Genomic DNA, 56,277 nt, shown 5'->3' with positions numbered 1-56,277 from the left:
CGCCTGTCGTGGCATCGTCGGCCGTTCCCTTGTGCGCAGCGCTACCCGTGGTGCCGACCGTACCCCTGGTGCCTTTGGTCGATTTCATGCCGGTCTTCTCGCCCGCCGCGCCCGGCTGAGCATTCATCTCCTCGTCGCCGCTGCCCATCGTGCTGCCTTGCATGGGTTTGCTCTGCACGGTGCCGCCCGGTTTGGCGGTGGGGGGCGCGCTTTGCGCGAGAACGGGCGTCGCAATGAGAGCCGACAGAGCGCATGCGATCATCGAGGTCTTCACCAACTTCATCCATTTCTCCTGGATTGTTTCGCGACGAATGGCTCGGCGGCGCACACGCCGCTGATCTGCACCGGGCCATTGCATCGCGTCGAGAGTTCAAGCGGCGCAATCGTCATGCAATGCGCATGGTGTGGTGATCGTTTAGGGATTTGACGGCGGTTTCGCGGAATTGTGCTCCGCATATAAGGCAGCGCGGAACACTGCGCATCACGAGCATCTCCGCGCGCAACGAAACAGCCCGCTACTACCACCGCGCATCTGACGCCGCCTAGAGTTTGCGCAGGTTGATGTCGATGGGCGGCTCTAGACGATGCGCGCGTTCGTGCTGGGATTGTGCACCGCGATGGTGCTGGTGGTGCGGGTTGCCGACGCACAGACGCCTTTGCCGGCCGCAAAGCCGCCGGACGGTGCGACACTCTTCAAGCAACAATGCGCGGCGTGCCACACCACGAACCTGTCGGAGCCGGCGCGCCAGGGACCGCCGCTGCTCAAGGTCGTGGGCCAGCCCGCCGGCAAGGTCGAAGGCTTTCGGTATTCGCAAGGCCTCGCCAACGCAGATTTCACCTGGGACGAAGCCCGGCTCGACGCCTGGCTGACCAATCCGCAAGGCGTCATTCCCGGCGTCGTCATGGCCTACCGGCAAGGCAAGCCGGAGACGCGCGCCGCCATCATCACTTACCTGAAGGAGCAGAACTAAGTGGCAAAGCCGGTCCATTCCATGATCCGCGTGCTCGACGAGGCGCGCTCGCTCGACTTCTACCGGCGAGCCTTCGGCCTCGAAGTCGCCGACCATCTGAAATTCGCGGACTTTGCCCTGATCTATCTGCGTCATCCCTCCTCACCTTTCGAGGTCGAGCTGACGGTGAATTTCGATCGCAAGGAGCCATACCAGCTCGGCGACGGCTACGGCCATCTCGCCGTCGTGGTCGAGGATCTCGAGGCCGAGCATGCCCGCTTCGAGCGCGAGAAGCTCGCGCCGGGGCCCTTACGCGATTTCAAGCACGACGGCAGGACGCTGGCGCGCTTCTTCTTCGTCAGCGATCCCGATGGCTACAAGATCGAGGTGATCCAGCGGGGCGGACGGTTCGGCTGACACAAAGGTCCAAATCATAAAAATCCACGGAGGAATGCCATGAGAGAAGTCGATCGTCGAAGCAAGCACAGCCGCCGCGTCTTTCTCAAGGGCGCAGCGACCGCCGTGCCGGTCGTAGCCGTCGCGACCAGCGTCAGTGTGAGCATCGAAGATGCGTGGGCCGATGATGCCAGCGCACTCTCGCCCGCGACGATGAAGACACTGCTGAAAGTCGCGCGCGACATCTATCCGCACGACGTGCTCGGCGACAGCTACTACATCACCGCGGTCAAGCCGTGGGACGGCAAGGCGGCGAAGGATCCCGCCGTCAAGTCGCTGATCAGCGACGGCATCACGCGGCTCGATCAGAATGCACGGGATCGCCACAAGGTGCCCTATGTCGAAGTGCCATGGGAAGCCGACCGTGTGGTGCTCTTGAAGGAGATCGAGGGAAGCGACTTCTTCCAGAAGGTGCGCGGCGACCTCATCGTGTCGCTCTACAACCAGAAAGAGGTCTGGCCGCGGTTCGGCTACGAGGGCTCCTCCGCCGAGCACGGCGGCTACATCAACCGTGGCTTCGCCGACATCGACTGGCTGCCGAAGGCTTGAGACCCACCCCAACGGTTCAGGAGAACGCATATGGCAAAATTCGATCTGAACGACTCTAGCGTTGTGGTGATCGTCGGCTCCGGTGCCGGCGGCGGCACGCTGGGCAACGAGCTCGCGCAGAAGGGCGTCAAGGTGGTCATTCTCGAAGCGGGTCCCCGCATCGAGAACCACGACTTCGTCAACGACGAGTGGGAGAGTTTTTCCCAGCTTGCCTGGACCGATGCGCGCACCACGTCGGGCACGTGGCGCGTCGCCAAGGATTTTTCCGGCCTTCCCGCCTGGATCGTCAAGGCGGTCGGCGGCTCGACGACCCATTGGGCCGGCGCCTCGCTGCGCTTCGACGAGCACGAGTTCAGGGTGAAGAGCACCTACGGCAACCTTCCCGGCGCCAACCTCCTGGACTGGCCGGTCACGCTCGCCGAGATGGAGCCGTGGTACGCCAAGGCCGAGAACAAGATGGGCGTGACCCGCACCAACGGCATTCCCGGCCTTCCCGGCAACAATAATTTCAAGGTGCTGGAAGCCGGCGCCAGGAAGCTCGGCTACAAGACGGTGCACACCGGCAATATGGCGATCAACAGCCAGCCGCGCGACGGCCGGGGCGCCTGCCAGCAGATCGGCTTCTGCTTCCAGGGCTGCAAATCCGGCGCGAAATGGTCGACGCTCTACACCGAGATCCCGAAGGGCGAGGCGACCGGCAATCTCGAAGTGCGACCGAGCAGCATGGCGATCAAGATCGAGCATGATGCCGGCGGCAAGGTGACCGGCGTGGTCTACGCCGACGAGAGCGGCGCGATGCAGCGCCAGAAGGCGCGCATCGTCGCAGTCGCCGGCAACTCGATCGAGAGCCCGCGGCTGCTGCTCAACAGCGCCTCGACCATGTTCCCCGACGGCCTTGGCAATTCATCGGGCCAGGTCGGCCGCAACTACATGAGGCACATGACCGGCAGCGTCTATGCCGTGTTCGAGAAGTCGGTGCACATGTATCGCGGCACGACCATGGCCGGCATCATCCGCGATGAAGCCGCCAACAACCCGAAGCGCGGCTTCGTCGGCGGCTACGAGATGGAGACGCTATCGATCGGGCTGCCGTTCATGGCGGCGTTCCTCAATCCCGGCGCCTGGGGCCGTCCATTCACCGCGGCGCTCGACGGTTATCCCAGGATGGCCGGCATGTGGCTGGTCGGCGAGGACATGCCGCAGGAGACCAACCGCATCACGCTCGACCCTCGCGTGAAGGACAAGTTCGGGCAGCCGGTCGCGAGTGTGCATTTCGACGATCATCCCAACGATCTCGCGATGCGCGCGCACGCCTACAAACAGGGCGCTGCGGTCTACGACGCCGTCGGCGCCACCGTGACCTATCCGACGCCGCCCTATCCGAGCACCCACAATCTCGGCACTAACCGGATGAGCGAGAAGCCGCGCGACGGCGTGGTCAACAAGTTCGGACAGAGCCACGACGTCAAGAACCTGTTCGTCTCGGACGGCAGCCAGTTCACCAGCGGCGCGGCGTGCAACCCGACGCTGACCATCGTCGCGCTGGCGATCCGGCAGGCGGACTACATCGCCGGCGCGATGCAGAAGAAGGAGATTTGATCGTACGTTGGCGTCGCGTGCACCGGGACGGCATTGAGGCAGGATTGCATATCCACACTCAGGTGTCGTCCCGGCGAACGCCGGGACCCATAACCACAGGGAGCAGTTTGGCGGAAATTGGCAGTTCGGTACTCCGACCTTCCGCAATCGATAGATCACGCGGTATGGGTCCCGGCTTTCGCCGGGACGACGCCGAGAGTGGGGCGACTATTCCGCCGCATCGAGAATCGGCGCCACCGTGGCCTTGAACTCCGGCACCGTCGCCATGCTCTTCGAGCGATAGATCAGACACGAGCAGCGCAGCAGCGAGGCGAAATTGTTGACCTCGCCGTGATGGTCGAGCACCTCGTTGTAGAGCGTCGTCAGGAACTTGCCGAGGCTCATGGCCTCCCTGGCCGCGATCTCCTCCAGCGTGTCCCAGAACGCCATTTCCAGCCGGATCGAGGTGCAATGACCATCGATCCTTAAAGAACGGGTCTGGGATTCGTAATCGCGTTGGGGCTGATGCGCGAAGAGATGGCACATGGCGTCCTCCCGTCCTGTTGCCATTTTTTCACGATGCTACACCGCTGCCCGGCGCCTCACAATCCGGACCGTCGACGGATGTCGGCAGGTCCCGGCCTGCGCAATTTTCTCGAACGCTCAATGTCTTCAATGCGATAGGTAGCCCTCTTCCCCAGGCGGCCACACGGCTGTTGCTCAACACATGCTTTTGACGCAACACGGCCTAGAATAGCGCTGTCCGCGAATCCAGATCAGAATCTCATGCCCGTCCGCCAGCTTCCAGAACAGGTCGTCAACCGCATCGCCGCCGGCGAGGTGGTCGAGCGTCCGGCGAGCGTGGTCAAGGAGCTCGTCGAGAACGCGATCGATGCCGGCGCGAGCCGGATCGACGTCTTCACCGATGGCGGCGGGCGGCGCCGGATCGGCATCACCGACGACGGCGGCGGCATGACCGCGAAAGACCTCGCGATCGCGGTCGAGCGCCACGCCACCTCCAAGCTTGACGACGAGGATCTGCTCCAGATCCGCACGCTCGGGTTCCGCGGCGAGGCGCTGCCCTCGATCGGCTCGGTGGCACGACTGTCCATCACCACCCGGCATGCGAGTGAGCCGCACGCCTGGGCGCTCACGGTCGAGGGCGGCGAGAAGTCCGAGATCATGCCGGCGGCGCTGGCACATGGCACCCGCGTCGAGGTTGGCGACCTCTTCTATGCGACGCCGGCCCGGCTGAAATTCCTGAAGACCGACCGCACCGAGGCGGAAGCCATCCGCGAGGTGGTGCGGCGCCTCGCGATGGCGCGGCCCGATATCGCCTTCACGCTGGCGGGCGAGGAGCGCGCACCGGTGACCTGGGCTGCCGCGCTGCCCGGCGCCGCCGGCCGCCTGACGCGGCTCGGCGACATCCTGGGCGCTGAGTTTCGCAGCCATGCCTTCGAGGTCCATGCCGAGCGCGAGGGCGTCGTCGTCGCCGGCTATGCCGCTGCACCTGCGCTGACCAAGGCCAATGCGCTCGGGCAATATCTCTTCGTCAACGGCCGCCCGGTCCGCGACAAGCTGATCCTGGGGGCGGTGCGCGGAGCCTATGCCGACTATCTCCCACGCGACCGGCATCCCGTGCTGGCGCTGTTCGTTACGCTGGACCCACGCGAGGTCGATGCCAACGTCCATCCGGCCAAGACCGAAGTGCGCTTCCGCAACGCCGGCCTGGTCCGCGCGCTGATCGTGCACGGATTGAAAGAGGGGCTCGCGCGGGAGGGCCGACGCACGGCGGCCAACAGTGGCGAGAGCGCGCTGTCCGCGTTCCGGCCGGCTTTCACGCCGCCGCGTCCCGCAAGCTGGGACTGGCGGGCCTCGCCATCCGCCCCAGTCGTGCCGATCCCGTCATTCGAAGGATCGGCCGCACCCGCTTTCGCCGAGCGCGCGCAAGCCGCCTTCGACGTCGGTGCGCCCAGCGCGGACGTGCGATTCGAGACGCAACCGGTCGCTGACCTCATCGATCGTCCGCTTGGCGCGGCGCGCACGCAGATCCACGAGACCTATATCGTCTCGCAGACCCGCGACGGATTGATCATCGTCGACCAGCACGCCGCGCATGAGCGCATCGTCTATGAACGGCTGAAGGCCTCGCTGGCGGCGAACGGCGTGCAGCGGCAGATCCTCCTCATTCCCGAGATCGTCGAGATGGACGAGGCGACGGTGGAGCGCCTCCTGGAGCGCAGCGAGGAGCTTGCATCGTTCGGCCTCGCCATCGAATCCTTCGGCCCCGGTGCGGTCGCGGTGCGCGAGACGCCCTCGCTGCTCGGCAAGACCAATGCCGGCGGCCTCTTGCGCGATCTCTCGGAGCACATGGCCGAGTGGGACGAGGCGCTGCCGCTCGAGCGCCGCCTGATGCATGTCGCGGCGACCATGGCCTGCCACGGTTCGGTGCGCGCCGGCCGAAGGTTGCGGCCGGAGGAAATGAATGCCCTACTCCGCGAGATGGAGGAGACCCCGAACTCCGGCCAGTGCAATCACGGCCGGCCGACCTATGTCGAGCTGAAGCTCAGCGATGTGGAGAAGCTGTTCGGGCGAAGGTGACGGTGCCGTGGTGAGTGCCGTAGGGTGGGCAAAGGCGCAAAGCGCCGTGCCCACGATCTGCGCATGATCGAGACAGGTGGTGGGCACGCTCCGCTTTGCCCACCCTACGGCAGTAAGGCTGTTCGGCGCGATGAGCTTCGTAGGGCGGGTTAGCGTAGCGTAACCCGCCGCCTTTACCCCCGCGGAACGAGCCGACGGCGGATTACGCTTCGCTAATCCGCCCTACGCAAAAACACGAACTCCGTGTCGTCATACGCCCGCCGCTCCAATTCCTCGTATCCTTCCGGCGTCGCGAACTGCGCGGCCTTGGCCTCCTCGACCACCAGCAGCGCGCCGGGCGTGAGCCAGCCGCCATCGCGCAAGCTTGCCAGCGCCTTCTCGGCAAAGCCCTTGCCGTAGGGCGGATCGAGGAACGCGAGCGAGAACGGCTCGACGGGATGCGCGGGCCCGAGATCGGTCGCATCGCGGCGATACACTTTGGTCACGCCGCCAAGGCCGAGCGACTCGACGTTATTGCGCAGCAGCGCCCGCGCCTCGGCGCCATTGTCGACGAACAGCGTGAACTTCGCGCCGCGTGACGACGCCTCGATGCCGAGCGCACCGGTACCGGCGAAGAGATCGAGCACGCGCGCGTCCGCAATGGGATCATCATAGGCGTGCACGAGGATGTTGAAGACGGACTCGCGCAGGCGGTCCGCCGTCGGGCGGATGTTGCGCGAGGACGGTGAGGCGAGATTGCGCCCCTTCAAACGACCGCCGACGACGCGCATTATGAGACTCGAATAGTAGAGGAACGGAAGGTGAGCTCCCTTCCCCCTTGTGGGGAAGGGTTGGGGAAGGGGGTGCCACAAGCAGCGACCTCTCGTGGGGTACCCCCCTCCCTAACCCTCCCCCACAAGGGGGGAGGGAACGAGGGAGTGCCGAGCGACGAAGAGCTCCTCACTCTCAATCCTCCCGCGGCGTCAGGTCGCGCTTGCCGTGATAGCCGCGCTTGGGACGGCGCGGCGGGCCGTAGCCGTTGGCCTCTTCCTCGTTGCGCTCGCGCGCCTCCTCGCTGCCGGTGCGCTGCACCAGCACGCGGCGGCCCTTGCGGTCGTTGATGACGGCACGCTTGCTGGTGGGCTTCTTCTCGTCATCACCTGCAGAAGATTTCTGCGGCACGTCGAACTGCGCACCCGACTTCTCGATCACCTTGTCGCCGAGCTGGTCGCGCAGCACGCGCGAGCGGATCTCCTCGACCTGACCTTCGGGCACCTCGCCGAGCTGGAACGGACCGTAGGAGACCCGGATCAGGCGATTCACCTCGAGCCCGAGATGGGCGCAGACATTGCGCACCTCGCGGTTCTTGCCTTCGCGGATCGCGAACACCAGCCAGACATTGGCGCCCTGATCGCGCTCCAGCGTCGCTTCGATCGGACCGTATTTGACGCCCTCGACCTCGATGCCGTTCTTGAGCTCGTCGAGCTGCGCCTGGGTGACGTCGCCATGGGCACGAACGCGATAGCGGCGCAGCCAGCCGGTGTCGGGCAGCTCGAGCGTGCGCGCGAGCCCGCCGTCGTTGGTCAGCAGCAGCAGGCCTTCGGTGTTGAAATCGAGCCGGCCGATCGAGATCAGGCGCGGCAGGCCTTCGGGCAGGTTGTCGAACACGGTCGGACGACCCTCGGGGTCGTCATGCGTGGTCATCAGTCCGCGCGGCTTGTGATACAGGAACAGCCGCGTGCGCTCGCGCTCCGGCAACGGCTTGCCATCGACCAGGACGACGTCGTTCTTTGTGATGTCGAGCGCCGGCGAGTTGATCACCCGGCCGTTGACGGTGACGCGGCCCTGGGTGACCATTTCCTCGGCATCGCGGCGCGAGGCAAGCCCCGCGCGGGCCAGCGCTTTCGCGATGCGCTCGCCGGCCTTCTTCGGCTTCGGCTCTTCTTCCCGGCGGGGCCGGCGGTCGAAATCGCGGTCCCGCTCGCGATAGGCGCCGCGGCCGCCGAAGGCCGGACGCTTCTCGAAAATCCTGCTGTCGTCCTCGTTGTCGCGGCGCGGGCGATCACCGAAACGGCCTTCGCTGCGCGGATGCTCGTGCCAATCGGAACGGCCTTCCGAGCGCTCGCGCGGACGATTGAATTTCGGCCGGTCGCCGCCACGCCCGCCGCGGTCGCCATCGCCGTCGCGGCGGGGCCGATCGAACTTCGGACGATCCTCGCGGGGCCGATCGAATTTGGGCCGCTCGCGGAACGGACGGTCGCCCGATGCGCGATCGTCGCGCGAGCGCGAAAAGCGCGGACGGTCCTCGCCGCCTTCGCGCTTTTGCCAGGGCTTGTCCTCGCCGCGATCACGGCCGCCGAAATCCTTGCGCGGGCCTTTGCCAAAATCCTTGCGCGGCGGACGATCGCCACGCGGACGGTCGTCGCGCTTCTGCCACGGCTTGGAATCACCGCGCTCGCCGCGGTCGCGATCAGGACCGCCCCGCGAAAACTTCCGCTCGCTGTCGAACTTGCGTTCCGGACGATCGCCACGCGGCGCGTAGGGCCGCTTGTCACCGAATTTCTTGTCGCCGAACCGGCCGGCGGGGCGGGAATCGTCACGATCCCGGCTGCGCGGCGGACGGTCGTCGCGGCCATAGGACGGGCGATCACCACGCGGCTTGAACGGCCGCTTCTCGCCATCGCGCGAGGAGCGATCGGAAAACGGCCGGTCGCCGCGCGGCTTGAAGCTGCGCTCGCCACGACCCTCGCTGCCGCGGTCATCGCGCTTGAAGCGGGGACGGTCGGAAAAGTCGCGGCGCGGGGCATCGCCCTCCTCGCGGCGGCGGAACGGTTTACCCTCGCGGGGCGGGCGGCTGTCGCGGTCGCCACGGGGCGGGCGGCTGTCGCGGTCGCCACGGGGCGGGCGGCTGTCGCGATCGCCCCTGCCCTCGCTCTTGCCCTCAAAACCGCGCTTGGCGAACTTCTTCTCGGGGCCGCGTGCCTTGCCGGAACGGCCGCCTTTGGCCGGGCCTCGCCGGCCGCGGGAATCGTTGTCTTTGTCGCTGTCGCGAGGCATGAATGATCTCACTCAAGGGGGTGGCCATTAGGCATTGTGCGCGCTCGTTCCGAGCCGCATGCCCAGGCAAAACCGGTAAGCACTTCTGCTGAAGGCGCAGCTACTAGCAGGTTTCTTCGGATGATACGAGGCTTGAAAGCCCCCTCCTTCATGGATTTGGCGCTTCTGGCGGCCGAAAATGCCGGAAAAGCGGGCGAAGTTCCGATCGGCTGCGTGGTGGTCCGCAATGACGAGGTCATTGCCACCGCCGCCAATCGGACGCTGACCGACCGCGACCCCACCGGCCATGCCGAAATCGTTGCGCTGCGCGAGGCGTCCAGGAAGACCGGCAGCGAGCGCCTCGTCGACTGCGACCTCTACGTGACACTGGAGCCCTGCACCATGTGTGCGGGCGCGATCTCGTTTGCAAGGGTGAGGCGCCTCTATTACGGCGCCGCCGACCCCAAGGGCGGCGCGGTGGAATCAGGCGTGCGGTTCTTCGCCTCGCCGACCTGCCACCACGCGCCGGACGTCTATTCCGGGGTCGGCGAGAGCGAGGCGGCGCGGCTGCTCAAGGAGTTCTTTCGGGAGCGAAGGTAGGGCCGTCGTAGCCCGGATGAAGCGAAGCGCAATCCGGGGCAGTGTCGCGGCGTTGACAGACCCGGATTTCGCTTCGCTCCATCCGGGCTACAAGATCGTCAGCCCGAAAAGAACTCGCGCAGCGCCTCTGCCGTCACGTCGGGATTCTCCTCCGTGAGGAAGTGCCCGGAATCCACCGGCATGCCCACGACGTTCGTCGCCCATTGCTGCCAGGTGTCGAGCGGCGTCGCCGCGGCCTGGGCCACACCGGCATTGCCCCACAGCGCCAGCATCGGAATGGTGATCTTCTTGCCGGCTTCGAAATCGGCCTTGTCGAGGTCGTAGTCGAAATAGGCGCCGGCGCGGTAATCCTCGCACATCGCATGCACGCGGGCGGGATCGCGGAACGGGGCGAGGTAATGTTCGAGCGCGCGCGGGTCGATGGCCTCCAGCGTCCTCGACTTGGTCTGGCTCGCCATCTTGAAGCGCAGGAAGAACTCGCCATTGCCAGAGATCAGCGTCTCCGGCAGCGGATAGGGCTGCGCCAGGAAGGTCCAGTGATAGATCTTCAGCGCATAGGCGCGGTTCATCCGCTCCCAGTAATTATAGGTCGGCAGGATATCGAGCACCGCGAGCTTCGACAGCCGGCCGGGATGGTCGAGCGCGAGGCGGTAGGAGACGCGGCCGCCGCGGTCGTGGCCGGCCAGCGCGAAGTGCACGTGGCCGAGCCGCTCCATCACTTCCACCATCGCCTTGGCCATGGCGCGCTTGCTGTAGGGGATGTGCAGCGCATCGCTCTCGGGCATGTCGGACCAGCCATAGCCCGGCAAATCGGCGATGATCAGCGTGAAGTGCCTGGCCAGCTCGGGCGCGACCTGGTGCCACATCACATGGGTCTCGGAGAAGCCGTGCAGGAGCAGCAGCGGCGGCCCGCTGCCGCCGACGCGGGCGAAGATGCGGCCGAAGGAGGTATTGATCCATTCGGCGGCAAAATCCGGATAGAGGTCGGCGAGATCGGACATCTTTCTGCATCCTTTAAAGGGTCAGTCGGGGCCGGCCCCGACACCTAAAATTGCGAAAACAACCCCATGCACAGTAGCGGTATCATCGGCGGGGCTACTAACCCCAACAGCTGATTGCACATTCTGGAATGTCGATATGGCGGCGCGGTGACACAAGCCCTCGAGATTCTCGGATTGGCGGGCTTTGAGCGCCGTCCGGGATCGCGAGCCGGTTCTTGTCAGCTGCTTGTTAGCCCCTGGCCTTCTCCGCCTCCACCGCCTGCCAGCCGATGTCGCGGCGGCAGAAGCCCTCGGGCCAGCTGATGCGGTCGACGGCCTGATAGGCGCGGGCCTGCGCCTCCGTCACGGTCTTGCCGAGCGCGCAGACATTGAGCACACGGCCGCCATTGGCGAGGATCGCGCCGTCCTTCTCGACCGTGCCGGCGTGGAAGATCTCGACGGTGTCCACCTTCGCCGCGTCATCGAGCCCCTCGATCCGCGTGCCCTTCTGGTAGTCGCCGGGATAACCCTTGGCCGCCATCACCACGGTGAGCGCGGAGTCCGGATGCCAGCGCAGATCGAAATTCTTCAGCTGGCCGTCGCAGGCGGCGAGGAAGGCCGGCACGATGTCCGACATCATGCGCAGCATCAGCACCTGGCACTCGGGATCGCCGAAGCGGACGTTGAACTCGAACAGTTTTGGGCCCTGCGTCGTCAGCATGATGCCGGCGTAGAGGATGCCGCGGAACGGCGTGCCGCGCTGCTTCATGCCTGATACCGTCGGCAAGATGATCTTCGCCATGATCGCGTCGTGGATCGCGGGCGTCACCAAAGGCGTCGGCGAATAGGCGCCCATGCCCCCGGTGTTCGGGCCGACGTCGTGGTCGAACACGCGCTTGTGGTCCTGGGCGGAGGCCAGCGGAATGGCCGTCTCGCCGTCGCACAGCGCAAAGAAGCTGATCTCGCGGCCCGGCAGAAACTCCTCGATCACGACCTCAGCGCCGGCCTCGCCGAACGCGCCCTCGAACATCATGGCGATGGCGTCTTCGGCCTCGCGCACGGTCTTGGCGACGACGACGCCCTTGCCGGCGGCAAGGCCATCAGCCTTCACGACGATCGGCGCGCCCTGGCTCTGGACGTAGTCGCGCGCGTCCTTGGCATTGGTGAAGCGCTTGTAGGCGCCGGTCGGAATGCCGAACTCGGTGCACAGCGCCTTGGTAAAGCCCTTGGAGCTTTCGAGCTGGGCGGGAATCCTGCTCGGCCCGAACGCCTTGATGCCGGCCGCGGTGAGGTCATCGACGATGCCGGCGGCCAGCGGCGTCTCCGGCCCGACCACCACGAGCTCGACCTTGTTGGTCTTGCAGAAGTCGATCACCGCAGCATGGTCGGCGACGTCGAGCGCCACGCATTCCGCCTCCCGCGCGATGCCGGCATTGCCGGGCGCGCACCAGAACTTGGTCACCAAGGGGGACGCCGCGATCTTCCACGCCAGAGCATGTTCGCGGCCGCCGGAACCGAGCAGGAGAATGTGCATCGAGGGCTCAAAATGAGGGGTTTGCTGGGGGCGGAGGTCGCACGAATCGCGGCGGGGCTCAAGGGGGCTGGGCCCGAACTCCCAGTCATTCCGCGCCTCTGAGCTCTATCAGGCGCGCTTCACTGCCCGTCTCCCTTCGGGGAAAGGCCCCTCACTGGTCGAGTGCCTTGCGATCTGCCATCGCCCGCCGCGAGTTCCTGCGCGCCGTCTCCGCCGAGCTGGCTACTCAGAGCCACACTACGCTGAGCGGCTTGGCCTACTCGGCGTCGACCGTGGCGTCGATGCTGCGTTAGGGCGGGATTTGGTAGGGAAAAGGTAGTTAGAAAAGCACTGGCCAAGGTAGTACGGTGGCGCGAGGTCAGCGCTGAATCCTTAAGCAGACCCGAGGGTGATAAGTCCCTCGATAGATTGACGATCAATTCGATTGACTTGCTACCTACCCGGAAGCCGCGGAGAAGTGCCGATGGCAGTTCACAAGCCGAAGTTTAAGAATATCCCTTTGAGCGCGATCGATCGCATCATCAAGCACCACATCCCGTATGAGCTGTCGATGATGAGGCTGTCTTTGGCAGCCGCTCTTGAACGCGGTCCTAATCAGTTTCAGCAGAACCTGTACGTTGAGGGATTCGCGCTTCACTGTCGTAATCTCATCGAGTTTCTCAAGAACGGGGACGCCTGCGCGTTCAATCCGACCGACTTCACGAATACCTCGTTCAAAGTCGACAAGAAGTTCATCCGCACTAAATTGATCGACAAGATCAATGAACAAATTTCACATTTGACGGATGGCCGGACAGAAGACCAGGACGAAAAATTCAAGCCGAACGATTGGCAGGAAACGGCAGCCATTATCGAAAGTGAGTTTAGTCGTTGGCTTCAAAATCTGACGCCGGAGTGGGCGGAGAAATGGGAGCAGCGCGAGCGCATGGGCGCGGATGTAACGGAAACGATAGTGGTCGAAGCGGGAGCCGGAGGAGCCTGTTCTGCCCCCACCTTCGTGACTGTTCGGTCGGGGGATCCGTAGCCCGTAGGATGGGTTGAGCCGTTGCGAACCCCATCACATCTGTCTCGCGAAGCGTCCGTAAGCTAGCCGACCTAGCGCTATCCGTGATTCATCGTCACTTGCAGTCGGATGTTAGCCGCGAAGACAGAGAGCGGGAATGGGAATGCGATAGGTTTCCCATTGGCTCAACCCATCCTACGAGCTGAACGGCAGATTTGCGAAGCGCTCCCAATTGTGTCTTCCTGTTTGATAAGGAGGAACGGCCATGGGAAAATTCAATTCGGCGAAGAGTTCTAAAGCTGTTTTTGGAGTCTATGGAGGAGGAGAAGAATCCGAATCGTACGCGTTTCAATAAGTTGTCGAGCCGTTTGACGCGTCATTTGAAGAGGGATGAGCCTCTTGCTGGTGATGTGTTGGAGTTTGCGTTGAGTGCTGTGCGTGACGACAAGATTGCGGAGAAGCTCAAGACTGGTGCGCCGCTGAGTGACTATGAGAAGCATATGATCGATGGTTTGCTTCGTATGACGCTTGCGAAGCTATGACCGTCGGGAAAGACGAATGGAACACCTAGCGCAAATCGCGGCTGCCGGAGCACTTCTGGCCATCTACTACATGTACGAATACTGGTACGTGACCTTGTCTGTCTTGGCGCTGGGTTTGGTTGGCATGATCTTCAGTTTCGTAGCGGGCGATCGAAAATAACAACTGCCCTAGCCGCCCCCGATTCAGAACTGCCTCCCCGCAATAATCTCCTGCAACGTCGCCACATGCCGCGCGAACGCCCCGCGCCCCGCCGCAGTGGCAGTCACCGTGGTCTGCGGCTTCTTGCCAACGAACGCTTTCTCGACGGACACATACCCCGCCTTCGCCAGCGTCTCGATATGCGCGCCGAGATTGCCGTCGGTGGCGCCGGTCAGCTTCTTCAGCCGCGAGAACTCCAGCCCCGCGGTCGCAGGCAGCGCGTTCAGCGCCGCCATGATCTTCAGCCGCAGCGGCTGGTGGATGATGTCGTCGAGCTCCGCCACGCCTAGCCCCGCCGCATCCAGAGGGTCCCCGCGATCAGCGCGCCGCCATTGACGGCCGCCATCCACGGCAACAGCGGCACACCCGGGATATAAAAATATCCGATCAGCGTCAGTGCGATGATGGTCGCGCCGAGCGGTGCAAAGGCGTAGCCGAACCGAAGCCCCGCCGTCAGGTAGACCAGTGTGATGTAGACCTGCCAGAACACCGTTTGCTGGCGCGGCGAGAACCTGCCGAAAGTGCAGCAGACGAGGCCGAAGGCGGCGATCAGCAGCAGCGCCAGCAGAGTGCGCCTGTCGAACAGGCGGATGCCGTTTCTCGAAAGATGACAGGCGCCGAGAACAACGAGGCCGAGAGCCGAGACGACGTAGAGTGCAAACCAGAAATACAGCCCGTCATTCACCACGAACCAGCTGTTCCAATAATAGGCCCCGTAGCGCGGCCAGAACCACATCAGGACATCGTCGGCAAACGGCATCACGGCCCATATCAGCAGGACGAGACCCGCGACCAGGTAGACCTGCGACCGCTGCCCACGACGAACGGCATGCTCATTGGCGTTCAGTGCTTCAGGAGCCTGATGGCTGTCGATCACCGGCGCGCTCCTTCCTGGGTATTGGCTGCGGGCTGGTGGATGATGTCGTCGAGCCCGGTCATGCGCTAGATCCGCCGCATCCAGAGGCCGCCGAGGATCAGGCCACCGCCATTGACGAAGGCCATCCAGAGCGGGAACGCCTCGCCGATGTAGAAGAAGCCGATCAGCGTCAGCGCCGTGATGCCGAGGCCGATCGCAACGAAGGCGTAGCCGAACCACAGCCCGGCGAGTGTGTAGAACAGCATGAAATAGATCGGCCAGAACGTTCCCAGCTGGCGCGGACCAAAATGACCGACGACGTTGGTGACGAAATAACCGAAGGCGAAGAACAGCGCGAATACCAGGAACAGCCTGATGCCGACGCCGGCGCCAAAGGGGTGGCTTTTCGGATCGAGCACGCGAAGTGCAATCAGGCCACCGACGCCGAAAACATCCGCGGCAACCCAGGCATAGGCCGCGTAGATCGGCCAAAGCCAGGTCACGAGATTGGCTGCGAACACCAGCACGCCCCACCAGACCGCGGCGAGGCTCGCCAGCTCATAGAGCTGCGATTGCTTCACGCGCTGGACGATGTCGTCGATGTCGGCGAGGGACTCCGCAGCTTGCTTGCTATCGATCATATCGGTCCCCATCAACCCGGCATCATCGCAGCGTATGGTGAACACAACGCAGCGGCATCGGCCCTGGGCTCCCTCTCCCGCTTGCGGGAGAGGGTTGGGGAGAGGGTACCTCCGCAACGGGACAATCCCCGGGAGGAAAGAACCGCGCAGGGACGTACTCGGTAAATTCTCGACAACCCCAACGCGGAAAAACCCTCTCCCCAACCCTCCCCCGCAAGCGGGGGAGGGAGCGCAGTGCCAATGCGGCGGCATCGTGCTCCATATGCGATTGCCCTGCCACCTGCGAGCCGCATCATGACTGCCCTGCCCCGCGCGTTGCCACGTCCTCGGCGATGACGGAGATCGCCTTCGGCTGGGTGACTATGCCCATGTGGTTGATGCCGTCGATGATCTTGACGTCGACCTGCGGCTTCACCGCCTGAACGGCTTCTGCATATTTGTCCGAGATCATCATCTCATCGTCAGCCCCGCCGAAGATCGTGACCCGGCGCGTCGTCAAGGGGAGATCGACGCGATAGCCGCGCGTCGCGAAATTGCGCGTCAGGCGATCGGAATAAATGGAGACGAGGTACTTCGCCGAGCTCGGCGGCACCGCCAGGGCCAGCACCGGAAGCTGCGAGCAGCAGTCGATGCCGAGCTTGCGTAGCGCCGTCAGACCGAGGAAGCGCGGGACATTGAAATTGGCCCAGCCGCCTGCGTTCGGCCGGTTGGTCGGTGCGTCATAGCCGAGATAGGGCGCGAGCAGCACGGTGCGCACGAACATGTCCTGCATGATCGGCGTCGCGGCGACGCGCAGCGAGAAACCGGCGCCGGCGGAATGGCCGATCAGAGTGAGCGGCAGATCCGGCGCGGTCTTGCGAACTTCGGCAACGAAATCGACGAGGTCGTCCTCCAGCTGGCCGACATAGCCGATATCGCCGCGGGTGCCGGAGCCGCCATGCCCGCGGATGTCGAGCGCCCAGGTCTCCACCCCGCGCGCGGCGATGGCGTGGGTCAGCGCGTGGTTGACGGTGCCGCTGGAGCCGGAGGAGCCATGGATGAAGATCGCGCCGCGGCCCGCCGCCGGGCCGCCGGAGCCATTTCCGTTCCGATGGGATCGGGCTCCGGATTCTTGTTTTGACGCGTTTTCTTCACGCGAACCGGCTTCCACTTCGCTTGAAAACGCTTTGGCCGCGTAATGGCGATAGCCGATCCAGGTGCCGTCGCGGGCCTGGAAGCGCTCCAGCGGCGGCAGGGTGGACCAGTCGATCCCCTTGGCGGAGTCGGAGACCGACCGCATCTCGGGCGGCCGCTCCAGCGGCGTTGCGATCATCACAGTCAGGATCAGCGCCACGCCGCCGACCGCACACAGGACCCATTTCAGACCGCTCAAAGCGCCGCGCAGCAACCGGACCGCCATGGCTTACCTCCCTCAAACTCATCAATCAATAGAGAACTCTATATTACAGAGTACTCTCCAGATCTATCCCTCGATTGGCGCCGCGCGGCGAAAATCCTTAACGTCGGGTCTGACCCCAAAATGCCGAATCGTTTGCCGATGCCGCCTGCGGAACAACTGAACAACGCGTTTGAATTCACCGTCTCCGAGCTCTCCCAATCCCTAAAGCGGACGGTGGAGGACACCTATGGCCATGTCCGGGTCCGCGGTGAGATCTCGGGGTTCCGCGGCGCCCACTCCTCCGGCCATTGCTATTTCGCGCTCAAGGACGAGAGCGCCAAGATCGAGGCGGTGATCTGGAAGGGCGTACACGGCCGGATGCGCTTCAAGCCCCAGGAAGGGCTCGAGGTCATCGCCACCGGCAAGCTCACGACCTATCCGGGCTCCTCGAAATACCAGATCGTGATCGAGGCGCTGGAGCCGGCCGGCATCGGCGCGCTGATGGCGCTGATGGAGGAGCGCAAGAAGAAGCTCGCCGCGGAAGGGTTGTTCGACGAAGCGCGCAAGCAGCTGCTGCCGTGGCTGCCGGAGGTGATCGGCGTCGTGACATCACCGACCGGCGCGGTGATCCGCGACATCCTGCATCGGCTGGAGGACCGCTTTCCCCGCCGCGTGCTGGTGTGGCCGGTGAAAGTTCAGGGCGACGGCTCGGCCGAGCAGGTCGCGGCCGCCATCCGCGGCTTCAACGCGATTGCCCCGGGCGGCAAGATTCCGCGCCCCGACGTCTTGATCGTCGCGCGCGGCGGCGGCTCGCTGGAAGACCTCTGGTCGTTCAACGAGGAGATCGTGGTGCGGGCGGCGGCCGAGAGCATGATCCCGCTGATTTCGGCGGTGGGGCACGAGACCGACATCACGCTGATCGACTTTGTCGCCGACAAGCGCGCGCCGACGCCGACGGCGGCGGCCGAGATGGCCGTGCCTGTGCGCAGCGAATTGTTCGTCGAGGTCGCAGACCTCGGACGCCGCACCCGCGCCTATTGGCAGCGCGCCCAGGAAAGCCGTCGCAGCGAGCTGCGCGCCGCCGCACGCGCGCTGCCGGCGGCCGGCGATCTGCTAGCGATCCCGCGGCAGCGGCTGGATTCGGCGGGCGCATCCCTGCCCCGCTGCCTCAAGGCCAACACGCATGCGCATTTCCGCCGGTTTACCGCCGCAAGCTCAAAGCTGACGCTGCGGGTGCTGCACGGCCAGATCTCTCAGGCCGACCACCGCCTCACCGTGTGCGGCGAACGGCTTGGCCTGTCCGCGCGCTCGCTGCTGCGGCGGCGGCGCGACCGCTTTGCCGGGCTCGAGGTTCGCTTGCGCGCCTCAAAGCTCTCCAATGCGCAGGCACAGCGCAACACGATCGCCCGCCAGCGCGAGCGCACGCATCGCCTCAGCGAGCGCGCCGGCCGCGCGCTCGTCACGTTGCTGCAGCGGCTAGAGGCCCGCGTCGAGAACAGCGGCAAGCTGCTGTCCGCACTGTCCTACCGCAGCGTGCTCGCGCGCGGCTTCGCGCTGGTGCGGGACGAGGCGGGGCATCCCGTGCATGCGGCCGACAGCATCGGGCCGAATGCGCGGCTCGAGATCGAGTTTGCCGATGGGCGCGTGGGCGCAACCGCGGACGCGGATCGCCCGGCGCCAACGACGAAGCGCACGCCCGCGCAGCCAAAGTCGGCTGCGGCGGACGCAAAGCCCGCGCCGAAGCGTGTGGCCAAGCCGGTGGATCAGGGCAGCTTGTTCTGAGGTGTGAGACGCCTCTGCGATCGCAGCACTCCCAATGCCAACCCGTCATCCTGAGGTGCGAGGCTTGCGATGCGGACGCATCGCAAGGTGAGCCTCGAGGGATGTACGGCCGCGATGCAGCCGGGCCGTCGCCCTTCGAGGGCCGCTGAAGAAGCGGCCGCCTCAGGGTGACGGTGTTGGACCGATGTACTTCACCGGCACGACAATCCCGCGTCGATCGTGGTCCAGAAGCCGCAATGCTCCGGTGCGCGCTGTGGGGCGCCGGCGTGGGCTTCGTAGAGGAAGATCGCGACGGTGAAGACGGCCAGTGCGGAGGCGAAGAGGACGATACGCATGAGGACTGCGTTTAATCGACATCGTGGTCGAACTAAGGCGCCCTCACCTGCTGAAACCGGCGCCGCGCGCGATCCGTAGATTCTCGGTCGGCCATCACAGTCCGTGCAGGGCGGTGGTCGATGCGGGGCTGTCCGCCTGAATTTGTTCCTCGGACGGCCCCGCTTTGGAAGACCCGTAGCCCGGATGGAGCGAAAGCGTAATCCGGGTTCGTGCCACGCGCTGCGCTGTCCCGGATTGCGCTGCGCTCCATCCGGGCTACGGGACATCCATTACCGCGCCAGCCACTGCGCGACGTCCTTTTGCGACTCCGCGCGCGCCTCGGCATCCGTGCCGAGATGGCCGCGCTCGGGCACGGCGGCATCGTTGCTGCCGCCGGCTGCGTGCAGCGGCGTGTTGGCGCGGTCGAAATCGTGATAGGCGTCGGGATAGACCACGATGCGTGCAAGCGCGCTGCGGCCATGCGCGCCCTCGACCATCTGGCGGCAGGCCGGCGGCGAGGAGACGTCGTCATTGGCGCCGATCAGCACCAGGGTCGGCACCCGCGTGCTCCAGCCGAGACCGGCGGAGATCCGGCAGTCCGGATAGAACGCGATCGCGGCGCGGAAATCGGGCGCCAGGTCGCGCGCCGCGCTCTGCGGCCGCACGGCCCACAGCAGCGCGCTCGCGCCGTTGGCCCAGCCCATCAGGCTGACGCGATCGCGCGCCACCCAGGACTGCTTCATCAGCCAGGCGCGCGATGCTGCGACGTCGGTGACGCGCTCACGCCGCGCCTTGACGTGCATCTCCTTGACGCGGCATTGCGGCCCGAGCTCGCGCGAGCCGTAGCTGTCGGGCAATAGCACGGCATTGCCCGCCCTGAGCAGGCGCTCGGCCCAATCGCGGTAGCGCGGCAGCACGGGATCGGAATGACTGCTGAGGCCGTCGCAGCCGTGCAGCGCGACCACGGCCGGAAACGGCCCCGGACCTTCAGGCTTGTAGAGCTGCGCGTGCAGCACGCCGGACGCCAGCGGAATGTCGACCGGCTGCGGCGCCGGCGCGGCATGCGCGGCGGACATCAGCAGCGTCAGAAACAGGGCGGTCAGTCGAAGGCGCATCGGACTCTGCCACAGGAGATGCCGGAACCAGCGATCCTTCGCCCAAGCACTATCACGCGGAAACGGCGGCAAAACATCACAAACCGGTGGGTTTACCGGGCGGACAAGCCGCCCTATCTATGCTACATCCCGTCCAACACATCGCCCTCCAGGGTTTCCACGGAGCGGCCTTCCACGGAGACTTTCGACCGTGCTGAACAAGTTCGGCCCCTCGGGCCATGGCGAAGCGCAAGTGCAATATCTCGACGGCGACTTCCGCGTGATCTCGCCGGGGACCTTCGTGCGCTGTGCCATCACCGACACGCGGATTCCGCTCGATGAGCTGAAGTACTGGAGCGTGGATTTGCAAGAGGCCTACGCCACACCCGCCGCCGTGCTGCAGCGGCATTTCCCGGGCGCGCCGAAACCGCAGCAATGAGTTTTCCGCTCTCGTAACTCTCGTAGGGTGGGCAAAGCGAAGCGTGCCCACGTTGTTCGTCTTGATTGCGACGAGACCGTGGGCACGGCGCTTTGCGCCTTTGCCCACCCTACGAGACCGAACGCTTGGCGTCGTTCTGCTATTGCTGCTCGGGACCATCCGCCCCCACACAAGTCTTGATCGCGCTCTTCCTGGCTTCGCCGACGACCTTCTGATCGATCGCCTGCTTCAGGCAATCGAGCCGCGCCTGCGCCATGCAGAGCTGCAGCTGGTCGCGCTTGTCCTGCCCTTTCAGGCTCGCGGTCGTGGCAAGGCACGTCACGCGCTTGGTCGCAGGAACCGGCACGGTGACGGTCGGGCTTGCTGTCGGCGCGGGAGTTTGCGCGAACACGGGCGCAACGATCAGACACACAAGGCTGGCGGCGACGGTCGCGGACGGCAGTTTCATCGAATTCTCCTGATCGTCGGGAACCGATAGGCGTTTTGCGATGAATGTCGCCTGAATGGCAGGCTGCTGCAGGGCAGGCAAAGCGCAGCAGTGCGGCGTGGCGCGAGCGGTGCAGCTTTTTTTCGCGTCATGGGGATGGAGACGATGTTCGCGTGCACCTGAACCGCGAGTCTCACCGAGGAAAAGATCTCCGTCGTGCCGATCCGCGTTGCATCGAAGAATACTTGCACTCCGTAGTTAGTCATTTCGCGTTGTGGTTGGATTCTTTGTTGCAATCCGGCGCCCTTAAGTTGTTTGACGAAGTCTTGTTGAACAGAGAGCTGCTACAGTGTTCGTTAGGTAATTGGCCCTGTTCCTTTTATCGCACAGACAATCAAGTCAACCAAACAGCCATCGAGCTTTGGAATTGGCGCGGTCTGTGAACGGGCTCATATCGAAAGAGCCATCCGACGGGCTACGATCACCTCGAAAATTTGCGGTGGAATATCTGTAAATCGAGAGTCAAACGATGGGGGTGATCATGCCCACCATATTGGACTTGCTCTATCGTGAATATTGTCGCGCCCGTCTCGCTGAAATGCGCAAACAGCTTCTGATCGCAGCTGAACGCTCCGAAGCTCTCGAAGCGCTTCGTCATCCTGCGGATCAGGTTGACGATGAGAGGACGGACGCACATCGCAAGACCGTTCACGGCCTGCCGCATTGAAGTGGCCCGCGACCGGCGATCTCTCCCGCGTAGCAGTGACCAAGCAATTGGCAACAGTTTGGGAGTGAGCAATGAATACACCCGAATGCTATACCGTCGCGGTAGCCTGCGTCTCGTGCCTGACCATTATTGGATTAATGGCCGTCGGGGCGTGGTGAGCACGACTGATTGCTGAATTGCGATACCGGTACGCGTGAAGACGACGCGCCAAGAACGGGAATCCAGAGCTCCGGTTCTGCTTCAATCAGAACCGAAGCTCTAAAGCATGATCCGGAAAAGTGCGCAGCGGTTTTCCGAAAAGATCATGCTTAAACAACAACCTAAAGCGCGATGACGATTCATCCTCATCGCATCGCGCTTCAGCGCTTCAGATCCCGATGTCAGCTTCCGGGCGGGGTATACGAAGAACGCAGCTTCGCCGCGTTCTGGCGGACCTGCTTGATCTCGTCCTGCGTGAACAACCTGGTCAGTTTCACATTCTGCAGGGTGCCTGCGGTGACGGTCAGGCCGGAAATGGCCGGCGCCGCACCGGGATCAGGCACATCGAAAATCACCAAAACGCCCGGGCCGTCGGCCGCAACGCTGTACATCGAAAGCAGCTTTCCGCCGGCCGCTTCGATGAGCTTTCGTGCCGCCTCCTGGCGATCGGTGGTGGGATTCTCCAAAATGGCATTGAGAGCGCGTGGGGTGTACTGTCCGGTGAGGCAAAAATGCATGGCATGTTCTCCTCTGGTTTTTGGCAATGATTTTCCCTGCCGTTCCGAACTGATCGTTACGGCCGCTGCATCTGAAGTGATGAAGGTACTGCCCGCCGTGGGCATAAACGCCGTCGATGATTTCCGGGAGGTCGGCACGTCCCGGTGACGGCTCTCATCAAAGGCTACATCAACTCCCGAACGTGCGGAAGAGAATTCATCAGCCGCGACATGTCGCCCGATCAGTTGTCGAATACCGCATGGCGATGGATGAATTGTTTTTCCATCCTCCGCTCTTTGGCTGCGGCGGACTAGCTTACCCACCAAACGAGATCATCGCCTGCTGAATCGCCGCTCGCGCGCCTTGTAGAGATGATCGCTGATCAATTGCCGGAGCGCTGTCGGATCATCGAATTCGAGCTGCACAGCGAACGGCACGATGCTAGCAGGCAGGCCCTCGCGGCCGCGGAGGCGCGCGAGATCCTTTTCCGTCGTCACCAGTGTGTACTGCTCGCGCTGCGCCTCCGCTGCGAGCGCTGCGATCTCGTCGTTTGAAAACATGTGATGATCGGCGAAGGCGCGCGTGCGCGCGACCTCGATGCCACAGGCGTGCAAGCTGCGGAAGAATCGTTCGGGATCGCCAATGCCCGCGAACGCAAACACCGTCTTGCCCAACAGTCTTGCGACCGACCCGGCGTCCGGCCTCAGACGCGCGCGCAGCTCCGGCTTGTCGCGCTTGGCAAGCTCGGCCGCGACATCGTTGGCGGCACGGCCGTCGCCGATCAGCACCAGCGCATCGGTGCGCGCGAGCTGCGTCTTCAGCGGCGCGCGCAGCGGGCCGGCGGGAAACACCTTGCCATTGCCGAGGCCACGTTCGCTATCGATCACGATCAGCGAAGTGTCCTTGACCAGGCGCGGGTTCTGGAAACCGTCGTCCATCAGGATGACGGTGGCGCCTTGCGACTTCGCCAGCGCGACACCCTCGAGGCGATCCCGCGCGACCGCGACCGGGACGTCGCGCGACATCATCAAGGGCTCGTCGCCGATGTCGGACGCGGTGTGGCGCGCGCGGTCGACCATGACCGGGCCCTGCAGGCGTCCGCCATAGCCGCGACTGAGCACCACCGGGGTCTCGCCGAGCTCGCGCAAAAGCTTCGTCAGCGCCAACACGGTCGGTGTCTTGCCGGCGCCGCCGACATGATAATTGCCGACGCAGATCACGGGGATGCCGGCATCCACGCCCTTGCGCAGCATGCGCCGTTCGGTGATCGCGCCGTAGAGCGCTCCGAGCGGCCATAACACGTACGACTGGAGAGAACGTGGCCGGTACCAGAAGGCCGGCTCACGCATTGGCGGCTCCCATCTCGATCCGCAGCTGCAGCAGATACGGCTCGAGCGCGATCATGGTGCGATCGAGTGCGCCGCCGAGCTCCTCGACCACGCCGCTGCCCGCGCGCTGCATCTTGTCGCGCAAGGCGGGATCGGCCAGCAGCTGGCCGAGCTGCTTGACCAGCGCCTCCTGCGTGTCGGCCTGGCGCGCACCGCCGCTGCCGTCGAGCGCCTCATAGACATCGGCGAAGTTGAAGACGTGCGGGCCATGGACGATCGCGGCACCGAGCTTGATCGCCTCGATCGGGTTCTGGCCGCCATGGCGGATCAGCGATCCGCCCATGAACACGATCGGCGACAGCCGGTAGAACAGGCCGAGCTCGCCCATGGTGTCGGCGACATAGATGTCGGTGGTCGCGGTCGGCAGCTCCTCGCGTGAGCGCAATGCCGGCTTCAGGCCCGAGGCGGTGATCAAGCCAGCAATCGAGGAGCCGCGATCGGGATGGCGCGGCACGATCACGGTGAGGAGCTGCGGGAAGAAGCCGGCGAGGCCGCGATGCGCCGCGACCAGCATCTCGTCCTCGCCCGGGTGTGTCGAGGCCGCGACGATGATGGGGCGCCCGCGCGTCATCGCCATCAGCCGTTCGAGCTTGGCGGGATCGGCCGGCGGCGCCGGCACGTCGAGCTTGAGATTGCCCGTGGTGACGACGTCGCGGCCGCCGAGCGCGGAGAAACGCTCGGCATCGGTCTTCGACTGCGCCAGGCAAATGTCGAACCGCGACAGCAGCGCCGAGATGGTGCCGTGCATGCGGCGCCAGCGCGGGAAGGAGCGCGGCGACATCCGCCCGTTGATCAGCACCATCGGCACCCGGCGGCTAGCGCCCGCCAGGATCAGGTTCGGCCACAGATCGGATTCGATGAACAGCGCCAGCGACGGCTTCCAATGATCGAGGAAGCGCGCGACATAGCGCGGGGAATCATACGGCACGTATTGATGGATGACGTCGGGCGGAAACCGCTTTGCGACCACGGCGGCCGAGGTGACGGTGCCCGAGGTGAGCAGGATGCGCAGATTGAGATCGCGCAACCGCTCGACCAGCGCCGCAGCGGCCAGCACCTCGCCGACACTGGCGCCGTGGATCCAGACCAGCGGACCATGCGGCCGCACGTCCCGGGACAGGCCGCGCCGCTCGCCGACGCGCGCGGGATCCTCCTTGCCCTGCTTCAGCCGCCGCTTGATCAGCGCCGGCGCAAGCGGCACCAGGCCGGAGGCCAGCCGCTGATACATCCGCAGCGTCATCGGCAACGAATTAGGCATCTTCCGGTCCCGGGCGGCCGAGTTGCGCATAGGCGCGGCGGGTCGCCTCGTTCAACGTGTCTTCCAGCTCCTGCCGCAACGCTTCCATCATGGCGGCGTCGGCATCTGCGGGAACGTGGATCTCCTTGATGCCGACCAATGCGCCCCGCCCGAATGGCAAATTGATGGTGGTGCGGTCCCAGTTCTTGAGCCGGACGAAGCGGCTGGTCGCCATCGCGAAAGGCATGATCGGCCGCCCCGATTCCCGTGCCAGCATGATAATGCCTAGCCCGGCCACGCGCGAGCGCTTGGGGACATCGGCGGTCAGCGCGACATTACAACCGGTCTGGAGCGTGCGCACCATTTCCTTGAAGGCACCGACCCCGCCCTTGCGGTGGAAGGCGCCGCCATGATCGCCGGAACCGCGGATGGTGCCGATGCCGAGCCGCTCGGCGGCGATCGCATTGAACTCGCCATCGCGGTGGCGGGAGATCAGGACCTTGGCGCGATAGGAAGCCTTGTTCTGGTTCTTGATGAAGGGCGTGAGGAAATGCTGGCCGTGCCAGAACGCAAAGATCGCAGGGAGCTGCGGCTCAACCTGCGCATAGACGTCGGGCGGATCCAACGTGAATTTGTTGGTCCGCCAGACCAGACGCAGATATTCGGCCGCCAGGACCCCGACGGCACGCTGAACGAAGCTGCTTCGCAGCGTATTGCGAAGCAGTTTTTTCAACGCGCCGGTTCTTGATTCGGGTCGAGCAATCGGTGGAGGTGGACGATGAAATAGCGCATCTGCGCGTTGTCGACCGTGCTCTGCGCCTTGGCCCGCCAGGCGGCGTGGGCGGTCGCGTAATTCGGATAGAGGCCGACGATCTCGACGTCGTCGAGGTTCTTGAAGGTGTTGCGCTCGAGATCGACGAGCTCACCGCCGATGACGAGGTGAAGCAGTTGTTGCGGGGCACTATCTGGCATGAGTTCTGTTCCTAACGGGCTGCCCGGCAAAAGCAGTGTTCGACGAGCACGACGAAAAGCGCTTTAGGCCAAGGGGCGGTTTCGAAAATGCGCGACAATGCCCGCATGACGATCGCGTCCCGCTGCCACCAGCACCCCGTGCGCCACTTCCCGGCGGTTATAGAGGATGGGTTCTCCGGAGAGGTCGCTCATCCTACCATCGGCTTCCTGCACGATCAAATCGGCCGCCGCAAGGTCCCAATCATGGCTGTTGCCCCCCGCAAAAGCCGCATCCAGCGCGCCATGGGCGACCCGGCACAGGCGCAGCGCGAGCGAGCCGATTCGCGGATGCAGCTTGATCTCGCCGCCTGAGCTGTTGAGCCGCTCGACCATCGGTTTCGGGCCTGCGATGCGGGAGAAGTCGAGCGCGGATCCGGGCGAAGCCTGCACGTCTGCGCCGTTGAGCGTGGTGCCCTGGCCGCGTGCGGCGAAGAAGAACTCGCCGCTCGTCGGCGCGAACACCGCGGCCAACACCGGCGCGGCATCCTCGACCAGCGCGACGCTGACGCACCAATCGTGGTGGCCGTTGAGATAGTTGCGCGTGCCGTCGATGGGATCGACGATCCAGGTCAGCCGCCGCGACAGCCGCGCCGCATCGTCGGCGCTCTCCTCCGAGAGCCAGCCGTAATCCGGCGTCGCGCTGCGCAGGCGCGCTTCGAGCAGGTCGTTGACGGCAATGTCGGCTTCGGAGACCGGCGAGGATGCGCCCTTGGTCCACTTCTTCAGTTCGGTACGAAACATCGACTGCGCCAGCGCACCCGCCTCGCGCACCGTATCCTGCAGCAGGGCCGCGTCGCGCGTCAGGATGGTCTCGCCCGGGGCGTTCGCCTCAACGTCCGCCAAGCGTCAATCCCTCGATGCGCACCGTCGGCGCATTGATGCCGTAGCGGAACTCGAGATTGTTCGCGGGCTGCATCGACTTGAAGATCTCGAACAGATGCCCCGCGATCGTCACCTCGCTGACGGGATAGGTGATCTCGCCGTTCTCGATCCAGAAGCCGGAGGCGCCGCGGCTGTAATCGCCGGTGACGCCGTTCACGCCGGAGCCGATCAGATCGGTGACGTAGAAGCCCTGCTTGATCTCGGCGATCAGCTCGGCCGGGCTCGGTGTGCCGGGCTCGAGATGCAGATTGTACGGCCCGGGTGAAGGCGAAGAGGAGACGCCGCGATGGGCATGGCCGGTGGTGGCAAGGCCGAGCTCGCGCGCGGTGGCGCAGTCGAGCAGCCAGGTCGTCAGCACGCCCTCGTCGATCAGCGCGATCTTCTTCACGGCGACGCCTTCTGCGTCAAACGTCTGCGAGCGCAGGCCGCGCTTGCGCAGGGGATCGTCGATGATGCGGATGTTCTTCGCAAACAGCTGCTGGCCGAGTTTGTCCTTGAGGAAGCTGGTCTTGCGCGCGATCGAGGCGCCGTTGATGGCGCCGACGACATGGCCGACCAGGGAGCCGGCGACGCGGGGATCGAACACGACGGGCACCTTGCAGGTCTCGACCTTGCGCGGATTGGAGCGTGCCACGGTGCGCTCGCCGGCGGAACGGCCGACGATTTCCGGCGACAACAGGTCCGCGCCATGCGGCGCCGAGGTGAAGTCGTAGTCGCGCTCCATGCCGGTGCCTTCGCCCGAGATGGCGGTGGCCGAGATGCCCTGGCTGGAGCGCAAATAGGAGCCGTGGAAGCCGGTCGAGGTGACCAGCACCATGCCGCCCATGCCCGCGGACGCCGAGGCGCCGCCGGATTTGGTGACGCCCTTCACGGCGAGCGCGGCAGCTTCGGCCGCGAGTGCGCGGCGCTCGAGCTCGCTGGTGGCAGGCACATCGGGATCAAGCAAATCGAGATCGGGGAAGTCGCGCGCGAGCAGCGCGGGATCGGCGAGCCCGACATATTTGTCGTCGGGCGCAACGCGCGCCATCGCGACCGCGCGTTCGGCAAGCTTGGTTACGGCATCGCCGCTGACGTCATTGGTCGAAACCACCGCCTGGCGCTGGCCGACCAGTACCCGCAGGCCGACGTCGTCACCCTCGGAGCGCTCGGATTCCTCGACGCGTCCGTCGCGCACCTCGACGCCTTGCGAGACGCCGCGCACCGCGACCGCGTCGGCCGCATCCGCGCCGGCGCGCTTGGCCGCCTCCACCAGCCGCTGCGCCAGATCCGACAAAGCGGACTGGTCGAACAGGTCGCGGCTGGCCTTTGACCCCTTGGAGGAATCCTTGGACGAAAGCGTCGAGCTTGCGGATGGTGAAGAGTTCACGAACGAAATCCTGTTGGGGCGGGGGTTCGGGACCGGAACCCACAGATGTGCCCTGATCGCGCGGACTTCAAGCATTTTCAGCCCGCCAAAAGCTCAGATTCGCACCTTTGGCGCAACGTCTCGTCAATCATGCGCGCCAAGGTCTTGTCAATCATGAGCAGCAGTGACGGTGGGTTAACCAGCCTTTTTAAGCGGTTTCGGAAAGCGGCGCGCTAAGGTCCTCGCATCGACCGGGAACATAATCCCGGCGGGGAGAACTAAAGCCGTGAGGCGTCAAACAGCAACATGCGGGGTCGCTCCCGCCGGGTCGAGCCGCTCTCTGCGGCTCGACCCCCTTTCCCTTCCGGTCCGCTTCGATGCGCACGATCCGCGCGCCGACGGACATGTCAGGCAGATCGAGCTTCATCGCGAACGCGTCGTGCTTCGCCGTGCCGTTCGCGGCATGCAGATGGCGATCAACGTCCGCGTCAGCGACTTCACAGGCGTCGCACTGCGCGGCAATGACGAAGCGCAGGCCATCGTCCTGGTGCATCGCGATCCCTCGCTCTCCGTTCCGCTGCTCGTCGGCGCCGACGGCGAGGAGCTCGTCGAGGCCTTGGCGATCTGGAGCGAGCTGTTCGCGCTTCCGCAGCTCGACGAAGGCGCGCGCAAGCCCGCGGCCCGCCGCCGCCGCGCCAATGCGATCCGCGCCCGCCGTCCGAAATTCCTGATGCGCCGCCGTGTTGCGATGGCGCGGGAGCTGTCGGTTCATCGCGAAGAACGCGAGATCATCGCGAGGAATTGAAGGTGCCGTAGGGTGGGCAAAGCGCAAGCGTGCCCACCTTTTGTCAATCATTGAGAGGATCGTGGGCACGGCGCAAGGGCGCCTTTGCCCACCCTACGGGAGCTACGCCCGCATCACCGCGTCGGCGAGCAATCCCGCAAACAGCAACAGACCCGCATCCCTGTTCGACTTGAACAAGCGCAGACACAGCTCGGGATCATCAATCCGCAAGCGCACGACCTGCGAGGCCAGGTGCGCGGCGAAGGCGGCAAGCCCGAGCCAGGCCGGCCAGCGCGCATCGCCTGAGGCCAGCGCGACACCGATCAGCATCACAGCGAGCCCGTAGAACAGGATCAGCGCCTGGTGCGTGTGCGCACCGAACAGGCGCGCGGTGGACTTGATGCCGATCAGCGCGTCGTCATCGGCGTCCTGATGCGCGTAGATCGTGTCATAGCCAATCACCCATGAAATCGCGCCGGCATAGAGCACCATCGCGGTGACGTCGATGCGGCCGAAGGTGACGGCAAATCCCATCAGGGCGCCCCAGGAAAAGGCAAGCCCGAGCACGATCTGCGGCCACCAGGTGATGCGCTTCATGAAGGGGTAGATCGCGACGATCAGGAGCGAGGCGATGCCGGTCGCAATCGCGAAGCGGTTGAACTGCAGCAGCACGATAAGGCCGATCAGCGCCTGCACGACCATCCAAGCAAGCGCCTGCTTCGTGCTCACCTGCCCCGACGGCAGCGGCCGCGAGCGGGTGCGCTCGACCTTGTCGTCGAGGTCGCGGTCGGTGATGTCATTCCAGGTGCAGCCCGCCCCGCGCATCACGAAGGCGCCGATGAAGAACAGCACGATGGTGAGCGGCAGTCCGCGGACGTCATGCGCCATGCCGCTCGCGAGCGCCGCCGACCACCAGCACGGCATCAACAGCAGCCAGGAGCCGATCGGACGATCGAAGCGGGACAATCGCAAATAGGGCCGCGCCCATGGCGGCGCGAGCGTATCAACCCAGTTGCCGGTGGAATCGGCAACGCGGGCGGATGTGCTAGTGTCCAGTTTTCGAAGTTCGTATTCCATCGCGGCGTATCCCGGTACGAACTTCGAAAACTACAAGGGCACTAGCAAGAAACTATAATTCACGTGCCGCTTATCGATTTGAAGTTCTCATGAGGATCTCGCGGCAAACACCGTAGGAACTTCAAATCGGCGGCACGTGTATCATCGGGTCAGGACGTTGCCGTTGAGCGTGTCGAAGGTGCTGCCGCCCTTCTTGCCGGCATTGGCCTCAGGCGCCGAGCCTGAACCGAGCACCTCGCTCAACGACGGGCCGGCCGGACCGCGCGGCTGGTTCTGCATCTGCTGCGCGACGTTGCAGACCTTCGTCGCCATGGCCTCGGTATTCTTGTGACCGTCCTTCATCTGCGCGCCGATCTGCGGCGGGATTCCGCATTTGGCGGCGTGGGACTCGATGTACTTGATCATCTTGGTCTCAGCCTGGCTGAAATTGCGGATCAGCTTGCAGGCTTCGTCCGGCGGCGCATGACGATCGCTCGCGGCCTTGATCAGCTTGCCGCGCTTCTCGGCTTCCTCGCGCAGAGGAATGAAAGCCTTCATGCAGTCCTCGCCGGGGCCGCCCTGGGTCGGCGGAGCCGCGCTGAACGCGCCAGCGCCGCCGACGGGCGCGGCGCCATTCACGGGAAAGGACGATTGCGGTGCCGTGCCGACCGAAGCGGTCGGCGCCGAGCCGTTCACCGGGGGAAACGCGGAACTGGTGGCGGCCTGGTTCGGCAGCGGCGCCGGGAAGGCGCTTTGCGCATAGGCGCCCGCGGTGCTCAGGGTGACCATGGCGGCAGTGATCGGAACCATCAAATGACGGATCATCAGGATAGTCTCTCCGGCAGGAGCTACGGGGTTCAGCGTCTTCCCAATTGAAGCGCAACCAGCGTGTTCGCGTTTTTACGATTCCCGCCGGCGCTTAACAACCCGTTGAATAGGGCAATAGCGCGGCGCGGGGACGCACCATTTCGGCAATATTTACCCCCGGAATGGCTGCTTTCGGTTAAGAACGGCCCCAAATCGGACTCCTGAACGATGCCCTCCCACGATTTTCGCGCTCCCCGCCTGTTCGTCGACGCTCCCCTTGCCCAGGACGCCAGGATCCCGCTCGACCGCGACCAGAGCAATTATCTCGGCAATGTGCTGCGGCTTGCCGCCGGGGCCGAGGTTTTGGCCTTCAACGGCCGCGACGGCGAGTGGCAGGCCGCCATCGAAGGTCGCAAGCGGCCGGACGGCCTCGTGATCCTGCAGCAGACCCGGCCCCAGGACGGGCTGCCTGACGTCGCCTACGTTTTCGCCCCGCTCAAGCATGCCCGGCTGGATTACATGGTCCAGAAGGCCATCGAGATGGGCGCGGCCGCGCTTCATCCGGTCCTGACCCGGTTCACCCAGGCCTCCCGGGTCAACACCGAGCGGATGCGCGCCAATGTCGTCGAGGCGGCCGAGCAATGCGGCATCCTGAGCATCGCCACGGTCGCCGAGCCGGTGCCGCTGGAGCGGTATCTCAGTCAGCGCCCCGCGGGCCGCCTGCTGATCTTCTGCGACGAGGCGGCGGAGCTGCAAAACCCGGTTCAAAGCCTGCAAAACGCCCGCGAGGCCGGACAGGGGATCGACGTGCTGATCGGCCCCGAAGGCGGCTTTGCCGAAGAGGAGCGCGCCCTGCTGCTGCGGCAGCCCAGGATCCTCCGGCTGGCGCTCGGCCCGCGGATCATGCGGGCCGATACCGCCGCCGTCGCCGCGCTGGCGCTGGTGCAGGCGGTGCTGGGCGACTGGGGTGGCAAGACCGGCATCTGACAAGGCTCGATTGGCAGCCGCAGGGGAGACGCGCCCCCTCTCCCGCTTGCGGGGGAGGGTTGGGGTGGGGGTGCCTCCGCGTCGGGATTGTCTGAGGCTTAGGGAGAAATTCCCCTAGCGGAAAGAGCCCCCACCCGGCGCTTCGCGCCGACCTCCCCCGCAAGCGGGAGAGGTTGAGCGAGCCCGCGGCGGCCCAGGTGGCTCCCCTCGCGCGTCGAGAACGTCCATTGCCCGTCCATTAAGCGATTGATCCTTTGGAGGTCGAAACCGCGCATCGACCATGCTAAGGGCTGCGCAATTCGCTTGCCTCCCCTTGCCTGCCCGGTTCCACCGGGACGATGGACCCAGTTATGACCGCGACTGCCACCTCAAATGCTGCCGGCTCCGCCGCCTGGGCGGATACGCTGCTGTTGTCGTTCGCGCAGGCCGGTTACGTCAGGGCCGAGCCCGCCATCCTGCAACCGGCCGAGCCGTTCCTGGACCTCTCCGGCGAGGATATCCGCAAGAGCCTATACCTGACCACGGACCTCACGGGCGAGGAGCTGTGCCTGCGCCCGGACCTGACCATTCCGGTGGCGCGCGACTACCTGAGCTCCGGTCGTGCCGGCCAGCCGGCCGGGTTCAGCTATCTCGGCCCGGTGTTCCGCTACCGCAGCGGCCAGGCCAGCGAATTCCTGCAGGCCGGCATCGAATCATTCGGCCGCCAGGACCGCGCCGCGGCCGACGCCGAGACGTTGGCGCTCGGGCTCGAAGCAACCGCGGCCTTCGGTGTCCGCGACGTCGAGATCCGCACCGGCGACGTGGCGCTGTTCAACGCGCTGCTCGATGCGCTCGACCTCTATCCGGTCTGGCGCCGCCGCCTGGTCAAGGACTTCAATCGCAAGATCAGCCTGGAAAAGGATCTGGAACGGCTCGCGGCCGCCACCACCGCGACCCGCAGCGAATATGAGGGCGTGCTCGCCGCCCTCGCCGGCTCCGACCGCAAGGCGGCGCTCGCCTTCGTCACCGATCTGATGTCGATCGCCGGCACCACCAATGTCGGGGGACGCACCACGGCCGAGATCGCCGATCGCTTCCTCGAGCAATCGACGCTGAAGGGCGGCGCGCTGCCGCGCGAGGCGATCACCGTGCTCGAGCGCTTCCTGACGATCGCAGGCAATCCCGACGATGCCATCGCCGAGCTGCGCGCGCTCACTGCCGACGCCAAGCTCGACCTCACGGCTGCGATCGACCAGTTCGAGAGCCGGGTCGGCTTCATGGCGGCGCGCGGCATCGACGTGAAGCAGACGCGCTTCTCGACCGCGTTCGGGCGCGGGCTCGACTATTACACCGGCTTCGAATTCGAGCTGCACCACCGGGGCAACGGCGCCGAGCCGCTGGTTGCCGGCGGCCGCTATGACGGGCTGATGACCCAGCTTGGATCGACTGAACCGATTCCCGCGGTCGGCTTCTCGGTCTGGGTGGACGCGCTGACGAAGATCGGCCGCAAGGTGGGAGCTTAAGTCATGAGCGCGCCATTCGTTCTGGCCGTTCCCTCCAAGGGTCGCCTTCAGGAAAACACAGAAGCCTTCTTCGCCCGTGCCGGCCTCAAGCTGTCGAAGGCCGGCGGCGCCCGCGACTATCGCGGCACGCTTGCAGGCCTCGACCATGTCGAGGTCGCCTATCTCTCGGCGAGCGAGATCGCCTCGCAACTGTCGCGCGGTCTTGCGCATCTCGGCGTCACCGGCGAAGACCTGGTGCGCGAGAACATCGCGGACGCCGACAAGCGCGTGTCGCTGATCGATGGGCTCGGCTTCGGCTATGCCGACGTCGTCGTCGCGGTGCCGCAGGCCTGGATCGACGTTCGCACCATGGCCGACCTCGACGACGTCACCACCGGCTTCCGCGAGCAGCATCACATGCGGATGCGGGTCGCGACCAAGTTCATCAACCTCACCCGCACCTTCTTCCAGAGCCACGGGATCACCGATTACCGCATCGTCGAAAGTAGCGGCGCGACCGAAGGCGCGCCGGCGGCCGGCAGCGCCGAGCTGATCGTCGACATCACCACCACGGGCGCGACGCTTGCCGCCAACGGCTTGCGGGTGCTCGACGACGGCGTGATCCTGCGCAGCCAGGCCAATCTGGTCGCCTCGAAAGAGGCCGACTGGACGCCGCAGGCGCGGGAGACCGCGCGCGTCATCCTCGATCACATCGCAGCAAGGGCGCGGGCCAACAAGTATCGCGAGGTCCGCACCCGCTTCCGGCAATGCGACGCCGCCCTGCTCGGCGAAGCCCACAGCCGGTACGGCGTCGAGGCCCCGTTCGGCGGGCCGACCTCGTCAGGCATGCTGACGCTGCACTGCCCACCGGGGCAGCTCTATGCGCTGGCAAGCTTCCTGCGCGAGCATGGCGCCGAAACCGTCTCGGTGGTTTCGCTCGACTACGTGTTCGACCGGGAGAACCCGCTGTTCGCCAAGCTCGAGGCGTTCCTGCGGCGGTGAGCCCGGGGACGTTCGGCTTTTCGTTCAGCTTTGCGACAGCAAATGGCGGCTACCATATGCTGTTGAGATGACTTTGAACGCCTCTGGAACCTTGATCGATGACGCTGGGCTCTGACGTTTCCGGCATGACGACGACCGCAGGCACCGCAGCCGCGAAGGGACTGTCGATCGTCGTCCCCGTCTACAACGAGGCGGCGGGCCTCGCCGCCCTGCACCAGCGCATCTGCGATCTCGCGAAAACCTTGCGGGAGCGCTATCGGCTGGCTTGCGAGGTCGTCTATGTCGACGACGGCAGCAAGGATGCGACGCTGGCGATCGCGCGCTCGCTGCCGGCCGACGCGATCGACGTCCAGGTGGTGTCGCTGTCGCGCAATTTCGGCAAGGAGGCGGCGCTGATGGCCGGCCTCGACCATGCCCGGCTCGGCGCCGTCATGTTCATGGACGGCGACGGCCAGCATCCGCCGGCGCTGATCGAACAGCTGGTGCGGCACTGGATCGATGACGGCTATGACGTCGTCTACACCGCCAAGGCGCATCGCGACAACGAGACCTTCCTGCGCCGGGTCGCCGTGCACGGCTTCTATGCGCTGATCAATTGGGGGGCCCGGCAGAAGATTCCCGAGGACGCCGGCGACTTCCGCCTGCTGTCACCGCGCGCGGTCACAGCGCTCAGGCAGCTGCCCGAGCGCAACCGGTTCTTCAAGGGCCTCGCCAGCTGGATCGGCTTCCGCCAGATCCGCGTCGACTACGAGCCTGCCGCACGCGCCCACGGCGTCACCACCTTCAACGCCGCAAGCCTGCTCGGCCTGTCGATCGAGGGCCTGACCTCGTTTTCGGTCGCCCCCCTGCGCTTTGCCAGCCTGCTCGGCGTCATTCTCGCCGGTGGCGCCTTCCTGTTCGGCCTTTCGATCCTCTGGGAGGTGTTCACGACCGGCAAGCAGGTGCCCGGCTATCCCTCGCTCGTGATCGGCCTGATGACGATCGGCGGCGTGCAGCTCATCATGATCGGCATCGTCGGCGAATATATCGGCAAGATCCTGTCCGAGCTGAAGGCGCGTCCGATCTACTTCGTCGCCGAGCATAGTGAAAAGCACTTCGAAGCCGACGATGCCGCGAAGAGGACGGCCGCCGAATGAGCGCGGCCGCGGGCCTGCGGCGGATCTGGCTCTGTGCCGACGATTACGGCATCAGCCCGGGCGTCAACCGCGCCATCCGCGACCTGATCGAACGCGGCCGTCTCAACGCCACCTCGGTGATGATGGTGGGGCCTGCGATCGCGCGCAGCGAGGTCGAGGCGCTCCAGGCCTCGGCGAAGACGAGCCCGCGCTGCGCGATCGGATTGCACGTGACGCTGTCGGCGCCGTTCCGCCCCCTCACCATGCATTTTCGTCCGCTCGACGGCGACATGTTCATGCCGTTTCCGAAGCTGCTGCGCGCGGGCATTTTGCGGCGGCTCGACCGCGAATTCGTCCGCAATGAGGTGAAGGCGCAGCTCGCCGCCTTTGCCGAAGCGTTCGGGCGCGCGCCTGACTTCGTCGACGGCCATCAGCATGTGCAGCTCTATCCGCAGGTGCGCGACGGCTTCGTCGATGCGGTCAGCGAAGGCGCGCCGAACGCCTGGGTGCGCCAGGGCGGCCGCGACCTGCCGCTCAGGCAGCGGCTGGCCTCACCCAAGGCCATCGTGCTCGACGTCCTCAGCGCCCAATTCCGCCGCCGTGCCGGCAGCGCCGGCCTCAGCTTCAACCCGGGCTTTGCCGGCGCCTATGACTTCACGCGGGCGGCCGATTTTGGCGAGCTGATGCGGCAATTCCTGGAAGGCTTGCCGGATGGCGGCCTCGTGATGTGCCATCCCGGCTTCGTCGACGATGTCCTCGCCGGCCTCGATCCGATGACGGATGTCCGCGAACGCGAGCACGCCTATCTGGCCGGCGACGCCTTTGCGCGTCTGCTGGCGGACAGCCGCGCCACGCTGGGATGACAGCAGGCCGCGGGGCAGCTTGTCGCATACCGAAATTTAATCCGGCCGGCACTGTTGGGGCCACAATGGAACCCTACATCTGCTTCGCGCTTGTTTTGCGCGAGGGAGACTGATCATGACGCCGCAGGAACGCCAGCTCGTCGACGACCTTTTCGACCGGCTTTCGAAACTGGAAAACGCACCGCGCGATCCCGACGCGATCGCGGCGATCTCGGACGGGCTGCGCAAGGCACCCGGCGCGATCTATGCGCTGGTGCAGACCACGCTGCTGCAGGATGAAGCGCTGAAGCGCGCCCATAACCGCATCCAGGAGCTGGAAGCGGCCCATGGGCCCGAGCAGGCGCAGTCCGGCGGCTTCCTCGACACCATGCGCGACACCTTGTTCGGCGGAGGCCCCTCGCGCGGCTCGGTTCCGAACGTGCCGCCGCGTGACGCGCGGCCGGTCTGGAACAGCGGCGGAGCGATGCAGCAGACGCAACCGGGCTACGGTCAGCCCCCTTACGGCCAAGGTCCAGGTCAGGGCCCGGGCCAGGGTTATGGCGCACCGCCGATGGGCGGTGGCGGCGGCTCGTTCCTCGGCACCGCGGCGGCAGCTGCCGCCGGCGTCGTCGGTGGCTCGCTGCTGCTCTCCAGCATCCGCGGCATGATGGGCGGATCGCATCAGCAGGCCTTTGGCGACACCAATGCCCTCGGCGACCGCGGCGCTGGTGGAAGTCCTTGGGGCGGCAGCGATCAGTCCGGCGGCTCGCTCGCGCGCGATGCCGGCCTGAACGACATCGGCTCGAACCGCGAGTCTCGCCAGAGCTTCTCCGACCAGGCGAACAACGATCGTAACGACAACGACCAGAACTACGGCGACAACAACGACGACGGCAATATGGACGTGGCCGACGACAGCGACTTCGGCGGCGACGACGACGGCGGCAGCGATTACGCGTGAGCAATTCGCCCCGAAGATGCGAACGGCCGCCTCTCGGCGGCCGTTTTCTTTAGAGCCGTGCCCCGAGCGCCTTTTGTGCGACGGCAAGCAGCTGGGACGTTCGATATAGTATGACTAATGTGCGGCGTCATTGGACTGGCTGAACGTTACCCGACGCGCCTGAATTCACCATGACAAATCAAATCGGCATCTGACACGCGCAGCCGTAGACTCCCGGATTTCCAAATGCGGACATGGGTGTTCAACTGGAAGAACACGTTGCTCATGCCACACACCGATGTGGTTGCCTCTCTTGGTTATAGTCGGGGTTTTAAAAATGAGTCCACTTCAGCAGCGCATCGCCACCCTGACCAACGTGACAACTCATCTCATCACCGAGTTGTCGGAGTTGGAGGGACTGCACGAGCTCGTCAAGAAGGCCGAGCTGTCGGCGCGGCGATTGAAGCGCTCCGCTCGCGCATCGCTTTCCCATTCGTCAACGCGTCGTCGCTGCTCTGTTGCCCCTCGTCTGGCTTCGACGGGGCATCGTCGGCCAGCCTAGACCTTAGCCGGAGGACGTACGCCGGCGGCACGCAACGCCTTCGTGCCGCGCGTCGCGAGCCGGCGCGACACGCGGAGTTGACGGCTCGCAGCGAGCGCCGGGCTACATCACCACGACCTTGGTGCCGACATTGACGCGGCCGTAGAGGTCGATGACATCTTCGTTGCGCATGCGGATGCAGCCGGAGGAGACGTTGGTGCCGATGGTCCAGGGCTCGTTGGAGCCGTGGATGCGGTACAGCGTCGAGCCCAGATACATCGCACGGGCGCCGAGCGGGTTCTCCGGACCGCCTTCCATGTGCCGGGGCAGATCGGGGCGGCGGGCGAGCATTTCGGCCGGCGGCGTCCAGTCCGGCCATTCGCGCTTGGCCGTGATCGCCTTCACGCCGGACCAGGTGAAGCCGGGACGCCCGACGCCAATGCCGTAGCGCATCGCCCTGCCGTTGCCCTCGACGAGATAGAGGAACTTGTTCGGGGTATCGACCACGATGGTGCCGGGACTTTCCTTGCCGCTATAGTCAACAGATTGCTTCTCGAACCTCGGATCGAACGGACGCTGCCGCGGGTCGACCGTCTCCTGCTGAACCGCGCCTTGCTGATATCCACCCTGCTGCGGCTCGCCCATCGGCGGCAGGCGGCGCTGGTCGTAATAGCCGGGCTGCTGTTGATAGACCGGCCGCTCGGGCGCGTAGGCCGGACCACGGCCGGGACCGTCGCCGAACAGGAACTCGATGAAGCCGCCGCCCATGTTCGCATTGGAGGCGACGCGCACCGGCGCCGGCGGCACCTGCGGCTGGTAGAGCACCGCGGGCGGATCGTTCGGCACCGAATTGTCGAAGGCGCTGGCGCTGTTTACGCCGGCAATGAAGGTGCAAGCGCTGCCGAGCAGCGCGACAGACATTTTCTTGAACATCGACGTACTCTGTACTGTTTCGTCTAGATCACATGCGCCGTGGAGAGCTGATGGCTGGTCCGCGCCCCTCGACGTGGTCAATAAAAGGCAAAAGCCGTTTTGTTTGGTAAACAGAAACAGCGTTTGGATTCACCACGTCGTCAGCAGCGGGGCAATTTGGCGATCAGCGTTTATTTTCGATGAACGCCGCACGCGCATGGTTAATCGCTTCTTTGCGCGCCGTCGCGCGCAGCCGCACAACAGTTCCTGCCGTGAACTTCGTGTTAAATCGCTTCTGCCTACAAAGACGCGTGAGTGAGGTGGGGGGAGTATCCTGATGGCTGTTCACCGCAAACGTTTTCGCGTCGAGGATATCGCTGGTGGCGAGATGCCGATTTTGGACGTAACCGAAGAGGCAATCCCGATGCATAGCGAGATCATGGCCGAGCTACGTGCGATCCGTGCACAGATGGCGAAAGGCGCTGCGCCCTTGCCCTTGTCCGGCAGCGCAGCCATGGCGGCGATCGACGCCTCCACCGCCCACGAGCTCTCCGAGGCTCGTACCATGCTCGAAACCTATCGGGCCCAGATCGAGCAGTGCGAAAAGCTGAAGGTCGAGCTCGACCTCATCCATGACGCCATCGACCGCACCAAGCGCGAAATCGCAACGCTGCACGGCAAGAGCTTTGACGGCGGCGAAATGGCCAAGGTCAATGGCGAGCTCGGCGCGGTGGTCGGCGGCACCGAGCAGGCGACCCAGCAGATCCTCGAAGCCGCGGAATCGATCGACCAGGCCGCCAGCGCAATGTCCAAGGTGGACTCGATCGACCAGCAGAAGCGGCTCGCCGACGACATTCAGGAACGCGTCATCTCGATCTTCGAGGCCTGCAACTTCCAGGACCTGACCGGCCAGCGCATCAGCAAGGTCATGACCACGATGAAGTTCATCGAGCAGCACATCAATGCGATGATGGAGATCTGGGGCGGCGTCGACGCCATCAAGTCCCACGTCGTGCCGCCGGTCGACAATCGCAGCGAGGACGACAAGCTTCTCAACGGCCCCAAGCTCGCCGGCGACGTCGGCCACGCCTCGCAGGACGACATCGACGCGCTGTTCGACTGAGCGGACGCCAGATAGAGAAAAACAAAACGCCGGCCTTTGGCCGGCGTTTTTGCTTTTTGGGACCATCCTCTCCGCTGTCATCGTCCGGCTTGACCGGACGATCCAGTATTCCAGAGGCAGCAGTGATTGAACCGAGAAGCCGCGGCGTACTGGATGCCCCGCTGTCGCGGAGCATGACGTAGGCGAGAAGCTACGCCCGCGGCGCGCAGCGGACGTAGACCATGTTGCCGTAGCGGGTGGCGGCGTCCTTGTCGATGAAGCGGGTGATCAGGACGCGGCCGTCGAAGGAGATGATTTCGCGGTCCTGCTCGCCGGGGGTCGGACCGGCCGGTCCGATGTAGTTCTTGCCGCTCGGCGAGCCCTTCAGCCGCAGCTCCTGCGGCGTCGCCTGGTCGGCCAGATGCATGATCACGCCGCCGGAGGAGCCGGCGGTGATCACGTAGGGATTTTTGCACTGGGCCCGGGCGGCAGCCTCGGTGCGGGCGCGGTCGGCCGGGTTCTGGAACGAGGCGAGGCCCCAGCGGCCGACGATCTCGTCGGCGCGAATGGTCGCAGGCATTTCGGGCGCGACGCCCGGCTCGGCTTCGGGCGGCGGCGAGGACGACGAGAAGGACGGCAGGCTCATGCCGCCGCCGCAGGCGCCCAGCAGCAGCGCCAGACAAGAGGCGGCGGCCAGATTGGCAACCGTGCGCGCGTGAGCTGAACTGATCATGGCATTCCCCCGAACAAGACCATGGCCGCACCCCTCCTGCAGCCAAGCGCAAAACCGCTGCCGGAGCAATGACGTCCTTTAATACGTCGGCGCCCCGAACAAGTTTCCAGTGCCACCATCCTATATCCGCCTCACCAATCGCTTAACCACCTTTGCTTGACAGGATCGCGGCCAAGCCATATTTCCGGGCCCACTATTAGCACTCGGAAAGCCCGATTGCTAAGCACGCCGTTCGATCCTCGGGATAGGGGGCGGACGGAAGCGCCGCCCCACCCACTTCACTACTTCCGAAGCGAGCCTCCAAAGGGAAACGTCATGGCTAAATCCAAATTTCGTCCGCTGCATGACCGTGTCGTGGTCAAACGTATCGACGCCGAGGAAAAGACCAAGGGCGGCATCATCATTCCGGACAGCGCCAAGGAAAAGCCGTCCCAGGGCGAGGTCGTCGCCGTCGGCCCCGGCGGCCGTGACGAGACCGGCAAGCTGACCCCGATCGACCTCAAGGTCGGCGACCGCGTGCTGTTCGGCAAATGGTCGGGCACCGAGGTCAAGATCGACAACGAAGAGCTCCTGATCATGAAGGAGTCGGACATCATGGGCGTACTGGCCTAAGGCCATCCGCCTGAACAGCCGCTGAATGTCATGCCCGGATCCAGGCGATCCGGGCATCCATCATTCCGCCGGGTTCGGTCCACGAATCCCGGAATTGATGCGACGGGCGAGCGGCAGACACATCACCACACACGAGGGATTGCTAAAATGGCTGCCAAAGACGTCAAGTTTTCCGGAGACGCGCGCGATCGCATGCTGCGCGGCGTCGACGTTCTTGCCAACGCCGTCAAGGTGACGCTCGGCCCGAAGGGCCGCAACGTCGTCATCGAGAAGAGCTTCGGCGCACCCCGCATCACCAAGGACGGCGTCACCGTCGCCAAGGAGATCGAGCTCGAGGACAAGTTCGAGAACATGGGCGCCCAGATGGTGCGTGAGGTCGCCTCCAAGACCAACGACCTCGCCGGTGACGGCACCACCACCGCAACCGTGCTGGCCCAGGCCATCGTGCGCGAAGGCGCCAAGGCCGTTGCCGCCGGCATGAACCCGATGGACCTCAAGCGCGGCATCGACAGCGCGGTTGCTGCGGTCATCAAGGACATCGAGAAGCGCGCCAAGCCGGTCGCCGCCTCCTCCGAGGTCGCCCAGGTCGGCACCATCTCCGCCAACGGCGATGCCGCCATCGGCAAGATGATCGCCCAGGCGATGCAGAAGGTCGGCAACGAAGGCGTCATCACCGTCGAAGAGAACAAGTCGCTCGACACCGAAGTCGACATCGTCGAGGGCATGAAGTTCGACCGCGGCTATCTCAGCCCCTACTTCGTCACCAACCCCGAGAAGATGACCGCCGAACTCGAGGATGCCTACATCCTCCTGCACGAGAAGAAGCTCTCGGGCCTGCAGGCCATGCTTCCGGTGCTGGAAGCCGTGGTGCAGTCGGGCAAGCCGCTCGTCATCATCGCCGAGGACGTCGAGGGCGAGGCGCTGGCCACCCTGGTCGTCAACCGCCTCCGCGGCGGCCTCAAGGTCGCCGCCGTCAAGGCGCCGGGCTTCGGCGATCGCCGCAAGGCAATGCTCGAGGACCTCGCCATCCTCACCGGCGGCCAGCTCATTTCCGAGGACCTCGGCATGAAGCTCGAGAACGTCACGGTGAAGATGCTGGGCCGCGCCGGCAAGGTCGTGATCGACAAGGAGAACACCACGATCGTGAAGGGCGCCGGCAAGAAGCCGGATATCGAGGCCCGTGTCGGCCAGATCAAGGCGCAGATCGAGGAGACCACCTCGGACTACGACCGTGAGAAGCTCCAGGAGCGCCTCGCCAAGCTGGCCGGCGGCGTCGCGGTGATCCGCGTCGGCGGCGCCACCGAGATCGAGGTCAAGGAGAAGAAGGACCGCGTCGAGGACGCCCTCAACGCCACCCGCGCCGCGGTGCAGGAAGGCATCGTCCCCGGCGGCGGCGTCGCGCTGCTGCGCGCCAAGAAGGCGGTGGGCCGTCTCACCAACGCCAATGCCGACGTCCAGGCCGGCATCAACATCGTGCTGAAGGCGCTGGAAGCTCCGATCCGCCAAATCTCCGAGAACGCGGGCGTGGAAGGCTCGATCGTCGTCGGCAAGATCCTGGAGAACAAGTCCGAGACCTTCGGCTTCGACGCCCAGAACGAGGACTATGTCGACATGGTCGAGAAGGGCATCATCGATCCCGCCAAGGTGGTGCGCACCGCGCTCCAGGACGCCTCCTCCGTGGCCGGCCTGCTGGTCACCACCGAGGCCATGGTCGCCGAAACGCCGAAGAAGGAAGCCCCGCCCGCGATGCCCGCCGGCGGCGGCATGGGCGGCTTCTAAGCCTCCGTTCCGTTACAGTGTTGCGAAGGCCGCCTCCGGGCGGCCTTCTTTTTTGCCGACCCTGCCCCTCCGCTTTCCGATTCAACCGTCGGCCAAAACCCACTACGGTGACGCGCCGATTCGAATTGTTTGGGCATGATCCTCTCGGAAAACCGCTTCACACCTTTCCGGATCATGCCCGTTGCGCGAGGATTTCATCGATGCGTGCGCTTCTGGTTTGTTCGACAGCCGTTTTGGCGGCTCTGCTTGCAGCTTCTCCGCATCCCGCCTCCGCCCAGATGAAGCTGTCGCCGAAGGCCACGATGCCCGGCGGTCCGGAGACGCGCTATTTCACCTCGATCGACGGGCTGATGGACGGCAATGCCGACGTGATCCTGAAGGAGACGCGCCAGGGCAAGACGGTGACGGCGGCCGTGCTCGACGTCTGCTATCCCGTCGCAAAGAATTCCGACCGCAAGGACCGCTTCGTCGTCAATCTCCAGGTCGCGGGCCAGACCCTGACCGGCACCACGCAGAGCATCAGCGAGAAGTCGCCGGTCAGCGTCAAGCTGCTGCGCAAGCAGAGCGGCGACACTTTCGAATTCCGCGGCCAGATCAGCGTCGGCCAGGTGGTGACCGAGGTGACCTCGCCCGACAATTCCGATCTCAGCGAAAAGGAATTTCAGGACAACCAGACCTCCGACGACGGCATCACGCCGCAGCCGAAGGATTTCACCGACGTCTCGCCGGAGGCGATCGCGGTCAAGGTCAAGCTCGACGCTGCAACCGACTTCCTGAAGAGCCTGAAGGGCCAGGCGGTCGAGGTGACGCTGGCGAGCCTCACGGTCGGCTGCGATGCCCTGCGCGCAGGCGAGCAGACCATCAACATGTCGGTCGATCCCGAGCGCGCTGGCGCGCTGCTGGCGAAATTCAAGGCGACGCCGGGCGTCACCGCCGCGGGCTGGACCGCGGGCATGACCGAGATGGACCGCACCATCCGCTTCGCCGCGGCCGACTGGCGCGACGGCGACAAGATCAGCAAGGACAAGCTCGCGGCCGCCGTCTCGAACGTTTTGAGCCGGACGCTCGCGGCAAAGCCGGTCTCGCAGAGCTTCAACCCCGCCACGGGCAAGCTGAAGCTGGTCTTCAAGCGGCCGAACCCGGATTTCCCCGCGCTCGATCTCACCGACACGATCGAGGTCGCAGGACTCGTCTCGCCCGACAAGCCGGGCACGACCGACAAGCTCATGCTCTGGATCGGCAGCCCCGCGACGACGACCGCCGACGAGAGCAGCGGCGCCAAGCTCAATCTCTCCGACGACACCTCGGTCGACGAGGAAGGCGAGCAGCCCGACGACAACGGTTCGGTCGAGGCGCTCGCCAAGGAGCTTAGGGGCCAGCGCTGGGATGCCGACAAATCGGTGTGGAAGTAGGCTTTCGTGCCCCGGACGCTGCGCAGCACGTCAGTGATGCGCTGCAGAGCCGGGGCCCAGAGGCCCCGCGCAGTCGCCGATCGAGTCTGGGTCCCGGCTCTGCGCAGCAGCGTTGCACGCTGCAGCGCGTCCGGGACACGAGAGCGGAGCTAATTCCCCGTCGTACGAAAACGCAGCGGCTTGGGGCCGATCAGCGTCAGCACGTCGCCCTGACGCTTCCAGGTCTCGACACTGCTCAGTGCCGCGACCAGATCGTCGTCGGCCTGCGCCCTTGCCGCCGGGCAGGAGCGATCCTGGATCTGGCCGGGGACGAAGATCACGGTGTTGCCAGCGACCGAGAACTGGCCCTTGCCGCCCTTGCACCAGAGCTCGAGCACGACCTCGCCATGGTCGCCGATCTCGATGTTCGGAATTCGCTTCGAGCCTGCTTGCGGCAGCGCTTCCAGCGTCATCTCGGTGCCGAACGGGAAGCCGTCCTCGGCACGCGCGACAATGGACATCGCGAGCATTGCAACCGAAGCACACACCAATCGCTTGAGCGAAACCATGAGACCTCTCGTCCGACCTGATTTGCCGCACCTTCTATAAGACGGCGGCGCCATTGAGAAGATTCGCGCCACCTGGAGCGCGATGAGATTTGATTGGACGCAAAAATCCCCGCGGGGCGGAACCTCGCGGGGATTTGCGTTCGAGCCGGAGTTGGCCTGCTACTTCAGGACCATTGCCGTGAACGGCCAGACATAGGCCTGCAACGTCACGAGCACGCCGACGAGACAGGCCAGCACGATCGAGTGCCAGAACACGAAGCGCAGGATCGTGCCCTCGTGGCCGTACCAGTTGGTGGCAGTGGAGGCGACCACGATCGACTGCGCGTCGATCATCTTGCCCATCACGCCGCCGGACGAGTTCGCCGCGGCCATCAGGACCGGCGACAGGCCGAGCTGCTCGGAGGTGATCTTCTGCAGGTTTCCGAACAGCACGTTGGAGGCGGTGTCCGACCCCGTCAGCGCCACGCCCAGCCAGCCGAGCAGCGTGCCGAAGAAGGGATAGAGCACGCCGGTTGCGGCGAAGGCGAGGCCGAGCGTCGCGTCGACGCCGGAGAGCCGCGTCAAGGTGCCGATCGCCAGCATCGCCGAGATCGTGATCAGCGAGATCGCGCAGAGCCGGATGGTGCGGCCGTACTCGGTTACGAGCTTGCCGGGACCGACGCCCATCAGGACACCGGAGATGATCGCCGCGATCAGCATGCCGGTGCCGGTGAAGGACAGGTAGGTGAAGCCGAACACCGCGCTCTCTTTCGTCGGCGCTGGCGCGACAGGCGGCATCTTGTTGATCATCTGGTGCAGCTCGGGCACGGGATAGTTCCAGACAAAGATCGAATTCGCCCAGGCCTTGAACGCCCCGTTGCCCCAGATCAGCATCACGATGCAGACGATGATCCACGGCAGCAGCGCGCCGAACAGTTCGCTCTGCGTCAGCGGCGTCTTGTCGAGCGGTTTGGCCGCCGCCATGGTGGCTGCCGATTCATCGCGGCCGCGCAGCGCCGGCGACAGCCAGAGCTGCCTGGGCTGCCAGACCTTGAGGAACAGAATCAGCGCGCCCATCGAGATCAGCGACGCACCGATGTCGACGATCCAGGGGTTGATGAAGTTCGAGATCACGAATTGCGGAATCGCGAACGACACGCCGGTGACCAGGATCGCCGGCCAGACATCCTTCATGCCCCTCCAGCCCGCGAACGCCCACACCACCCAGAACGGCACGATCAGCGAGAAGACCGGCAATTGCCGGCCGACCATCGCGCCGAGGATGTAGGGATCGAGCCCGGTGACCGAGGCAAGGCCCTGGATCGGCGTGCCCAGCGCGCCATAGGCGACCGGCGCGGTGTTGGCGATCAGCGACAGGCCGGACGCCGCGAGCGGCGAGAAGCCGAGGCCGATCAGCACGGCACCGGTGATGGCGACCGGCGTGCCGAAGCCCGAGGCGCCCTCGAAGAACGCGCCGAAGGAGAACGCGATCAGCAGCAATTGCAGCCGCCGGTCCTCGGTGACGCCGCCGATGGCGCGCTTGAGCAATTCGAAGCGTCCCGTGCTCACTGTCACCTGATAGAGGAAGATGACGTTGAGGACGATCCAGCCGATCGGGAAAAAGCCGGTGACGATGCCCAGCACCGAGGCGCGGATCGACATGTTCGCCGGCATGGTGAAGACGAAGATCGTGATCAGATTGGCCACGATCACGGCGATGACCGCCGCGATATGCGCCTGGACGCGGCCGCTCGCGATCAGAACCAGCAGCGTGACAACGGGCACCGCCGCCGCAATCGTCGACAGCACCGGGCTGTTCAGCGGATCATAGACTTGATTCCACATGGTCTTCCTCCCCACGCATGTTTGCGGCAGACGGCCCGCGTGGAGAGCCGATCCTGCTTGACGCTGGAAGCGATAACCCCCGAGCTGGACGCGAATTCCTCGCGAATGCGGCGGTTCCCGTCCCGCTCACAAGCTCGCGAAATCCTCGAGCACCCCTACCCCGCGCCGTCGAACCCCATGCTAGGGTTGCGGGGTGCGACAAGACAACGCAAATTGCAGACCTTGCGACTTTAGTCTAAGCGCGCCGCTTTTCGCCATTGCCTCAAGTGGTTGGCTCAGGGCATTTGTGCACATCCCCCCAGGAGACCCCGCTCTGTGAAGAACATCAGCGCCACGCTCGCGATCGTCTGGCGAATCGCCGTCCCCTATTTCCGGTCGGAAGACAAATGGGCCGGCCGCGGCCTGCTCGCCGTCGTCGTCGCGATGGAGCTGGTGCTGGTCGCGATCAATGTGCTGCTCAATCAATGGCAGAACCGGTTCTACAGCGCATTGCAGGCCTACGATCTGCCCGAATTCGTCAAGGAGGTCTGGATCTTCCTTGGGCTTGCCTTCACCTTCGTCGCGCTGGCCGTCTACAAGCTCTACCTGAACCAGTGGCTCCAGATCCGCTGGCGGCAATGGCTGACGCAACACTATCTCGGCGAATGGCTCGAGGGCGCCACGCATTACCGCATGCAGCTCAAGGGCGATGCCGCCGACAATCCGGACCAGCGCATCACCGAGGACGTCAAGAATTTCGTCGAGCAAACGCTGACCATCGGCCTCGGCCTGTTGTCGTCGATCGTGACGCTGGCCTCGTTCGTGGTCATCCTCTGGGGCCTGTCCTACAAGGCCCCCTTGTACATTTACGGCACCGATATCCTCGTGCCCGGTTTTCTGGTCTGGTGCGCCCTGGCCTACGCTATTCTGGGTACCGCGCTGACCCACTGGATCGGCGCCCCGCTCATCAATCTCAATTTCGAGCAGCAGCGCTTTGAGGCCGACTTCCGCTTCAACCTGATCCGCGTGCGCGAAAATTCCGAGCAGATCGCCCTTTTGAAAGGCGAGAACGCGGAGCGAGGGCATCTGCTGCGGCGCTTCGGCTTCGTCATCGGCAACTGGTACGAGATCATGGGCCGGACCAAGCGCCTGACCGCCTTCACGGCAAGCTACGGTCAGGCCGCGACGCTCTTTCCCTATGTGGTGGTGGCGCCTGCCTACTTCGCCAAGCGCATCCAGCTCGGCGACATGATGCAGACCGGCTCGGCGTTCGGCAGCGTGCAGGATGCGCTGTCCTTCTTCGTCACCGCCTATCGCTCGCTCGCGGAGTGGCGCGCGGTGATCGCCCGCCTCGATGGCTTCGAGATGTCGGTCAGCTCCGCCGCCTACGGCGCAGCGCTCGAACCGACCATCGACATCGCACCAGCGAACGGCAAGGCCATCGCGCTCGAGCAATTGCTCGTCAAACTGCCGAACGGCGCGCCTCTGATCGCAGCCGATGCCTTCACGATCCAGCCGTCGGAGCGGGTGCTGGTGACCGGCCCGTCGGGCTCCGGCAAGTCGACACTGTTCCGGGCCATCGCCGGCGTCTGGCCGTTCGGCACCGGCACGATCGCCATTCCCGAGACGTCGAAGCTGATGATGCTGCCGCAGCGGCCGTATTTCCCGATCGGCGCGCTTGGCGACGCCGTCATCTACCCGACCGAGCACGGCTCGGTCCAGCCCGAGAAGATCCGCGACGCCTTGATTGCCGTCGGCCTGCCGCGACTGGCGGACCGGCTCGACGAGCACGGCCACTGGAACCGGACATTGTCGCTCGGCGAACAGCAACGCCTTGGGCTTGCTCGTGCGCTGCTGCACATGCCGGACTATCTCTTCCTCGACGAGGCGACCGCCTCGCTGGACGAGCCGTCCGAGGACCGGCTCTATCGGCTGCTGACGGAGAAGCTGCCGCAGGCCACCATCGTCTCGATCGGTCACCGTTCGACGCTCGACGCCTTCCACACCCGGAAGGTGGCGTTGGTGGAGGACGGCGAGATCCACGTCCTCGGTAAAGCCGGCGAGCCGGCCCGGGCGGAGCCGACCGCAGCGCGCTGAGGGGCCGGCCGGCATCTCGAACTACCAGGGCGGGCCCGCGGGCCCAAAGCAAAAGGGCGGCAGATTGCTCTGCCGCCCTCGTAGATGGTCTCGGGAACAAACTTACTTCAGGTTGGTCATCGCCGTCAGGTCGAACGAGAGCTTGGCGATGCCGGTCGCGCCGCACCACTTGGAGCCGACGCCCGACGGATTGATGCTGCTGTAGCTGCTGCTGAAGGTGGCGGTGTTGTCGCTGGTGAAGGCGTTGCAGTTAGCCTTCGAGAGGTCAGTGTCGGAGTAACGGAGATCCAGGGTCATCACCTTGTAGGTGAAGCCGACGCCGACGTTCCAGGTGTTGTAGTCAGCGTATTTGATGCCGTTCGGGAACGGGCCGCCGCCGAGCGGGCTGGCGATGCCGGTGCCGTAGAACGAGTCGGAGGTGCCGAACCACTGACGGCCGAATTCGCCCGACACATACATGCCGACGCCGCTCGAACCGAACGTCGTGCTCGGCGCCGTCCACTTGGCCGTGACCGAGGTGTAGTTGCCCCAGGCGCCGGTGTTGAGGAAGTTCGGCGAATAGAACTCGTTGATGCCGAACGCCCAGTTGTCGTTCACCGTGTAGGTCATCTTGCCGTAGACTTCGAAGAAGCTGACGTCCTTCTTCATGACGTTTCCGTTCGCCAACGCGTTGGCCGCGCATTCTGCGCTGAGCGGATTGCCGGCGGTATCGAAGCCGGCGCCGTAATAGCAGGTCCCACCCGGATACAGGTAACCCCAGACGCCGATGTCGAAGGCGAAGGCACCGAAGGTCGGGCGGATACCGCCGTAGATGTCGATCTCGGCCGCGGCGCGGTTCGGGAAGGAGATGCTCTCACCGGCGACGCCGACATAGAGCTGCAGGTCCTTGGTGACGTTGTAGCGCGGCTCGAAATAAGCCGCGACCGACGGCTTGTTGTTCGACTGGGTGATACCGCGGAAGACGTAGTTGCTCATGATCGCGCCGCCGAAGGCGATATCCCAGGGGTCGAAGGCGGGCGGCGGCGGGGCCTTCAATGCCTTCACGCGCAAGTCTGCCGCGAAAGCCGAACCCGTTGTCACCATTGCCAGCGCCGTTGCCAACAAAGCCACTTTCTTCATTTCGATCCCCATCGTCAGTTCTTACCCAGTCGGATCCCGGAAGCCCCCCGGGGCAAACGACTTGTCTGCAAAATTGCGTTACTGCGACAATCTGGATTGAGGGATGGGGACCGTGAAGCAAAAATCACGGGCATCTGCCGACTTTTTGGGCGTTTTGACGATTCCACGAAAGGTTATCGCCCTGTGTGTCTTCTCGATCACATTATTTGCATTCCAAAGTGCACGAAGGGACCGTGCAAGTACGGGGAAGGCAGCTAGCGTGGCAACCGGGCTACGAATCAGGCTGGCGGGGGGAAGAGACGGCTTCGGGAGGTACTTGCGGCGATGCAAAAAGGCCGCAGCGTCACCGCAGCGGCCTTCCCTGTTGGCGATCGCGGTCGCAGGACGGGAGCTAGCTTTGCCCCTCGGCCGGTGCCGCTTCCGCAGAAGACGAAGGCATCGCCCAGCTCGTCTCGGCGGCCGGCTCGGGAGCCGGAGCTGGCGCCGGCGCTGACGGCTTCGGCGCGGGCGCTGCCTTCGCCTTCTTCGGTGCCGCTTTCTTCGCGGCCTTCTTCGGTGCAGCCGGCTTGGCTGCTTTCTTGGCTGTCTTCTTCACAGCCTTCTTGGCGGCCTTCTTCGAAGCTTTCTTGCCAGCTTTCTTGCCAGCTTTCTTGGCAGTTTTCCTGGCAGCTTTCTTCGTGGATTTCTTGGCAGACTTCTTCGCGGACTTCTTCGCCGCTACAGCCTTCTTCGCCTTTTTGGCCTTCTTGCTTTTTTTCTTCTTCGCTTTCGCCATCGTGGTCCTCCTGTTGCCGACGAACAATGGTCGATCGGGCGTCGTTCTACCGTCGCCTCCGGAGGAAAGCTCAGGCTTGAAAGCTCAAACTTGCGCGTTCAATGCCGGCCGCGACCCGCCCGTAGCCCAATCGAGAAGCTCAATCGTGTGTACGACCGGAACTGACGTGCCACTGGCAATCTGCACCATGCAGCCGATATTGCCCGCGGCAATCATGTCCGGCTTGACGCTTGCGATGTTGGCGACCTTGCGATCGCGCAACCGGCCCGCAAGCTCGGGCTGGAGAATGTTGTAGGTCCCCGCCGAGCCGCAACACAAATGGCTCTCGGGTACATCTTTCACCACGAATCCATTCTTGGAAAGCAATTCTTTCGGAAGGCCCGTGATTTTCTGCCCATGTTGCAACGAACACGCCGAGTGATAGGCGACGACGATGTTGTCATGTCGCGCAGTCGGCTCGAGTGCGAGGCCGGCGATGTATTCGGTGATGTCCTTGGCGAGCGCGGACACCCTCGCCGCATCGGCGGCGAACGCAGCATCCTCGCGCAGCAGATAGCCGTAGTCCTTGATTACTGTGCCGCAGCCGGACGCCGTCACCAGGATGGCGTCGAGCCCCTCGCCGGCCGCTTCCTTCCGCCAAGCCGCAACGTTGGCTCGCGCCCGCGCCAATGCATCCTGATCGTCGCCGAGGTGATGGGTCAGCGCGCCGCAGCACTGCTCGTCCCGGACCAGGACAACCTCAACGCCGTGGCGGGTGAGAAGACTGATGGCCGCCTGGTTGATGCGCGGCGCCAGGACCTGCTGGGCGCAGCCCTGGAGCAGCGCGACCCGGCCGCGCTTCTTGCCGAGCGCCGCGAACACGCTGCCCGCGGCGGGGCCCGGCGGCGGCAGCCGGTGCGGGGCCAGCGCCAGCATCGCCTTGATGCGCTGGATCAGGCCGGGCGTCGCCGAGGGCCGCGGCGTCGGCAGGAAAACGGCAAGCGGACGGGCCAGCCGCGCCAGCACCATGCTGATGCGAAAACGCTGCGGGTCGGGCAGGACGAAGGCCAGCACCTGGCGCAGCAGCCGCTCAGCCAGGGGCCGCTCATAACGCTGCTCGATCCTGACCCGGGCCTGGTCGACGAGATGCATGTAGTTCACCCCTGAGGGGCAAGTCGTCATGCAGGCCAGGCACGACAGGCAGCGGTCGACGTGCTTGACCACCTCCGCCGTCGGCGCCTGGTCCTTCTCCAGCATCTCCTTGATCAGGTAGATGCGGCCGCGCGGACTATCGAGCTCGTCACCGAGCAGCACATAGGTCGGACAGGTTGCGGTGCAGAAGCCGCAATGGACGCAGGCGCGCAGGATCTTGTCCGCTTCCGCGATGTCGGGATCGGCAAGCTGGGCGAGTGAGAATTCGGTCTTCATGCCACAGCGCCTCGGCTCAAGCGGCCCCGGTTGAGAACGGCCTTTGGATCGAAACTGGCGCGCACCCGCTCGCTCAGGGCGGCAATGCCCGGCGCCTGCGGATGAAAGACGTCGACCTCGCGCCTGACGTCCTCGGCCGCCCGGATCAGCGTGGCGTGACCGCCGACGGCGTTGGCACGCATCCGAACAGCCGGAGCATGCGCGTCGCCCTTTGGCGGCAATGCCGCCCAAATCAGACCGCCGCCCCAATCATAGATCACGTCGCCGCCGGTCTCGCGCGCCAATTGCGAGCCGAGCGCAGCGCCTGAGGCCGGCGGGCAGACGATCCGCCAGACCGGCCAGGCGCCGAGCGCGCCACCGGCCGCGAACGGCAGCACGTCGCGGATCGTGGCCCACAGCGCGGCAGACGCCGCGTCCTCGATCAGCATCGCGGTTCCGAACGGCGTCAGCAATTCCCGCAGCGAGTTGGCGCGGTGGGCGGCCGAGGCCGTGATGCCCTCGAGCCGCAGCACAGTCAGCGCCTCGTCCTGGCCTGCGAGATCACCAAGCCCGTCGGTCTTGGCCCGGAACGCCGATTTCGGCAGATGCGCGGCACCGGAAACGTCGAAGGGCGAGCCGAGCGCCGCGGTCATCGCCTTGTTGGCGGCGGCATCATCTAACCCGCGCAGCAGCAGCGTCCGCTCGGCCTCGGGCTTGGGCATCACCTTCAGCGTGACCTCGGTCATGACGGACAGCGTGCCCCAGGACCCCGCGAGCAGCTTGCAGAGGTCGTAGCCGGTGACGTTCTTCACCACCTTGCCGCCGGTCTTGAAGCTGTCGCCGAAGCCCGAGACGGCGTGCGCCCCGAGCAAATGGTCGCGCGCCCCGCCCGCCCTGATCCGCCGCGGCCCGGCCAGCCCAGCCGCGATCATGCCGCCGATGGTCCCGAGCGCGGGCGTGCCGAGCAGCGGCGCGGTGTTGACAGGCTCGAACGCGAATTGCTGGTTCTTGGTATCGATCAGCGCCAGCACATCGGCCAGCGGCGCGCCGGCCTGGAGCGTGATGATCAGCTCGTTCGGCTCGTAGGAGGTGACGGCGTTCAGCGCGGAGAGGTCAAGCACGGCATTGGTCGCCATGGCATGACCGATGCCGCGCTTGGAGCCGTGACCGATAATCTCGAGCGGCTGCTCATTGGCAATCGCCGCGCGCACCACCTCTTCGACGTCTTTGGCGTCTCTGACCTTAAGCGTATCCACGACTGAGCCGGTATCCAAGTTTAGAACGGAAAGCAAATTTGGCGGTTGCAGCGAAGGCGCAGCGACCGACGCTAGAACCGCGGGAGATCCGGAAACGCCAGCTTGCCGGCATGCACATGCATGCGGCCGAGCTCGGCGCAGCGGTGCAGAGTCGGAAACACTTTTCCGGGATTGAGCAGGCCTTGCGAATCGAAGGCGCATTTCAGCCGCTGCTGCTGGTTGAGGTCGATCTCGCTGAACATGTCGGGCATCAGGTCGCGCTTCTCGATGCCGACGCCGTGCTCGCCGGTGAGCACGCCGCCGAACTCGACGCAGGCGCGCAGGATATCGGCGCCGAAGGCCTCGGCGCGCTCGATCTCGCCGGGCTTGTTGGCATCGTACAGGATCAGCGGGTGCAGATTGCCGTCACCGGCGTGGAACACGTTGGCGCAGCCGAGCTGGTATTTTTCGCCGAGCTCGCGGATGCGCGCCAGCGCCTTCGGCAGCGCGCCGCGGGGAATTGTGCCGTCCATGCAGAGATAGTCCGGCGAGATCCGGCCGACGGCGGGGAACGCAGCCTTGCGGCCGGCCCAGAACAGATTGCGCTCGGCTTCCGAATTGGAGATCTGCAGCGTTACCGAGCCGCAGCCGCGTGCGATGGTCTCGACGCGCGTGATCAGCTCGTCGACCTCGATCTTGGGCCCGTCGAGCTCGATGATGAGCAGCGCTTCGACATCGAGCGGATAGCCGGCATGGACGAAGGCCTCGGCGGCGTGGATCGCGGGCTTGTCCATCATCTCCATGCCGCCAGGAATGATGCCGGCGCCGATGATCCGCGCCACGCATTCGCCGGCGGCCTCGACCTCGGCGAAGCCGACCATCAACGCGCGCGCCGTCTCCGGCTTCTGCAGGATGCGCACCGTGATCTCGGTGATGACGCCGAGCAGCCCTTCCGAGCCGGTGATGACGCCCATCAAATCGTAGCCCGGGTTCTCGCACCCCTTGCCGCCGATGCGCAGGATCTCGCCGCTCATCAGCACGATCTCGCAACCGAGCACGTTGTTGGTGGTCATGCCGTATTTGAGGCAGTGCACGCCGCCGGAATTCTCCGCGACATTGCCGCCGATCGAGCATGCGATCTGCGAGGACGGGTCGGGCGCGTAATAGAAGCCGGCATGAGCGACCGCCTGGCTGATGGCGAGGTTGGTGACGCCGGGCTCGGTGACGACGACGCGATTGTCGAAATCGATCTCGCGGATGCGCTTGAACTTGCCGAGCCCCAGCAGCACGCCGTCTTCGAGCGGCAGCGCCCCGCCTGAGAGCGATGTGCCGGAGCCGCGCGGCACCACCTTGATACCTTGCCCTGCACAATATTTCAGGATGAGGGAGACCTGCTCGGTCGTATCGGGCAGCACCACGACCATCGGCGGCTGCCGATAGGCCGTCAGCCCGTCGGATTCATAGGCCCGCATCTCCGCAGGCGTATCGATCACGCCCTCGCCGGGCACGATCGCGCGCAATGCAGCAACGATCTCGGCACGCCGCGCGAGCACGGCCTGGTCGCTTGCGGGCATCATGATGGCCATTTTATGGAGCCTTCGTCCGACGGATGGAATTGTTTCGGCAAATCAATCATGTCTTGCCGTCTTTGGGTAGGTCCTCCGAAGGTCTCATTGCTTTGTTGCAGCGCAAGTTCTCTCTGGGGCAAGTCTGCTATCAGGAAACCTGTCAAAGTTTCGCGGCTTGTCCACTTGCATCGAACCTGCCAAAACCACGACCCTCCATCTGACCCGGGAAGAGACGAAGAGCACACTTATGACAAAACTGACTTTCGGCGCGCTGACGATCCTCACCGTCATTGCCACCGCACCCGCCGCGATGGCGCAGGATGTCGCGGCCGGCAAGACATCGTTCAACAAATGCCTGGCCTGCCACGCGATCGGCGAAGGCGCCAAGAACAAGGTCGGCCCCGAGCTCAACGGTCTCAACGGCCGCAAGTCGGGCACGGCTGAGGGCTACAGCTACTCGGACGCGAACAAGAATTCCGGCATCACCTGGGACGAGGCCGTGTTCAAGGAATACATCAAGGACCCCAAGGCCAAGATCCCCGGCACCAAGATGGCGTTCGCCGGCATCAAGAACGAGACCGAGATCAACAATCTCTGGGCCTATGTCTCTCAGTTCGACAAGGACGGGAAGATCAAGCAGTAAGCACGGATCGGTCGACAGCTTCGGCTTCGGTTCTGACCGAGTCAGAACCGAAGCTGCGGCTTTTGTTTGGCGCGTTTTTTTTGCGCCGTCATTGCGAGCGCAGCGACTTGTCCGCCGAAGCCTTGGCGAAGGCGGAAGCAATCCAGAATCATTCCTCCGAAAGACTCTGGATTGCTTCGTCGCAAGCGCTCCTCGCAATGACGGAGCCAGGGGCGGCATCGCGATGCTCCAATGCATATCCCAGCTGCAGTGCCGTAGGGTGGGCAAAGGCGCATAGCGCCGTGCCCACGATCTCCGTCCATAAGCAACAAGGCGTGGGCACGCTGCGCTTTGCCCACCCTACGAGATCTGGTTTGTGGCACGCAGCTCAATCGCACACGCAGCAGTGCCGTAGGGTGGGCAAAGGCGCGTAGCGCCGTGCCCACGATCTCTCTCCATGAGCAACAAGGCGTGGGCACGCTGCGCTTTGCCCACCCTACGAGTTCGAGATTGTGGCACGCAGCTCAGCTCACGGACATGCCTTCTCGGCCTCGCGGCGCATTCGCCCGAGCTTTGCTTGGTCTCGCTCCCCTCTAATCCAAGAGGGCGCAGGGAAGGCCGGGTGCCGGCTGGCACCCGCGGTCTGCTGCGCGAAAAGCACGCGCAGGAAGAACCGCACAGCAGCATACAGGTGTGGCCGATCACTCGGCCTTCCCTGCGCGATGGCTGGACGGCTTATGCCGTGATCTCCCGGGAGCCGACCATTCCTTCTGGCCTCCCTCGCCCCGCGAATT

General features: G+C 64.9%; 55 protein-coding genes (1 of these 55 only partly in view). 24 read left to right on the top strand and 31 right to left on the bottom strand.

The window, feature by feature from the left end:
* Positions 1–283, bottom strand: partial view of a hypothetical protein gene (locus A3AS_RS0134000; protein WP_026202641.1) — the 5' portion only. Its footprint begins 26 nt before the window's first position; only the first 283 of its 309 coding nucleotides appear in the window; it begins with the start codon at positions 281–283; its stop codon lies off the left edge, out of view.
* Positions 284–584: 301 nt separating this feature from the next.
* Between A3AS_RS0134000 and A3AS_RS0133995 the strand changes: the two genes are divergently transcribed.
* The 4 genes from A3AS_RS0133995 to A3AS_RS0133980 are packed head-to-tail and all read left to right on the top strand — an operon-like array spanning position 585 to position 3,554.
* On the top strand, positions 585–971 hold the full coding sequence (locus A3AS_RS0133995) for a c-type cytochrome (RefSeq protein WP_018321947.1): 387 nt from the start codon (positions 585–587) through the stop codon (positions 969–971).
* Positions 972–1,367, top strand: a complete 396-nt coding sequence (locus tag A3AS_RS0133990; protein ID WP_018321946.1) for a VOC family protein — start codon at positions 972–974, stop codon at positions 1,365–1,367.
* 39 nt (positions 1,368–1,406) lie between these two features.
* Positions 1,407–1,955, top strand: coding sequence for a hypothetical protein (locus A3AS_RS0133985; RefSeq protein WP_018321945.1), 549 nt, complete (start codon positions 1,407–1,409; stop codon positions 1,953–1,955).
* Positions 1,956–1,985: 30 nt separating this feature from the next.
* A complete protein-coding gene (locus tag A3AS_RS0133980) occupies positions 1,986–3,554 on the top strand; it encodes a GMC family oxidoreductase (RefSeq protein ID WP_018321944.1) in 1,569 nt (522 codons plus the stop codon).
* A 207-nt stretch (positions 3,555–3,761) separates the two neighbouring features.
* On the opposite strand, the gene A3AS_RS0133975 is transcribed toward A3AS_RS0133980, so the two are convergent.
* Complete coding sequence (locus tag A3AS_RS0133975) at positions 3,762–4,079, bottom strand: ribbon-helix-helix domain-containing protein (protein WP_018321943.1); 318 nt, start codon at positions 4,077–4,079, stop codon at positions 3,762–3,764.
* A gap of 240 nt (positions 4,080–4,319) precedes the next feature.
* Between A3AS_RS0133975 and mutL the strand changes: the two genes are divergently transcribed.
* Positions 4,320–6,134, top strand: coding sequence for a DNA mismatch repair endonuclease MutL (mutL, locus tag A3AS_RS0133970; RefSeq protein WP_018321942.1), 1,815 nt, complete (start codon positions 4,320–4,322; stop codon positions 6,132–6,134).
* A gap of 212 nt (positions 6,135–6,346) precedes the next feature.
* Here the strand turns inward: mutL and rsmD are convergent, their stop codons facing one another.
* Together rsmD and A3AS_RS0133960 are read right to left on the bottom strand one after the other, a co-directional pair.
* Entirely contained in the window at positions 6,347–6,904 is a 558-nt protein-coding gene (gene rsmD, locus A3AS_RS0133965; RefSeq protein ID WP_018321941.1) for a 16S rRNA (guanine(966)-N(2))-methyltransferase RsmD, read from the bottom strand.
* A 175-nt stretch (positions 6,905–7,079) separates the two neighbouring features.
* The gene (locus tag A3AS_RS0133960; RefSeq protein WP_018321940.1) at positions 7,080–9,170 is read right to left on the bottom strand and encodes a pseudouridine synthase; all 2,091 of its coding nucleotides are present in this window, start codon (positions 9,168–9,170) and stop codon (positions 7,080–7,082) included.
* 120 nt (positions 9,171–9,290) lie between these two features.
* Between A3AS_RS0133960 and A3AS_RS0133955 the strand changes: the two genes are divergently transcribed.
* The gene (locus tag A3AS_RS0133955) at positions 9,291–9,749 is read left to right on the top strand and encodes a nucleoside deaminase (RefSeq protein ID WP_018321939.1); all 459 of its coding nucleotides are present in this window, start codon (positions 9,291–9,293) and stop codon (positions 9,747–9,749) included.
* A gap of 98 nt (positions 9,750–9,847) precedes the next feature.
* Here the strand turns inward: A3AS_RS0133955 and A3AS_RS0133950 are convergent, their stop codons facing one another.
* Both A3AS_RS0133950 and purD read right to left on the bottom strand, forming a co-directional pair.
* Positions 9,848–10,750: an alpha/beta fold hydrolase gene (locus A3AS_RS0133950; RefSeq protein ID WP_018321938.1), complete on the bottom strand. Its 903-nt coding sequence runs from the start codon at positions 10,748–10,750 to the stop codon at positions 9,848–9,850.
* Between the two features lie 229 nt (positions 10,751–10,979).
* Positions 10,980–12,263: a phosphoribosylamine--glycine ligase gene (gene purD / locus A3AS_RS0133945; protein ID WP_018321937.1), complete on the bottom strand. Its 1,284-nt coding sequence runs from the start codon at positions 12,261–12,263 to the stop codon at positions 10,980–10,982.
* Positions 12,264–12,726: 463 nt separating this feature from the next.
* On the opposite strand from purD, the gene A3AS_RS0133940 reads away from it, so the two are divergent.
* Together A3AS_RS0133940 and A3AS_RS0133935 are read left to right on the top strand one after the other, a co-directional pair.
* A complete protein-coding gene (locus A3AS_RS0133940; RefSeq protein ID WP_020508789.1) occupies positions 12,727–13,287 on the top strand; it encodes a hypothetical protein in 561 nt (186 codons plus the stop codon).
* A 293-nt stretch (positions 13,288–13,580) separates the two neighbouring features.
* Positions 13,581–13,808, top strand: coding sequence for a hypothetical protein (locus A3AS_RS0133935; protein ID WP_018321935.1), 228 nt, complete (start codon positions 13,581–13,583; stop codon positions 13,806–13,808).
* 183 nt (positions 13,809–13,991) lie between these two features.
* Here the strand turns inward: A3AS_RS0133935 and A3AS_RS0133925 are convergent, their stop codons facing one another.
* The 4 genes from A3AS_RS0133925 to A3AS_RS0133910 form a co-directional block, all read right to left on the bottom strand.
* Complete coding sequence (locus tag A3AS_RS0133925) at positions 13,992–14,291, bottom strand: transcriptional regulator (protein WP_018321933.1); 300 nt, start codon at positions 14,289–14,291, stop codon at positions 13,992–13,994.
* Between the two features lie 2 nt (positions 14,292–14,293).
* Positions 14,294–14,884: a hypothetical protein gene (locus A3AS_RS0133920; protein WP_018321932.1), complete on the bottom strand. Its 591-nt coding sequence runs from the start codon at positions 14,882–14,884 to the stop codon at positions 14,294–14,296.
* 65 nt (positions 14,885–14,949) lie between these two features.
* On the bottom strand, positions 14,950–15,504 hold the full coding sequence (locus tag A3AS_RS0133915; protein WP_018321931.1) for a hypothetical protein: 555 nt from the start codon (positions 15,502–15,504) through the stop codon (positions 14,950–14,952).
* A 292-nt stretch (positions 15,505–15,796) separates the two neighbouring features.
* Positions 15,797–16,903 carry an alpha/beta hydrolase gene (locus A3AS_RS0133910; protein ID WP_018321930.1) on the bottom strand — a complete coding sequence of 369 codons (1,107 nt, stop codon included), beginning with the start codon at positions 16,901–16,903 and terminating at the stop codon, positions 15,797–15,799.
* A 138-nt stretch (positions 16,904–17,041) separates the two neighbouring features.
* Here A3AS_RS0133910 and xseA point away from each other — a divergent pair, with 138 nt between their 5' ends.
* A complete protein-coding gene (gene xseA, locus A3AS_RS0133905) occupies positions 17,042–18,664 on the top strand; it encodes an exodeoxyribonuclease VII large subunit (protein WP_026202639.1) in 1,623 nt (540 codons plus the stop codon).
* A 191-nt stretch (positions 18,665–18,855) separates the two neighbouring features.
* Here the strand turns inward: xseA and A3AS_RS48630 are convergent, their stop codons facing one another.
* On the bottom strand, positions 18,856–18,999 hold the full coding sequence (locus tag A3AS_RS48630; RefSeq protein ID WP_018321928.1) for a hypothetical protein: 144 nt from the start codon (positions 18,997–18,999) through the stop codon (positions 18,856–18,858).
* 270 nt (positions 19,000–19,269) lie between these two features.
* Positions 19,270–20,094 carry a dienelactone hydrolase family protein gene (locus A3AS_RS0133895; protein WP_018321927.1) on the bottom strand — a complete coding sequence of 275 codons (825 nt, stop codon included), beginning with the start codon at positions 20,092–20,094 and terminating at the stop codon, positions 19,270–19,272.
* Between the two features lie 190 nt (positions 20,095–20,284).
* Here A3AS_RS0133895 and A3AS_RS0133890 point away from each other — a divergent pair, with 190 nt between their 5' ends.
* The gene (locus A3AS_RS0133890; protein WP_018321926.1) at positions 20,285–20,512 is read left to right on the top strand and encodes a DUF2093 domain-containing protein; all 228 of its coding nucleotides are present in this window, start codon (positions 20,285–20,287) and stop codon (positions 20,510–20,512) included.
* Between the two features lie 139 nt (positions 20,513–20,651).
* Here A3AS_RS0133890 and A3AS_RS0133885 read toward each other — a convergent pair whose 3' ends face one another.
* Complete coding sequence (locus A3AS_RS0133885) at positions 20,652–20,960, bottom strand: hypothetical protein (RefSeq protein ID WP_026202638.1); 309 nt, start codon at positions 20,958–20,960, stop codon at positions 20,652–20,654.
* A gap of 508 nt (positions 20,961–21,468) precedes the next feature.
* Between A3AS_RS0133885 and A3AS_RS45920 the strand changes: the two genes are divergently transcribed.
* Positions 21,469–21,666, top strand: a complete 198-nt coding sequence (locus A3AS_RS45920) for a hypothetical protein (RefSeq protein ID WP_084674967.1) — start codon at positions 21,469–21,471, stop codon at positions 21,664–21,666.
* A 380-nt stretch (positions 21,667–22,046) separates the two neighbouring features.
* Here the strand turns inward: A3AS_RS45920 and A3AS_RS49445 are convergent, their stop codons facing one another.
* The 7 genes from A3AS_RS49445 to A3AS_RS0133845 all read right to left on the bottom strand — a co-directional run bounded on the left by A3AS_RS49445 (position 22,047) and on the right by A3AS_RS0133845 (position 28,246).
* Positions 22,047–22,685 carry a GYD domain-containing protein gene (locus A3AS_RS49445; protein WP_245283343.1) on the bottom strand — a complete coding sequence of 213 codons (639 nt, stop codon included), beginning with the start codon at positions 22,683–22,685 and terminating at the stop codon, positions 22,047–22,049.
* A gap of 9 nt (positions 22,686–22,694) precedes the next feature.
* Complete coding sequence (gene lpxK / locus A3AS_RS0133870; RefSeq protein ID WP_018321922.1) at positions 22,695–23,711, bottom strand: tetraacyldisaccharide 4'-kinase; 1,017 nt, start codon at positions 23,709–23,711, stop codon at positions 22,695–22,697.
* The gene (locus tag A3AS_RS0133865; protein WP_018321921.1) at positions 23,704–25,038 is read right to left on the bottom strand and encodes a 3-deoxy-D-manno-octulosonic acid transferase; all 1,335 of its coding nucleotides are present in this window, start codon (positions 25,036–25,038) and stop codon (positions 23,704–23,706) included. The genes lpxK and A3AS_RS0133865 overlap by 8 nt, the downstream gene beginning before the upstream one ends.
* On the bottom strand, positions 25,001–25,720 hold the full coding sequence (locus A3AS_RS0133860) for a lysophospholipid acyltransferase family protein (protein ID WP_018321920.1): 720 nt from the start codon (positions 25,718–25,720) through the stop codon (positions 25,001–25,003). The genes A3AS_RS0133865 and A3AS_RS0133860 overlap by 38 nt, the downstream gene beginning before the upstream one ends.
* Positions 25,717–25,959, bottom strand: a complete 243-nt coding sequence (locus tag A3AS_RS0133855; protein ID WP_018321919.1) for a DUF4170 domain-containing protein — start codon at positions 25,957–25,959, stop codon at positions 25,717–25,719. The genes A3AS_RS0133860 and A3AS_RS0133855 overlap by 4 nt, the downstream gene beginning before the upstream one ends.
* A 63-nt stretch (positions 25,960–26,022) precedes the next feature.
* Positions 26,023–26,769, bottom strand: a complete 747-nt coding sequence (locus tag A3AS_RS0133850; RefSeq protein ID WP_371260734.1) for a 3'(2'),5'-bisphosphate nucleotidase CysQ — start codon at positions 26,767–26,769, stop codon at positions 26,023–26,025.
* Between the two features lie 58 nt (positions 26,770–26,827).
* A complete protein-coding gene (locus A3AS_RS0133845) occupies positions 26,828–28,246 on the bottom strand; it encodes a TldD/PmbA family protein (RefSeq protein ID WP_018321917.1) in 1,419 nt (472 codons plus the stop codon).
* 265 nt (positions 28,247–28,511) lie between these two features.
* Between A3AS_RS0133845 and A3AS_RS0133840 the strand changes: the two genes are divergently transcribed.
* A complete protein-coding gene (locus tag A3AS_RS0133840; RefSeq protein ID WP_018321916.1) occupies positions 28,512–29,030 on the top strand; it encodes a DUF6101 family protein in 519 nt (172 codons plus the stop codon).
* Positions 29,031–29,132: 102 nt separating this feature from the next.
* On the opposite strand, the gene ubiA is transcribed toward A3AS_RS0133840, so the two are convergent.
* Together ubiA and A3AS_RS0133830 are read right to left on the bottom strand one after the other, a co-directional pair.
* Positions 29,133–30,086 carry a 4-hydroxybenzoate octaprenyltransferase gene (ubiA, locus tag A3AS_RS0133835; RefSeq protein ID WP_018321915.1) on the bottom strand — a complete coding sequence of 318 codons (954 nt, stop codon included), beginning with the start codon at positions 30,084–30,086 and terminating at the stop codon, positions 29,133–29,135.
* A 141-nt stretch (positions 30,087–30,227) separates the two neighbouring features.
* Positions 30,228–30,890, bottom strand: a complete 663-nt coding sequence (locus tag A3AS_RS0133830; protein ID WP_018321914.1) for a hypothetical protein — start codon at positions 30,888–30,890, stop codon at positions 30,228–30,230.
* A 210-nt stretch (positions 30,891–31,100) separates the two neighbouring features.
* On the opposite strand from A3AS_RS0133830, the gene A3AS_RS0133825 reads away from it, so the two are divergent.
* The 6 genes from A3AS_RS0133825 (at position 31,101) to A3AS_RS0133795 (ending at position 37,260) form a co-directional block, all read left to right on the top strand.
* Entirely contained in the window at positions 31,101–31,859 is a 759-nt protein-coding gene (locus A3AS_RS0133825) for a 16S rRNA (uracil(1498)-N(3))-methyltransferase (protein ID WP_018321913.1), read from the top strand.
* Between the two features lie 350 nt (positions 31,860–32,209).
* On the top strand, positions 32,210–33,361 hold the full coding sequence (locus tag A3AS_RS0133815; protein ID WP_018321911.1) for an ATP phosphoribosyltransferase regulatory subunit: 1,152 nt from the start codon (positions 32,210–32,212) through the stop codon (positions 33,359–33,361).
* 3 nt (positions 33,362–33,364) lie between these two features.
* On the top strand, positions 33,365–34,342 hold the full coding sequence (gene hisG, locus A3AS_RS0133810) for an ATP phosphoribosyltransferase (protein WP_018321910.1): 978 nt from the start codon (positions 33,365–33,367) through the stop codon (positions 34,340–34,342).
* A 98-nt stretch (positions 34,343–34,440) separates the two neighbouring features.
* The gene (locus A3AS_RS0133805) at positions 34,441–35,478 is read left to right on the top strand and encodes a glycosyltransferase family 2 protein (RefSeq protein ID WP_018321909.1); all 1,038 of its coding nucleotides are present in this window, start codon (positions 34,441–34,443) and stop codon (positions 35,476–35,478) included.
* Complete coding sequence (locus A3AS_RS0133800) at positions 35,475–36,320, top strand: ChbG/HpnK family deacetylase (RefSeq protein ID WP_018321908.1); 846 nt, start codon at positions 35,475–35,477, stop codon at positions 36,318–36,320. Before A3AS_RS0133805 ends, A3AS_RS0133800 begins: the two co-directional genes overlap by 4 nt.
* 115 nt (positions 36,321–36,435) lie before the next feature.
* A complete protein-coding gene (locus A3AS_RS0133795; RefSeq protein WP_018321907.1) occupies positions 36,436–37,260 on the top strand; it encodes a DUF2076 domain-containing protein in 825 nt (274 codons plus the stop codon).
* Positions 37,261–37,903: 643 nt separating this feature from the next.
* Here A3AS_RS0133795 and A3AS_RS0133790 read toward each other — a convergent pair.
* Entirely contained in the window at positions 37,904–38,713 is an 810-nt protein-coding gene (locus tag A3AS_RS0133790; RefSeq protein ID WP_018321906.1) for a L,D-transpeptidase, read from the bottom strand.
* Between the two features lie 316 nt (positions 38,714–39,029).
* Here A3AS_RS0133790 and A3AS_RS0133785 point away from each other — a divergent pair, with 316 nt between their 5' ends.
* Complete coding sequence (locus tag A3AS_RS0133785) at positions 39,030–39,815, top strand: protein phosphatase CheZ (protein WP_026202637.1); 786 nt, start codon at positions 39,030–39,032, stop codon at positions 39,813–39,815.
* A gap of 190 nt (positions 39,816–40,005) precedes the next feature.
* On the opposite strand, the gene A3AS_RS0133780 is transcribed toward A3AS_RS0133785, so the two are convergent.
* Positions 40,006–40,527, bottom strand: a complete 522-nt coding sequence (locus A3AS_RS0133780) for a hypothetical protein (protein ID WP_026202636.1) — start codon at positions 40,525–40,527, stop codon at positions 40,006–40,008.
* A 315-nt stretch (positions 40,528–40,842) separates the two neighbouring features.
* Between A3AS_RS0133780 and groES the strand changes: the two genes are divergently transcribed.
* From groES to A3AS_RS0133765, 3 genes are all read left to right on the top strand, one after another.
* Positions 40,843–41,139, top strand: coding sequence for a co-chaperone GroES (gene groES, locus A3AS_RS0133775; protein ID WP_018321905.1), 297 nt, complete (start codon positions 40,843–40,845; stop codon positions 41,137–41,139).
* A 147-nt stretch (positions 41,140–41,286) separates the two neighbouring features.
* Positions 41,287–42,918, top strand: a complete 1,632-nt coding sequence (groL, locus tag A3AS_RS0133770; protein WP_018321904.1) for a chaperonin GroEL — start codon at positions 41,287–41,289, stop codon at positions 42,916–42,918.
* A 200-nt stretch (positions 42,919–43,118) separates the two neighbouring features.
* Entirely contained in the window at positions 43,119–44,330 is a 1,212-nt protein-coding gene (locus A3AS_RS0133765) for a hypothetical protein (RefSeq protein WP_018321903.1), read from the top strand.
* A 149-nt stretch (positions 44,331–44,479) separates the two neighbouring features.
* Here A3AS_RS0133765 and A3AS_RS0133760 read toward each other — a convergent pair whose 3' ends face one another.
* Positions 44,480–44,878 carry an META domain-containing protein gene (locus tag A3AS_RS0133760; protein WP_018321902.1) on the bottom strand — a complete coding sequence of 133 codons (399 nt, stop codon included), beginning with the start codon at positions 44,876–44,878 and terminating at the stop codon, positions 44,480–44,482.
* A 159-nt stretch (positions 44,879–45,037) separates the two neighbouring features.
* Positions 45,038–46,702: an L-lactate permease gene (locus A3AS_RS0133755; protein WP_018321901.1), complete on the bottom strand. Its 1,665-nt coding sequence runs from the start codon at positions 46,700–46,702 to the stop codon at positions 45,038–45,040.
* Positions 46,703–47,017: 315 nt separating this feature from the next.
* Between A3AS_RS0133755 and A3AS_RS0133750 the strand changes: the two genes are divergently transcribed.
* Positions 47,018–48,778 (top strand): ABC transporter ATP-binding protein/permease, encoded by a 1,761-nt coding sequence (locus A3AS_RS0133750; protein WP_018321900.1) that lies wholly within the window; start codon positions 47,018–47,020, stop codon positions 48,776–48,778.
* Between the two features lie 102 nt (positions 48,779–48,880).
* Here the strand turns inward: A3AS_RS0133750 and A3AS_RS0133745 are convergent, their stop codons facing one another.
* The 5 genes from A3AS_RS0133745 to A3AS_RS0133725 form a co-directional block, all read right to left on the bottom strand.
* A complete protein-coding gene (locus A3AS_RS0133745; protein ID WP_026202635.1) occupies positions 48,881–49,897 on the bottom strand; it encodes a TorF family putative porin in 1,017 nt (338 codons plus the stop codon).
* A 391-nt stretch (positions 49,898–50,288) separates the two neighbouring features.
* A complete protein-coding gene (locus A3AS_RS0133740; RefSeq protein WP_020508787.1) occupies positions 50,289–50,699 on the bottom strand; it encodes a hypothetical protein in 411 nt (136 codons plus the stop codon).
* 57 nt (positions 50,700–50,756) lie between these two features.
* The gene (glcF, locus tag A3AS_RS0133735; protein ID WP_018321897.1) at positions 50,757–52,079 is read right to left on the bottom strand and encodes a glycolate oxidase subunit GlcF; all 1,323 of its coding nucleotides are present in this window, start codon (positions 52,077–52,079) and stop codon (positions 50,757–50,759) included.
* Positions 52,076–53,314 (bottom strand): FAD-binding protein, encoded by a 1,239-nt coding sequence (locus A3AS_RS0133730; RefSeq protein ID WP_018321896.1) that lies wholly within the window; start codon positions 53,312–53,314, stop codon positions 52,076–52,078. The genes glcF and A3AS_RS0133730 overlap by 4 nt, the downstream gene beginning before the upstream one ends.
* 71 nt (positions 53,315–53,385) lie before the next feature.
* On the bottom strand, positions 53,386–54,879 hold the full coding sequence (locus A3AS_RS0133725; RefSeq protein WP_018321895.1) for an FAD-linked oxidase C-terminal domain-containing protein: 1,494 nt from the start codon (positions 54,877–54,879) through the stop codon (positions 53,386–53,388).
* A 229-nt stretch (positions 54,880–55,108) separates the two neighbouring features.
* Here A3AS_RS0133725 and cycA point away from each other — a divergent pair, with 229 nt between their 5' ends.
* The gene (cycA, locus tag A3AS_RS0133720) at positions 55,109–55,504 is read left to right on the top strand and encodes a cytochrome c-550 CycA (RefSeq protein WP_018321894.1); all 396 of its coding nucleotides are present in this window, start codon (positions 55,109–55,111) and stop codon (positions 55,502–55,504) included.
* The last annotated feature ends 773 nt before the right edge of the window (positions 55,505–56,277 follow it).

The organism is Bradyrhizobium sp. WSM2793 (genome assembly GCF_000379585.1).
In the GTDB taxonomy this organism is placed as follows: domain Bacteria; phylum Pseudomonadota; class Alphaproteobacteria; order Rhizobiales; family Xanthobacteraceae; genus Bradyrhizobium.
Note: the sequence above shows the minus strand (reverse complement) of the source record. Positions and strands in the feature narration are given on the sequence as shown.

Excerpts from the sequence above, each read along its gene's own strand:
- A3AS_RS0133995 (WP_018321947.1), top strand. The coding sequence starts at position 585 with ATGCGCGCGTTCGTGCTGGGATTGTGCACCGCGATGGTGCTGGTGGTG.
- A3AS_RS0133985 (WP_018321945.1), top strand. The coding sequence starts at position 1,407 with ATGAGAGAAGTCGATCGTCGAAGCAAGCACAGCCGCCGCGTCTTTCTC.
- A3AS_RS0133980 (WP_018321944.1), top strand. The coding sequence starts at position 1,986 with ATGGCAAAATTCGATCTGAACGACTCTAGCGTTGTGGTGATCGTCGGC.
- A3AS_RS0133975 (WP_018321943.1), bottom strand. The coding sequence starts at position 4,079 with ATGTGCCATCTCTTCGCGCATCAGCCCCAACGCGATTACGAATCCCAG.
- mutL (WP_018321942.1), top strand. The coding sequence starts at position 4,320 with ATGCCCGTCCGCCAGCTTCCAGAACAGGTCGTCAACCGCATCGCCGCC.
- rsmD (WP_018321941.1), bottom strand. The coding sequence starts at position 6,904 with ATGCGCGTCGTCGGCGGTCGTTTGAAGGGGCGCAATCTCGCCTCACCG.
- A3AS_RS0133960 (WP_018321940.1), bottom strand. The coding sequence starts at position 9,170 with ATGCCTCGCGACAGCGACAAAGACAACGATTCCCGCGGCCGGCGAGGC.
- A3AS_RS0133955 (WP_018321939.1), top strand. The coding sequence starts at position 9,291 with ATGATACGAGGCTTGAAAGCCCCCTCCTTCATGGATTTGGCGCTTCTG.
- A3AS_RS0133950 (WP_018321938.1), bottom strand. The coding sequence starts at position 10,750 with ATGTCCGATCTCGCCGACCTCTATCCGGATTTTGCCGCCGAATGGATC.
- purD (WP_018321937.1), bottom strand. The coding sequence starts at position 12,263 with ATGCACATTCTCCTGCTCGGTTCCGGCGGCCGCGAACATGCTCTGGCG.
- A3AS_RS0133940 (WP_020508789.1), top strand. The coding sequence starts at position 12,727 with ATGGCAGTTCACAAGCCGAAGTTTAAGAATATCCCTTTGAGCGCGATC.
- A3AS_RS0133935 (WP_018321935.1), top strand. The coding sequence starts at position 13,581 with ATGGAGGAGGAGAAGAATCCGAATCGTACGCGTTTCAATAAGTTGTCG.
- A3AS_RS0133915 (WP_018321931.1), bottom strand. The coding sequence starts at position 15,504 with ATGATCGATAGCAAGCAAGCTGCGGAGTCCCTCGCCGACATCGACGAC.
- A3AS_RS0133910 (WP_018321930.1), bottom strand. The coding sequence starts at position 16,903 with ATGGCGGTCCGGTTGCTGCGCGGCGCTTTGAGCGGTCTGAAATGGGTC.
- xseA (WP_026202639.1), top strand. The coding sequence starts at position 17,042 with ATGCCGCCTGCGGAACAACTGAACAACGCGTTTGAATTCACCGTCTCC.
- A3AS_RS48630 (WP_018321928.1), bottom strand. The coding sequence starts at position 18,999 with ATGCGTATCGTCCTCTTCGCCTCCGCACTGGCCGTCTTCACCGTCGCG.
- A3AS_RS0133895 (WP_018321927.1), bottom strand. The coding sequence starts at position 20,094 with ATGCGCCTTCGACTGACCGCCCTGTTTCTGACGCTGCTGATGTCCGCC.
- A3AS_RS0133885 (WP_026202638.1), bottom strand. The coding sequence starts at position 20,960 with ATGAAACTGCCGTCCGCGACCGTCGCCGCCAGCCTTGTGTGTCTGATC.
- A3AS_RS45920 (WP_084674967.1), top strand. The coding sequence starts at position 21,469 with ATGGGGGTGATCATGCCCACCATATTGGACTTGCTCTATCGTGAATAT.
- lpxK (WP_018321922.1), bottom strand. The coding sequence starts at position 23,711 with ATGCGTGAGCCGGCCTTCTGGTACCGGCCACGTTCTCTCCAGTCGTAC.
- A3AS_RS0133865 (WP_018321921.1), bottom strand. The coding sequence starts at position 25,038 with ATGCGCAACTCGGCCGCCCGGGACCGGAAGATGCCTAATTCGTTGCCG.
- A3AS_RS0133855 (WP_018321919.1), bottom strand. The coding sequence starts at position 25,959 with ATGCCAGATAGTGCCCCGCAACAACTGCTTCACCTCGTCATCGGCGGT.
- ubiA (WP_018321915.1), bottom strand. The coding sequence starts at position 30,086 with ATGGAATACGAACTTCGAAAACTGGACACTAGCACATCCGCCCGCGTT.
- A3AS_RS0133830 (WP_018321914.1), bottom strand. The coding sequence starts at position 30,890 with ATGATCCGTCATTTGATGGTTCCGATCACTGCCGCCATGGTCACCCTG.
- A3AS_RS0133825 (WP_018321913.1), top strand. The coding sequence starts at position 31,101 with ATGCCCTCCCACGATTTTCGCGCTCCCCGCCTGTTCGTCGACGCTCCC.
- A3AS_RS0133815 (WP_018321911.1), top strand. The coding sequence starts at position 32,210 with ATGACCGCGACTGCCACCTCAAATGCTGCCGGCTCCGCCGCCTGGGCG.
- hisG (WP_018321910.1), top strand. The coding sequence starts at position 33,365 with ATGAGCGCGCCATTCGTTCTGGCCGTTCCCTCCAAGGGTCGCCTTCAG.
- A3AS_RS0133805 (WP_018321909.1), top strand. The coding sequence starts at position 34,441 with ATGACGCTGGGCTCTGACGTTTCCGGCATGACGACGACCGCAGGCACC.
- A3AS_RS0133800 (WP_018321908.1), top strand. The coding sequence starts at position 35,475 with ATGAGCGCGGCCGCGGGCCTGCGGCGGATCTGGCTCTGTGCCGACGAT.
- A3AS_RS0133795 (WP_018321907.1), top strand. The coding sequence starts at position 36,436 with ATGACGCCGCAGGAACGCCAGCTCGTCGACGACCTTTTCGACCGGCTT.
- A3AS_RS0133790 (WP_018321906.1), bottom strand. The coding sequence starts at position 38,713 with ATGTTCAAGAAAATGTCTGTCGCGCTGCTCGGCAGCGCTTGCACCTTC.
- A3AS_RS0133785 (WP_026202637.1), top strand. The coding sequence starts at position 39,030 with ATGGCTGTTCACCGCAAACGTTTTCGCGTCGAGGATATCGCTGGTGGC.
- A3AS_RS0133780 (WP_026202636.1), bottom strand. The coding sequence starts at position 40,527 with ATGATCAGTTCAGCTCACGCGCGCACGGTTGCCAATCTGGCCGCCGCC.
- groES (WP_018321905.1), top strand. The coding sequence starts at position 40,843 with ATGGCTAAATCCAAATTTCGTCCGCTGCATGACCGTGTCGTGGTCAAA.
- groL (WP_018321904.1), top strand. The coding sequence starts at position 41,287 with ATGGCTGCCAAAGACGTCAAGTTTTCCGGAGACGCGCGCGATCGCATG.
- A3AS_RS0133765 (WP_018321903.1), top strand. The coding sequence starts at position 43,119 with ATGCGTGCGCTTCTGGTTTGTTCGACAGCCGTTTTGGCGGCTCTGCTT.
- A3AS_RS0133760 (WP_018321902.1), bottom strand. The coding sequence starts at position 44,878 with ATGGTTTCGCTCAAGCGATTGGTGTGTGCTTCGGTTGCAATGCTCGCG.
- A3AS_RS0133755 (WP_018321901.1), bottom strand. The coding sequence starts at position 46,702 with ATGTGGAATCAAGTCTATGATCCGCTGAACAGCCCGGTGCTGTCGACG.
- A3AS_RS0133745 (WP_026202635.1), bottom strand. The coding sequence starts at position 49,897 with ATGAAGAAAGTGGCTTTGTTGGCAACGGCGCTGGCAATGGTGACAACG.
- glcF (WP_018321897.1), bottom strand. The coding sequence starts at position 52,079 with ATGAAGACCGAATTCTCACTCGCCCAGCTTGCCGATCCCGACATCGCG.
- A3AS_RS0133725 (WP_018321895.1), bottom strand. The coding sequence starts at position 54,879 with ATGGCCATCATGATGCCCGCAAGCGACCAGGCCGTGCTCGCGCGGCGT.
- cycA (WP_018321894.1), top strand. The coding sequence starts at position 55,109 with ATGACAAAACTGACTTTCGGCGCGCTGACGATCCTCACCGTCATTGCC.